The organism is Flavobacterium branchiicola, from assembly GCF_018383905.1.
Taxonomy (GTDB): domain Bacteria; phylum Bacteroidota; class Bacteroidia; order Flavobacteriales; family Flavobacteriaceae; genus Flavobacterium; species Flavobacterium branchiicola.
In genome coordinates this window covers 1-57671 of sequence record NZ_JAGYWA010000010.1, presented here as the reverse complement: position 1 = coordinate 57671, position 57671 = coordinate 1, and the positions used below count along the sequence as shown (strand labels likewise).

53 protein-coding genes (1 of these 53 running past the window's edge) are annotated in these 57671 nt (G+C 33.2%); 38 read left to right on the top strand and 15 right to left on the bottom strand.

Going from position 1 to position 57671, the window contains the following annotated elements:
* On the bottom strand, positions 1 to 468 hold the 5' portion of the coding sequence (locus KHA98_RS20815; protein WP_213259918.1) for a GNAT family N-acetyltransferase. It extends 21 nt beyond the left edge of the window; the window shows 468 of its 489 coding nt (coding positions 1-468); its start codon is at positions 466 to 468; its stop codon lies off the left edge, out of view.
* A gap of 172 nt (positions 469 to 640) precedes the next feature.
* On the opposite strand from KHA98_RS20815, the gene fbp reads away from it, so the two are divergent.
* A complete protein-coding gene (gene fbp / locus KHA98_RS20810) occupies positions 641 to 1648 on the top strand; it encodes a class 1 fructose-bisphosphatase (protein ID WP_213259917.1) in 1008 nt (335 codons plus the stop codon).
* A 227-nt stretch (positions 1649 to 1875) separates the two neighbouring features.
* On the opposite strand, the gene KHA98_RS20805 is transcribed toward fbp, so the two are convergent.
* Positions 1876 to 2307 (bottom strand): tellurite resistance TerB family protein, encoded by a 432-nt coding sequence (locus KHA98_RS20805; protein WP_213259916.1) that lies wholly within the window; start codon positions 2305 to 2307, stop codon positions 1876 to 1878.
* 170 nt (positions 2308 to 2477) lie between these two features.
* Between KHA98_RS20805 and KHA98_RS20800 the strand changes: the two genes are divergently transcribed.
* The 6 genes from KHA98_RS20800 (at position 2478) to KHA98_RS20775 (ending at position 6522) form a co-directional block, all read left to right on the top strand.
* Entirely contained in the window at positions 2478 to 3071 is a 594-nt protein-coding gene (locus tag KHA98_RS20800; RefSeq protein WP_213259915.1) for a HupE/UreJ family protein, read from the top strand.
* A 5-nt stretch (positions 3072 to 3076) separates the two neighbouring features.
* Positions 3077 to 3508 carry a deoxycytidylate deaminase gene (locus KHA98_RS20795; RefSeq protein ID WP_213259914.1) on the top strand — a complete coding sequence of 144 codons (432 nt, stop codon included), beginning with the start codon at positions 3077 to 3079 and terminating at the stop codon, positions 3506 to 3508.
* Positions 3509 to 5086, top strand: a complete 1578-nt coding sequence (locus KHA98_RS20790) for a S41 family peptidase (RefSeq protein ID WP_213259913.1) — start codon at positions 3509 to 3511, stop codon at positions 5084 to 5086.
* A gap of 16 nt (positions 5087 to 5102) precedes the next feature.
* The gene (locus KHA98_RS20785; protein WP_213259912.1) at positions 5103 to 5468 is read left to right on the top strand and encodes a nuclear transport factor 2 family protein; all 366 of its coding nucleotides are present in this window, start codon (positions 5103 to 5105) and stop codon (positions 5466 to 5468) included.
* 86 nt (positions 5469 to 5554) lie between these two features.
* Positions 5555 to 5869, top strand: coding sequence for a hypothetical protein (locus tag KHA98_RS20780; RefSeq protein ID WP_213259911.1), 315 nt, complete (start codon positions 5555 to 5557; stop codon positions 5867 to 5869).
* Between the two features lie 32 nt (positions 5870 to 5901).
* The gene (locus KHA98_RS20775) at positions 5902 to 6522 is read left to right on the top strand and encodes a hypothetical protein (RefSeq protein WP_213259910.1); all 621 of its coding nucleotides are present in this window, start codon (positions 5902 to 5904) and stop codon (positions 6520 to 6522) included.
* Between the two features lie 2 nt (positions 6523 to 6524).
* On the opposite strand, the gene KHA98_RS20770 is transcribed toward KHA98_RS20775, so the two are convergent.
* The 3 genes from KHA98_RS20770 to KHA98_RS20760 form a co-directional block, all read right to left on the bottom strand.
* Positions 6525 to 7130: an FAD-dependent oxidoreductase gene (locus KHA98_RS20770; RefSeq protein ID WP_213259909.1), complete on the bottom strand. Its 606-nt coding sequence runs from the start codon at positions 7128 to 7130 to the stop codon at positions 6525 to 6527.
* Between the two features lie 2 nt (positions 7131 to 7132).
* Positions 7133 to 7333 carry a hypothetical protein gene (locus KHA98_RS20765; protein ID WP_035653375.1) on the bottom strand — a complete coding sequence of 67 codons (201 nt, stop codon included), beginning with the start codon at positions 7331 to 7333 and terminating at the stop codon, positions 7133 to 7135.
* Positions 7334 to 7438: 105 nt separating this feature from the next.
* Positions 7439 to 8017: a MarC family protein gene (locus KHA98_RS20760; protein WP_109190764.1), complete on the bottom strand. Its 579-nt coding sequence runs from the start codon at positions 8015 to 8017 to the stop codon at positions 7439 to 7441.
* Between the two features lie 294 nt (positions 8018 to 8311).
* Between KHA98_RS20760 and KHA98_RS20755 the strand changes: the two genes are divergently transcribed.
* The 18 genes from KHA98_RS20755 (at position 8312) to KHA98_RS20670 (ending at position 30796) form a co-directional block, all read left to right on the top strand.
* Positions 8312 to 9103 carry a DUF4412 domain-containing protein gene (locus tag KHA98_RS20755; RefSeq protein ID WP_213259908.1) on the top strand — a complete coding sequence of 264 codons (792 nt, stop codon included), beginning with the start codon at positions 8312 to 8314 and terminating at the stop codon, positions 9101 to 9103.
* A gap of 89 nt (positions 9104 to 9192) precedes the next feature.
* Positions 9193 to 9762, top strand: coding sequence for a DUF3109 family protein (locus KHA98_RS20750; protein ID WP_213259907.1), 570 nt, complete (start codon positions 9193 to 9195; stop codon positions 9760 to 9762).
* A gap of 336 nt (positions 9763 to 10098) precedes the next feature.
* Entirely contained in the window at positions 10099 to 11076 is a 978-nt protein-coding gene (locus KHA98_RS20745) for a ribonucleotide-diphosphate reductase subunit beta (protein WP_089054274.1), read from the top strand.
* Positions 11077 to 11340: 264 nt separating this feature from the next.
* Positions 11341 to 13737 (top strand): ribonucleoside-diphosphate reductase subunit alpha, encoded by a 2397-nt coding sequence (locus KHA98_RS20740; protein WP_213259906.1) that lies wholly within the window; start codon positions 11341 to 11343, stop codon positions 13735 to 13737.
* A 211-nt stretch (positions 13738 to 13948) separates the two neighbouring features.
* A complete protein-coding gene (locus tag KHA98_RS20735) occupies positions 13949 to 14218 on the top strand; it encodes a hypothetical protein (protein ID WP_213259905.1) in 270 nt (89 codons plus the stop codon).
* A 568-nt stretch (positions 14219 to 14786) separates the two neighbouring features.
* Positions 14787 to 15614: a prephenate dehydratase gene (locus KHA98_RS20730; RefSeq protein WP_213259904.1), complete on the top strand. Its 828-nt coding sequence runs from the start codon at positions 14787 to 14789 to the stop codon at positions 15612 to 15614.
* Positions 15615 to 15740: 126 nt separating this feature from the next.
* Positions 15741 to 16886, top strand: coding sequence for a pyridoxal phosphate-dependent aminotransferase (locus tag KHA98_RS20725; RefSeq protein WP_213259903.1), 1146 nt, complete (start codon positions 15741 to 15743; stop codon positions 16884 to 16886).
* 116 nt (positions 16887 to 17002) lie between these two features.
* Entirely contained in the window at positions 17003 to 17863 is an 861-nt protein-coding gene (locus tag KHA98_RS20720; protein WP_213259902.1) for a prephenate dehydrogenase, read from the top strand.
* Between the two features lie 12 nt (positions 17864 to 17875).
* A complete protein-coding gene (locus KHA98_RS20715) occupies positions 17876 to 18958 on the top strand; it encodes a bifunctional 3-deoxy-7-phosphoheptulonate synthase/chorismate mutase type II (protein ID WP_213259901.1) in 1083 nt (360 codons plus the stop codon).
* Positions 18959 to 19262: 304 nt separating this feature from the next.
* A complete protein-coding gene (gene rsgA / locus KHA98_RS20710; protein WP_213259900.1) occupies positions 19263 to 20240 on the top strand; it encodes a ribosome small subunit-dependent GTPase A in 978 nt (325 codons plus the stop codon).
* Positions 20241 to 20391: 151 nt separating this feature from the next.
* A complete protein-coding gene (gene dtd, locus KHA98_RS20705) occupies positions 20392 to 20844 on the top strand; it encodes a D-aminoacyl-tRNA deacylase (RefSeq protein WP_213259899.1) in 453 nt (150 codons plus the stop codon).
* Between the two features lie 102 nt (positions 20845 to 20946).
* Positions 20947 to 22854, top strand: a complete 1908-nt coding sequence (locus KHA98_RS20700) for a DUF3857 domain-containing protein (protein WP_213259898.1) — start codon at positions 20947 to 20949, stop codon at positions 22852 to 22854.
* Between the two features lie 16 nt (positions 22855 to 22870).
* On the top strand, positions 22871 to 24889 hold the full coding sequence (locus KHA98_RS20695; RefSeq protein WP_213259897.1) for a DUF3857 domain-containing protein: 2019 nt from the start codon (positions 22871 to 22873) through the stop codon (positions 24887 to 24889).
* A gap of 308 nt (positions 24890 to 25197) precedes the next feature.
* Positions 25198 to 25524, top strand: coding sequence for a nucleotide pyrophosphohydrolase (locus KHA98_RS20690; RefSeq protein ID WP_012022600.1), 327 nt, complete (start codon positions 25198 to 25200; stop codon positions 25522 to 25524).
* A 98-nt stretch (positions 25525 to 25622) separates the two neighbouring features.
* Positions 25623 to 26852, top strand: coding sequence for a 3-phosphoshikimate 1-carboxyvinyltransferase (aroA, locus tag KHA98_RS20685; RefSeq protein WP_213259896.1), 1230 nt, complete (start codon positions 25623 to 25625; stop codon positions 26850 to 26852).
* Positions 26853 to 27209: 357 nt separating this feature from the next.
* A complete protein-coding gene (gene queA / locus KHA98_RS20680) occupies positions 27210 to 28259 on the top strand; it encodes a tRNA preQ1(34) S-adenosylmethionine ribosyltransferase-isomerase QueA (protein WP_213259895.1) in 1050 nt (349 codons plus the stop codon).
* Positions 28260 to 28750: 491 nt separating this feature from the next.
* Positions 28751 to 30028 (top strand): kynureninase, encoded by a 1278-nt coding sequence (kynU, locus tag KHA98_RS20675; RefSeq protein WP_213259894.1) that lies wholly within the window; start codon positions 28751 to 28753, stop codon positions 30026 to 30028.
* A 336-nt stretch (positions 30029 to 30364) separates the two neighbouring features.
* The gene (locus KHA98_RS20670) at positions 30365 to 30796 is read left to right on the top strand and encodes a YMGG-like glycine zipper-containing protein (RefSeq protein ID WP_213259893.1); all 432 of its coding nucleotides are present in this window, start codon (positions 30365 to 30367) and stop codon (positions 30794 to 30796) included.
* Positions 30797 to 30848: 52 nt separating this feature from the next.
* Here the strand turns inward: KHA98_RS20670 and KHA98_RS20665 are convergent, their stop codons facing one another.
* Together KHA98_RS20665 and KHA98_RS20660 are read right to left on the bottom strand one after the other, a co-directional pair.
* Positions 30849 to 32660 (bottom strand): hypothetical protein, encoded by a 1812-nt coding sequence (locus KHA98_RS20665; protein ID WP_213259892.1) that lies wholly within the window; start codon positions 32658 to 32660, stop codon positions 30849 to 30851.
* Between the two features lie 199 nt (positions 32661 to 32859).
* Positions 32860 to 34416: a hypothetical protein gene (locus KHA98_RS20660; RefSeq protein WP_213259891.1), complete on the bottom strand. Its 1557-nt coding sequence runs from the start codon at positions 34414 to 34416 to the stop codon at positions 32860 to 32862.
* Between the two features lie 116 nt (positions 34417 to 34532).
* Between KHA98_RS20660 and KHA98_RS20655 the strand changes: the two genes are divergently transcribed.
* Positions 34533 to 36920, top strand: a complete 2388-nt coding sequence (locus tag KHA98_RS20655) for a penicillin acylase family protein (RefSeq protein ID WP_213259890.1) — start codon at positions 34533 to 34535, stop codon at positions 36918 to 36920.
* Positions 36921 to 37050: 130 nt separating this feature from the next.
* Here the strand turns inward: KHA98_RS20655 and KHA98_RS20650 are convergent, their stop codons facing one another.
* From KHA98_RS20650 to KHA98_RS20635, 4 genes are all read right to left on the bottom strand, one after another.
* Positions 37051 to 37494, bottom strand: a complete 444-nt coding sequence (locus KHA98_RS20650; RefSeq protein WP_213259889.1) for a hypothetical protein — start codon at positions 37492 to 37494, stop codon at positions 37051 to 37053.
* Between the two features lie 149 nt (positions 37495 to 37643).
* Positions 37644 to 39092, bottom strand: a complete 1449-nt coding sequence (locus tag KHA98_RS20645) for a serine hydrolase (RefSeq protein WP_213259888.1) — start codon at positions 39090 to 39092, stop codon at positions 37644 to 37646.
* 134 nt (positions 39093 to 39226) lie between these two features.
* Positions 39227 to 40762 carry a serine hydrolase gene (locus KHA98_RS20640; RefSeq protein ID WP_213259887.1) on the bottom strand — a complete coding sequence of 512 codons (1536 nt, stop codon included), beginning with the start codon at positions 40760 to 40762 and terminating at the stop codon, positions 39227 to 39229.
* A 77-nt stretch (positions 40763 to 40839) separates the two neighbouring features.
* Entirely contained in the window at positions 40840 to 41634 is a 795-nt protein-coding gene (locus KHA98_RS20635; protein WP_213259886.1) for a helix-turn-helix domain-containing protein, read from the bottom strand.
* Between the two features lie 211 nt (positions 41635 to 41845).
* Between KHA98_RS20635 and KHA98_RS20630 the strand changes: the two genes are divergently transcribed.
* Positions 41846 to 43294, top strand: coding sequence for a DUF1214 domain-containing protein (locus tag KHA98_RS20630; protein WP_213259885.1), 1449 nt, complete (start codon positions 41846 to 41848; stop codon positions 43292 to 43294).
* A gap of 48 nt (positions 43295 to 43342) precedes the next feature.
* Here the strand turns inward: KHA98_RS20630 and KHA98_RS20625 are convergent, their stop codons facing one another.
* The gene (locus KHA98_RS20625; protein WP_213259884.1) at positions 43343 to 43936 is read right to left on the bottom strand and encodes a GNAT family N-acetyltransferase; all 594 of its coding nucleotides are present in this window, start codon (positions 43934 to 43936) and stop codon (positions 43343 to 43345) included.
* A 448-nt stretch (positions 43937 to 44384) separates the two neighbouring features.
* On the opposite strand from KHA98_RS20625, the gene KHA98_RS20620 reads away from it, so the two are divergent.
* Positions 44385 to 45728, top strand: a complete 1344-nt coding sequence (locus KHA98_RS20620) for an FAD-dependent oxidoreductase (protein WP_213259883.1) — start codon at positions 44385 to 44387, stop codon at positions 45726 to 45728.
* A gap of 173 nt (positions 45729 to 45901) precedes the next feature.
* On the opposite strand, the gene KHA98_RS20615 is transcribed toward KHA98_RS20620, so the two are convergent.
* Positions 45902 to 47419 carry a helicase HerA-like domain-containing protein gene (locus tag KHA98_RS20615; protein WP_213259882.1) on the bottom strand — a complete coding sequence of 506 codons (1518 nt, stop codon included), beginning with the start codon at positions 47417 to 47419 and terminating at the stop codon, positions 45902 to 45904.
* A 380-nt stretch (positions 47420 to 47799) separates the two neighbouring features.
* Between KHA98_RS20615 and KHA98_RS20610 the strand changes: the two genes are divergently transcribed.
* From KHA98_RS20610 to KHA98_RS20580, 8 genes are all read left to right on the top strand, one after another.
* Positions 47800 to 48624: a MotA/TolQ/ExbB proton channel family protein gene (locus tag KHA98_RS20610; protein WP_213259881.1), complete on the top strand. Its 825-nt coding sequence runs from the start codon at positions 47800 to 47802 to the stop codon at positions 48622 to 48624.
* A gap of 55 nt (positions 48625 to 48679) precedes the next feature.
* Entirely contained in the window at positions 48680 to 49306 is a 627-nt protein-coding gene (locus KHA98_RS20605) for an ExbD/TolR family protein (protein ID WP_213259880.1), read from the top strand.
* 19 nt (positions 49307 to 49325) lie between these two features.
* On the top strand, positions 49326 to 49880 hold the full coding sequence (locus KHA98_RS20600) for an ExbD/TolR family protein (RefSeq protein ID WP_213259879.1): 555 nt from the start codon (positions 49326 to 49328) through the stop codon (positions 49878 to 49880).
* A gap of 36 nt (positions 49881 to 49916) precedes the next feature.
* Positions 49917 to 50717, top strand: coding sequence for an energy transducer TonB (locus tag KHA98_RS20595; protein WP_213259878.1), 801 nt, complete (start codon positions 49917 to 49919; stop codon positions 50715 to 50717).
* Positions 50717 to 50947 (top strand): hypothetical protein, encoded by a 231-nt coding sequence (locus KHA98_RS22940; protein ID WP_246522463.1) that lies wholly within the window; start codon positions 50717 to 50719, stop codon positions 50945 to 50947. Before KHA98_RS20595 ends, KHA98_RS22940 begins: the two co-directional genes overlap by 1 nt.
* Before the next feature lie 3 nt (positions 50948 to 50950).
* Positions 50951 to 51868, top strand: a complete 918-nt coding sequence (locus KHA98_RS20590; protein ID WP_213259877.1) for a PstS family phosphate ABC transporter substrate-binding protein — start codon at positions 50951 to 50953, stop codon at positions 51866 to 51868.
* Positions 51869 to 51884: 16 nt separating this feature from the next.
* Positions 51885 to 53552, top strand: coding sequence for a tetratricopeptide repeat protein (locus KHA98_RS20585; protein ID WP_213259876.1), 1668 nt, complete (start codon positions 51885 to 51887; stop codon positions 53550 to 53552).
* 98 nt (positions 53553 to 53650) lie between these two features.
* Complete coding sequence (locus KHA98_RS20580) at positions 53651 to 54283, top strand: 7-carboxy-7-deazaguanine synthase QueE (RefSeq protein WP_213259875.1); 633 nt, start codon at positions 53651 to 53653, stop codon at positions 54281 to 54283.
* Positions 54284 to 54334: 51 nt separating this feature from the next.
* Here KHA98_RS20580 and KHA98_RS20575 read toward each other — a convergent pair whose 3' ends face one another.
* Positions 54335 to 54880: a YfiT family bacillithiol transferase gene (locus KHA98_RS20575; protein ID WP_213259874.1), complete on the bottom strand. Its 546-nt coding sequence runs from the start codon at positions 54878 to 54880 to the stop codon at positions 54335 to 54337.
* Between the two features lie 18 nt (positions 54881 to 54898).
* The gene (locus KHA98_RS20570) at positions 54899 to 55606 is read right to left on the bottom strand and encodes a class I SAM-dependent methyltransferase (RefSeq protein WP_213259873.1); all 708 of its coding nucleotides are present in this window, start codon (positions 55604 to 55606) and stop codon (positions 54899 to 54901) included.
* A gap of 74 nt (positions 55607 to 55680) precedes the next feature.
* Between KHA98_RS20570 and KHA98_RS20565 the strand changes: the two genes are divergently transcribed.
* Positions 55681 to 56175 (top strand): YkgJ family cysteine cluster protein, encoded by a 495-nt coding sequence (locus tag KHA98_RS20565; protein ID WP_213259872.1) that lies wholly within the window; start codon positions 55681 to 55683, stop codon positions 56173 to 56175.
* A 116-nt stretch (positions 56176 to 56291) separates the two neighbouring features.
* Positions 56292 to 57527, top strand: a complete 1236-nt coding sequence (locus tag KHA98_RS20560) for an ABC transporter permease (protein ID WP_213259871.1) — start codon at positions 56292 to 56294, stop codon at positions 57525 to 57527.
* The last annotated feature ends 144 nt before the right edge of the window (positions 57528 to 57671 follow it).

The window sequence follows — 57671 nt, the reverse complement described above, 5'->3', positions numbered from 1 at the left end:
ATCAATTCCGGTTTCATCCATATGAACAACACGCCATTCTTCGAGAATTTTTGCGCCTGAATTCTCGTAGAATTTAACTGCCGGAGTATTCCAGTCCAGAACATTCCATTCTACTCTTCGAACATTGTCTCTTTTTCCTTGTTTCATAATTTCAGAATAAAGTGCAGATCCTAAACCGGTACCTCGCATTTTCTCTTTTACAATCAAATCTTCAAGATGTATTGTTTTTCCTTTCCAGGTTGAATAGCGATAATAATATAAGGCAATTCCAACTATTTCTTTTTGATTTTCGTCATTTTCAATCTCTGCAACAAAAACATTAAATAATGGTTTTTCGCCAAAACCGTCACGAATCAAATCCTCTTCTGTAATTACTACTGCTTCAGGTTCTTTTTCGAATATTGCCAGCTCCTGTATTAATCCAAAAACCGATTTCATGTCTTCAGGATTTCCTTTTCTAATATTCATATATTCGTATTATTAGATGTTTATTAGCTAAAAAAGCATTGTTTTAATTAGTGCTTTCTGCTGATTATTAGCAAATATACAATAGTAGCAAACTAACAAAATAATTTTTAAATCATTCTCACAAAAAAAACGATATTTGTGACTTAAAATTAAAACTACAACGTTATAGCAAATGGAAGAACGCAATAAAACACTGGGAGAGTTTATTATTGAGAACCAAAAAGCATTTCAGTATTCGTCGGGAGAGCTTTCCCGAATTATCAACTCTATACGTTTGGCGGCAAAAGTCGTAAACTATAAAGTAAACAAAGCCGGACTAGTGGACATTATTGGCGCCGCAGGCGAACAAAATGTTCAGGGAGAAGACCAGCAAAAATTAGATGTCTATGCCAACGAAGTATTTATCCAGACGTTAATAAACCGTGAGATTGTCTGTGGTATTGCTTCTGAAGAAAACGACGATTTTATTACTGTTCAGGGGAGCGACAACAGTCATAATAATAAGTACGTGATCTTAATGGATCCGCTTGACGGATCTTCAAACATTGATGTAAATGTTTCTGTGGGAACTATTTTTTCTGTTTTCAGAAGAATTACTCCAATAGGAACCCCGGTAACAAGCGAGGATTTTTTACAACCGGGAATCAATCAGGTGGCAGCAGGTTATGTAATTTATGGAACTTCGACTATGTTGGTGTATACGACTGGACATGGTGTAAATGGTTTTACACTGAATCCGGCGATTGGTACATTTTACCTTTCACATCCGAATATGAAATTTCCGGAAAAAGGAAATATCTACTCGGTAAACGAAGGAAATTATGTTCACTTTCCGCAAGGAGTAAAAAATTACATCAAGTATTGTCAGCGTGAAGAAGAAGACAGACCTTATACTTCAAGATATATCGGAAGTTTAGTAGCCGATTTTCATCGAAATATGATCAAAGGCGGAATTTATATTTATCCAACAAGTTCAAAAGCACCAAAAGGAAAATTACGTTTACTATATGAATGTAACCCAATGGCGTTTATTGCAGAACAAGCAGGAGGAAAAGCAACAGATGGTTTTGGAAGAATTATGGAAATCCAGCCAACTGAATTACATCAAAGAGTTCCTTTTTTCTGCGGAAGTCACAGTATGGTAGAAAAAGCAGAGCAATTTATGGCTGAGGCGAATTAAATTTTTGTTTCAGGTTTCAGGTTTGAAGTTTCAGATTTGAAGTTGATATTAAAGCAAACCCGACAGGTTTTCAAAACCTGTCGGGTTTATTTGTTTCAAGTTTCAAGTTGAATATTAAAAAGCAAAGCCGACAGATTTTTAAAATCTATCGGCTTTTTAATTTGATATAAAGTTTCAATTTTTAATCTTCAGTATAAGCTGAATACTAAAAAACTGATGACTGAATATTATTTATTCATGTGTTCCATTTCAAAAAGGAAAGTATCTAAATCTACTTTTTTGTCTACAAGAGACAAAGCTTTTGAAATAATATAGTTAACATTTCCAGGAGTAAATCCTAAGGCTAATCCCATACGGTTTAGCATAACTTCTTGTTGGTCTCCTAAATGGTGGTCAACGTGAACCATTCTTGCTAAGTCATACAAACGCTCTAAACGCTGGGTATGTAAGTAAGGAGGGTTGATTGGATGACTCCATGGGTCTACAAGTATTTCTTTGTATTCGTCTTCCGAAATTTCTAATCTTGAAGCTAGTTTGTCCAAAAACGCTTTTTCTTCTTCATTAATTTTTCCGTCCGCATAAGCTACACGCACAATAGCAGAGAAATGTCCTCTGTTTCTTTGTTTGAACTCGTTGTCAAATAATTCTGAAAATGGCATAATTAATAAGGTTTTTATAAAACAAAGATAAAAGTTATTTTAATTTAATGTTTTTAAATTTCTCATAAAATTTAACTTATTTTTCTACGTTGTTTTAAATAGAGACTTTACGAAATTTTCAAAATAAATCGTAAGTTTACATCCCCTAATCATTTAATATAATTGCCCCTATGTCAGAATTTTGGATTTATTTTCAAATAGGATTAAAACATGTTTTAGATATAAATGCCTACGATCATGTTCTTTTTTTAATCGCCTTAACCGTTCCTTACACATTTAAAGACTGGAAACGTATTTTGCTTTTGGTTTCTGTTTTTACGATCGGTCATACCGTTGCATTAATACTTTCTGTTTTCGGAATTATAGCAGTAAAAGTTAATCTTGTTGAATTTTTAATTCCAATCACGATTTTAATTACCGCTTTATATCACTTGTTTACGGCCGGAAAAGCGACGAAAAACGACGGTGTAAATTTGATCTTTTTTGTGACATTGTTTTTTGGAATCATACACGGACTTGGATTCTCAAACTATTTTAAAACTATTTTAGGAGGATCTGCAAGTTCAAAATTAATACCTTTAGGTGAATTTGCTTTAGGAATAGAAACCGCACAGCTAGTTGTTGTTTTCGTTGTTTTGGTAATATCATATATAGTTCAGACTGTATTTCGTTTTTCAAAACGCGACTGGGCACTTGTAATGTCTGCTTTTATTGTTGGAGTTGTAATTCCGATGATTATTGAAAGCCCAATATGGAACAGATAAAATAAATGGAAGTAAAAAAATTAAATAAATACGATAAAGCCTATTTAAGAATTGCAAAAGAATGGAGTCTTTTATCGTATTGCAAACGTAAACAAGTTGGAGCCATTATAGTAAAAGACAGAATGATTATTTCTGACGGTTATAACGGAACGCCATCGGGTTTTGAAAATTGCTGTGAAGATGACGAAGGCTTAACACGCTGGGACGTATTACACGCCGAGGCAAATGCAATTTTAAAAGTTGCACGATCAACGCAATCCTGCGAGGGAGCAACTTTGTATATTACACTTTCTCCCTGCAAAGAATGCAGTAAATTAATACATCAGTCAGGAATAAAAAGAGTGGTGTATAAAGATGGATATCGTGATGATTCCGGAATTCAATTTTTAATAAAAGCAGGAATTGAAGTAGAACATATTCCTGTACTGGAAGAGTAAATGAAATTTAATTCAAAATATTTGCCACTAGTTATCGGAGCGACCCTTGCTCTAGGTATAGTTCTCGGAAGCCTGATGAGTGCTCCCGTAGATGATCAGTTTTTGGCCAAAAATTACTCCAAAACCAAATTAAATAAACTGATCGATTTTATTAATAACGAATATGTCGACAGTATCAATACAGATTCTATTGTAAATCTTACAGTAGATAATATCTTATCAAAATTAGATCCGCATTCTGTTTATATTCCGCCAAGCGAACAAGCTGAGGTGGCCGAAAGCATGAAAGGTGATTTCGTTGGAATCGGAATCAATTTTTATATGTACAAAGATTCCGTTGCTATCATTAAACCGGTAGAAAATGGTCCATCGGCAAAAGCAGGATTAAAATCAGGTGACCGCATTTTATTTGCAGGAAAAACAAAATTATACGGTCGTAAACTTCCTTCAGATAGTTTATTCTCCAAATTAAAAGGCCAGCAAGGTTCTGAAATTGAATTGACCGTTTTTAGAAAATCTGAACAAAAGAAACTGAAGTTTAAAGTTAAAAGAGATATTATCCCGATAAAAAGTGTCGATGTATCTTTAATGGTTGGAGGTGATACAGGTTATATCAAAATCAATCGTTTTGCTGAAACTACTTTTAATGAATTTAAAACCGGTTTAACCCGATTAAAACAAAAAGGAATTGAATCTTTGGTAATTGATCTTCGGGATAATGGCGGAGGTTATATGGAAGAAGCTGTAGCGATCGCTGATGAATTTTTGAAAGATAAACAACTGATCGTTTTTACTAAAAATAAAAATGGTACTACAGAAAAAACATACGCTACAAAAGCCGGTAGTTTTGAAACCGGAAAAGTATATGTTTTAATTAATGAAAACAGTGCTTCTGCAAGCGAAATTTTAGCGGGTGCAATTCAGGATAATGATCGCGGAACTATTGTTGGTCGTCGTTCGTTTGGAAAAGGTTTAGTGCAAAGAGAAATGGATTTCAACGACGGATCAGCCGTAAGATTAACTGTAGCACGATATTATACGCCAACCGGAAGATCTATTCAGAAACCATATAAAAAAGGAAATGAAGACTATTTTAAAGAATCAGAATCGCGTATTAAATCTGGTGAGCTTTATGCAAAAGACAGTATAAAAGTTGCCGATTCTTTAAAGTTTAAAACACCAAAAGGTAAAATCGTTTACGGCGGTGGCGGAATTGTTCCGGATGTTTTTGTTCCGTTAGAAGCAGAGCACGGAAATGAGAATGTTGCTTATTTGCTGCAAACCGGAATTGTAGGTCATTTTGTTTTTGAAGAATTGGATAAAAACAGAGATGCTTTTGCCGGATTGAAGTTCAATGCCTTTTTAGAGAAAATGAAAACATCTGATGTTTATTTCAAGAAATTCAAAAACTACATTTTTATGACGGGTCTGGATTTGAAATTAGATAAAACCAGAGCTTTGGTAGATCGTTACATTACAGCAGAATTTGCACGACAATTGTACGGTGAAATGTATTACTATGATGTGGTTCTAAAAGAAGATGCAATGATCAAAAAAATTCTGACTCCGAAAAAATAACTTCAAATTTTTTGTCATGAGAATAGAAACAGTTACAAATGCGGAAATTGAACTTTTAACCGCTATCAAAAATGCAGATGTTTTAACTTTAGAAAGAATGCTGCACGATGATTTGCTTTTTAATTTACCGGATGGAAATACGATTACTAAAGAAGTTGATCTAAATACCTATCGTTCTGGTAAGATGAAAATCGAAGCATTAGAAGCTTCAGATCAAATAATTAATATTATTGGTGATTTGGCTGTAGTTGCTGTGGTTATTGCATTAAAAGGAACATACGACCAAAATCAGATTGAAGGTGTTTTTAAATACATAAGAGTTTGGAAACAGTTTGATGAAGAGTTAAAAGTTATCGCAGGAAGTTGCATCACACTGGCGTAAATTTGAAATAAAATAATAATAACTTAAAATATAACTAAGCTGATATGGCGTAAATCTTGGCTTAATTTGCGGTTAAATATATAAATATGAAAAATTTAAAAAGAATAAGTTTTCTGGTAGTTCTAATGACGTTTTTAATCTCTTGTGCAGGAATGAAAGATTCGACTAAAGCAGTTTCGGGAAAAGTAGAATCGATAGAAGGCGGTAAAGATGGCTATACTGCAAAAATAAATACAGATCAAAAAGAAGTCTATTTTGCAACTGTTAGTATTGTAAATGTAGGCGGACCGCAAAACTACAAACAATTCAAAATTGGCGATGTTGTATCGGTAAAAGGAGAATTCTGGAAAAGCGAAGACGAAAACCATATTAAAGTTACCCAGATTGTTTCGATTAAGTAAAGATTTGATTCTGTTTAAAGACTAATTGATATATGAAAAAACTTCTGATAGGTTTGATTTTTTTTAGTTTTGGATGCTCTTCAAATCAGAAAGATATTAGAAGTATTGAGTTTATGTGTTACAATTGGGATTTAAAATATCCTACAGAATCTTTTAAAGGAAAATTTTATATTCAGCCAAAAATATATTCTATTCTAAATTTAAATGGAGAGAGTCAAAGTTATTCATGCGAATTCTCTCCAAATAAAAATGAAATTTATTTTAATTCGAAGATCGATGCAAAATTGGTAACTGATCTCGTGAATTCTCTATCTAATGTAGCCGCCGAGCAAAAAGAAATTACTTTAGACTCTTATTCGCAAGGTGGGTGTGTGGAAAGCACTCCAATCGTTAGGCTAAAGGTTGTTTTTTCAAATAATGAAGAGAAGTGTTATCTACCTCAGTTGCGAAAAGATAATAAAACTGATTTGGCAATGCGAAAATTGTTCATTGCATTATTAAATAAGATAGATGTGAGTTCTGAAAAAATGAAGGACACTCTTTCCTTTGCAACAAAGAAGAAAGCATTTATTGACTTATCAATGCATATGGATACATTAAATTTACCTCTGCCTCCATTACCAAAATATAATAAAATTAAATTCAAAAAATGAATTTAGCGGATACTGTCGTGCGCATGAGTTTGCACACCGTTATTCCATAAAGTAAGAATATCTGTGGCAACAGCAGCGCCACTACCAGCAGCGATCGCTAATTGACTTCTCCAGCCTGCTAAAGTTCCAATTACATAAATACCTTCAGCTACTTTATGATCTTCATTTTTAAGCTGAATACGTTGTTTCTCCGGAAGGGCTTTTTTATGAGGTTCAATAAATTGCATCAAACCTTCAATGTCAAAAGTATTGGCATAACCAATTCCAACAACAATATTTTTTGTTTTATAGGAGTTTTTATTCGTTACAACAGTGAATAGAGGATAAGAACCTTCGATTTTTATCACTTTCTCATTCTGAATCTGTTCAATATGAGGATAAGTTGTGGTTAAATCCTGTGTGCTTTCTGAAAGTAATTCAGAGCCAAGTTTACCTGGAGTTATGCCATAAGCATTGTAGAAAATAGCTTCTTGTAATGAAGAATTTTTTTGATGTGTAAAAATTCCGATTTTCTTATCGGTAACAAAAGCTTTATTTTTTGCGGAACCCAGAACAAGCGCACAAGACATTCCAGATACGCCTCCGCCAATAATCAAAACATCAAACATTATTATCTGCCGTTTGTTTTTTCTTCAATTCTTTTTGAAATTCTAAAGATCAAAAGAATCAATACAGCGCAAAAAGAAGCTACGATTCCAATAAAAGCTACCATACTATCACCCTGAAAAGGATTTTTGAAGTCTAATAGCGTAATATTAAAAACAATTAAAGCTAATGCTAAAAGCACTAAGATGGAAGTAAAAATTTTCATAAGGTTGTTTTTTGTCTAAAAGATTTAAAATATAGCTTTTATGTAAAAAATGTCTTAAAGTTATATTTTTATACATTTTATGGGGTAAAAGTATAAAAATAAATGTTAGACAAACAAACCTTTAACATTAGCAGCGAATAATTTAACAGCAATAGCTAAAAGTATAACTCCAAATGTCTTACGAACCACGCCTAGTCCGTTTTCTCCTAATAAAGTTTCGATTTTTTTAGACGATTTTAAAACAATATACACCAATATAATGTTTAATAAGATGGCTATAATGATGTTAATCGTGTGAAATTGAGAACGTAACGATAACAAAGTAGTCATTGTTCCTGCACCGGCAATCAACGGAAAAGCCAAAGGCACGATAGAAGCAGATCCTGGTTCTTCATCACGATAAATTCGAATTCCTAAAATCATTTCAAGAGCAAGAAAGAATAAAACGAACGAACCTGCAACAGCAAACGAATGAACATCTATCCCGATAAGGTTAAGTAAGCCTTCTCCAACAAAAAGAAAAACAATCATAATGGCTCCGGCAACAATAGAAGCCTTTTCAGATTCGATGTGTCCGACTTTTGCTCTTAAATTGACAATAATCGGAATTGAACCAACAATATCAATTACGGCAAAAAGCACCATACTAACGGTAATGATTTCTTTAAAATCGATTTCTAACATATCGCTTGATTTTAGTGTTTAAAAAACTGCTGCAAAAGTAGTTAATAAAGTTAGGTATTTTTTTGTTACAATGTATTTTTGTTATAAAAACACGTTTTATTGCTTAAAAAAGTGGTATTTGTAACATTTTCATGTTTCGATTGCCGATTTGAAGAAAAAAGTACTTTTTATTTTTAAACTTAATTTATTTTGTTTCTCATTATTTAGGGAAGAAGCAATGAAATCAAACGTTAAAAAAGATAACTTACTGAAAATCAATTGTTAAATTTGTAATGAATTTTAAATGAGACGATTATGAAAAAAATGTGGTTTGTAGGGGTGTGCTTGGTTTTATTATTGTCATTCAATAATTCACAAGCTCAGGTTTGGCAGAAGATTTTAGATAAAGCGACAAAAAAAACGCAGGGTGATACCGATAAATCGGCTGAGCAAAATGTAAATCTGGAAAATGCAGTTTTAGGATACGGAAAGAATAAAGTTGATCCATCGGTCGTTCCAAATTCGTATGTCTTTAACTGGAAATATACAATGGAGATTAAAGTCAATGAAGGCAAAGCAATGAATGCTGAATATTTTTTGGAACCAAATGCGTCTTATTTCGGGATGAATATGGCGCAAGGACAAGGGCAAAATATGCTCATGATTATGGATGCAGGAAAAAGTATTACGATAACTGCTTTTGAAAACGGTAAAGAAAAAATGGCATCAGCATCAAAAATGCCTGATTATTCTGAAATGGCAAAAAAAGAAGCAGGTGAGAAATCAAAATTTACAATTAAAACGCTACCCAATAAAACGTTTCTGGGATATAACTGCAAAGGCGTGCAAATGACAAATGATGAATATGATATTATCTGTTATTATACAAATGAAGCTAAAGTGAGTTTTGGGGATATGTTTAAGAAACAGAAAAACTGGAAAATGCCCGATGAGCTGGCTAATTACTTTAAACCCGACGACCGAACTTTGTTAATGGATATGACTATGAAAGATCTAAAGGGGAAAGGAAAAGTTACAACGATGAAATGTACAAGTCTGGAAAAAAGTGCCTATACCTTTAATAAAGCAGATTATAAATTTATGTAGGTAAAATGGATTCATTATAATTTAGAGACTTCGATAGTTAAAATTTAAGGCTGACTTTTATTTCCTGAATCTTTAATTACCTTTGCAAAATGTTTCAACTAGGAAAAACCATCGTATCCGAGGATATACTCGAAAAAGAATTTGTTTGTAATTTATCAGCTTGTAAAGGAGCCTGTTGTGTCGACGGAGATGCCGGTGCGCCTTTAAGTGAAGAAGAAACGAGAATTCTGGAAGAGATTTATCCGAAAGTTAAACCCTTTTTAAGAAAAGAGGGAATCGCTGCTATTGAAGCCCAAGGTACCTGGGTAAAAGGTACTGACGGCGATCTTGAGACAACCTTAATAGATAATAAGGATTGTGCTTATGTTATTTTTGATGGTAAAACTGCGCTTTGCGGAATTGAACAAGCCTATAATCAGGGAATCGTAGACTGGAAAAAACCAGTGTCTTGCCATTTATACCCGATTCGTGTAAAAGACTTTACAGAGTTTGCCGCGGTAAATTATGATAAATGGGATATTTGCGATGATGCCTGCTCTTTAGGGAAAGAATTAGAAGTTCCGGTATACAAATTTGTCAAAGAAGCGTTGATTCGTCGCTTTGGTCAGGATTGGTATATGGAGCTTGAAAAAGTAGCAGAAGAGCTTAAAAATTCTTAAAAATCTGCGCCACCAGCAGGCTTGCAAATGGATGTGTTTTTTCTCAAAAATAGAAACAGTCCGGACTCAAAAAAACTTTTAAAAACAATTTAAAATTTCTTGCTTTTTATTTCAAAAAGTCTATATTCTACGGCCTTTGATAATGCAAATCTGGTTTTTAAGTTGCTTATTTACAATTATTTAATTATTGTATGAAAAGTATTTCACTTTTTGGCTGTTGTTAAAAACTACGCCGAATTGTGAATAAGTTTGACTTTCATTTTTGGTAGCAAATGACAATCTTTGTAGTCTACTGAATTAGTAAAATTTTCGGTAAAAAAATTAAATAAAACAGTCATGTCACAAGTCGAACCAATATTACAAGAAAATAAAAATCGTTTCGTTATTTTTCCTATCAAACACCATGATATTTGGGAATGGTATAAAAAAATGGAAGCTAGTTTCTGGACTGCGGAAGAAATCGACTTGCACCAGGATTTGACAGACTGGAATAATAAATTAAGTGACGACGAAAGATATTTCATCAAACACATTTTGGCATTTTTTGCGGCTTCTGACGGAATCGTAAATGAGAACCTTGCTGAAAACTTTGTAAATGAAGTTCAGTATGCTGAAGCTAAATTTTTCTATGGATTCCAGATTATGATGGAAAACATTCATAGTGAAACTTATTCTTTGTTAATTGATACTTATGTTAAGGATGAAGCTGAAAAAGCAGAATTGTTTAACGCTTTGGAAGTTTTTCCTGCAATTGGTAAAAAAGCAGAATGGGCTTTAAAATGGATCGAGTCAGATTCATTTGCAGAAAGACTTATTGCTTTTGCTGCAGTTGAAGGAATCTTTTTCTCAGGAGCTTTCTGTTCTATTTATTGGTTGAAAAAACGTGGATTAATGCCAGGTTTAACATTCTCTAATGAATTAATCTCTCGTGACGAAGGTGTACACTGTGATTTTGCAGTTCACTTACATAATCATCACTTAGTTAACAAAGTTCCAAAAGACAGAATTAAAGAAATCATTGTTGATGCTTTAAATATTGAAAGAGAGTTTGTAACAGAATCTCTTCCGGTAAGTTTAATTGGAATGAATGCGACTTTAATGACGCAATACTTAGAATTTGTTGCAGACAGATTGTTAGTAGAATTAGGTTGTGAGCGTGTGTATGGATCAGCGAATCCGTTTGATTTCATGGACATGATCTCTCTTCAGGGAAAAACTAATTTCTTTGAAAAACGTGTTGCAGAGTATCAAAAATCTGGTGTGATGAACACCGATAGTGATGCTCAGAAAATTTCATTTGATGCAGATTTTTAGACAACAAAAATACTTTTAGTGCCTGCTCTTCAAGAGATACTAAAAAAAGATTAACAGAATATTTTAAGGTTGAATCTCTATTCCCCAAATCGTAGATTCAATAGCAATTTTTTACGGATTTAAATTCGGTTTTCGAATTTGAAACGAGTAACTATTGAGAATTTGGTAATTCTCAAAAAATAATTTTAAAACACGCAATGTTTAAGTGCCGGAAATCGTTTTTCCAGTGTCTTTCATTTTTTCAATAACTAAAATAGTAAGCTTATGTATGTAGTAAAAAGAGATGGCCACAGAGAGCCCGTAATGTTTGATAAGATTACAGAAAGAATCAAAAAATTGTGTTACGGCTTGAATGAGCTCGTAGATCCTGTTAAGGTAGCGATGAGAGTTATTGAAGGATTGTATGATGGGGTTTCAACTTCTGAATTGGATAATCTTGCAGCAGAAACGGCGGCTTCTATGACTATTGCGCATCCTGATTATGCTCAATTGGCAGCTCGTGTAGCAATTTCGAATCTACATTCAAATACTAAAAAGTCGTTTTCTGAAACGATGAAAGATATGTACAATTACGTAAATCCAAGAAACGGACAAGATGCACCGTTGCTTTCGGATGAAGTATTTAAAGTAATTCAGGAAAACTCTGCTTTCTTAGATTCTCATATCATTTATACAAGAGATTTTAATTACGATTACTTTGGTTTCAAAACCTTAGAGCGTTCTTATCTTCTTAAGATAAACGGAAAAATTGTTGAGCGTCCGCAGCACATGTTAATGCGTGTTTCTGTTGGTATTCACTTAGACGATTTAAAATCGGTTATAGAAACTTACGACTTAATGTCTAAAAAGTTCTTTACGCATGCAACACCAACGTTGTTTAATGCAGGAACTCCAAAACCTCAAATGTCTTCTTGTTTTCTTTTGGCAATGCAGGATGATAGTATTGATGGTATTTATGATACTTTAAAACAAACAGCAAAAATCTCGCAATCAGCGGGAGGAATTGGTCTTTCTATTCATAACGTACGTGCAACAGGATCTTACATCCGCGGTACAAACGGAACTTCAAATGGAATTGTTCCGATGTTGAGAGTTTTTAATGATACTGCACGTTACGTAGATCAGGGTGGTGGAAAACGTAAAGGAAGTTTTGCGATTTACATCGAAACATGGCATGCTGATATCTTCGATTTCTTAGATTTAAAGAAAAATACAGGAAAAGAAGAAATGCGTGCGAGAGATTTATTCTTCGCAATGTGGACTTCAGATTTATTCATGAAACGCGTTCAGGAAGATGCGTCATGGACTTTAATGTGTCCTAACGAATGTCCGGGATTATACGATGTTTACGGAGAAGAATTCGAAACAATGTATTTAGATTACGAATTTAGAGGAAAAGGAAGAAAAACAATCCGTGCTCGTGAATTATGGGAGAAAATCCTGGAATCTCAAATCGAGACAGGAACACCATATATGTTGTACAAAGATGCGGCAAACCGTAAGTCAAACCACAAAAATTTAGGAACAATTCGTTCTTCAAACTTGTGTACAGAGATTATGGAGTTTACATCTAAAGATGAAATTGCAGTTTGTAACCTGGCTTCGCTTTCATTACCAATGTTTGTTGAAAACGGAAAATTTGATCACGAAGCGCTTTATAACGTAACTAAACGTGTAACTCGTAACCTGAACAAAGTAATCGACAGAAATTACTATCCGGTAAAAGAAGCTGAAAATTCTAACTTCCGTCACCGTCCGGTAGGATTGGGAGTGCAAGGATTAGCAGATGCTTTCATCATGCTTCGTATGCCTTTTACAAGTGATGAAGCAAAAGTTTTAAATCAGGAAATTTTCGAAACATTATACTTCGCTGCAGTAACTGCTTCAATGGAAATGGCAAAAGAAGAAGGACCATATTCAACTTTTGTAGGTTCTCCAATGTCACAAGGAGAATTCCAACACAATATGTGGGGAATGAAAGATGAGGAATTATCTGGTCGTTGGGACTGGGCTTCTTTAAGAAAAGAAGTTATGGAGCATGGAGTTCGTAACTCTTTATTAGTGGCACCAATGCCAACTGCTTCGACTTCACAAATTCTTGGAAACAACGAAGCTTTCGAACCTTATACATCAAACATATACACACGTCGTGTATTGTCTGGAGAATTCATCGTAGTAAACAAACATTTACTGGAAGACTTAGTGAAACTAGGTTTATGGAACGAAGAATTGAAACAAGAAATTATGCGTCATAACGGATCTGTTCAAAATATTGATATTATCCCGCAAGACTTAAAAGATCTTTATAAAACAGTTTGGGAAATGTCGATGAAAGATATTATCGATATGTCTCGTCAAAGAGGTTACTTTATTGACCAGTCTCAATCGTTGAACTTGTTCATGCAGGATGCAAACTATTCTAAACTTACGTCAATGCACTTCTACGCTTGGCAATCAGGTTTAAAAACAGGAATGTATTACCTAAGAACAAAAGCGGCTGTAGATGCGATTAAATTCACATTAAACAACGATAAAAAAGAAGAAACTACAGGAGCTGCAGCAGCAGTTGAAACTGAAGAAATCAGCGTTGAAGATTATAAAGCAATGTTATTAAAAGCACAAGCAGCAGGTCCAGAGGATTGCGAAATGTGTGGGTCTTAATTTTTTTAGAAGAAAGAAAATAGAATAAAGAGAAAAGATTTATTCTGAGATTATATAAGAAAGCAGTTGTCATTTTGATAACTGCTTTTGTTTTTTAGGAGCTGTTTCCTGCTTTACGTTTCAATCTTTTTATTTTTAAAGAAAAAATAAAAAGGATTTCCACTCCAATCGGGCTAAAATATTTGGGTTACATTAATGTAAATTGAAAGAAATGGATTTATTAGAAAAAACAGTTCAAAATAAAAAAGAGCTTTATAATCTTGCAATATGGTATTATGAAAAGATCGATCCGCAAGAATATGAAGCTTTAAATTTCGATAGTGTTGTTTCGAAGTCTATTTCAATTTTAATTGATCATGATTTTATTCCAACGCCATGTATTGAAATCAAATTAGAACTTCAAAATGATCAAATAAAAGTTGGGAATTATTTGTTGTATATTGATGAAAACAAACAATTTCTAGATGAATTTTTATTTTAAAGATTTTTAAACATAGCCCAAGGTTTCAACCTTGGGAACATGTAGGGAAGAATCGTCGCGTACCCAAGGTTGAAACCTTGGGCTATGTTGATTGTGATTATATAATCACAATATCCCCAAAAATCCCTCGTTCCTCGGATGACAAGTTTGCGAAGCAGTATTTGTGTAATCCGACCAAATAATCACAAAGATTTGAGCTTATTCGTGAATTCGTGGCAAAAAAACTTAGCCACTTAGTATCTCAGAACCTCAGAACCTCGTTTTAATATTCTCATTTAAAGCCATATTTTTTATATTATCATACAAAACATCATAAATTTGTTAAGAAATCCCTTTTTGTTTCATAAAATGCAATCTTTTTTTTGGCGCACTAAAAATAATTTATACATTCGCAGAGAATTTAAATAATAACACAAACAAAATGGCATCTAACCGTTTTTATTTTAGCAACTCTTTTTATTTCTTCTTTAGTAGAAGTGAGGATTGTGCTATGGTTATTTGAAAAATATAAAAGACAAATAAAACTAATATACAATCCTGATGCAAATCAGGATTTTTTTTTGAATATATGACAACGAAAATTGCAATACAAGGTATAAAAGGTTCATTTCATCATCAGGTAGTGAATGAGTATTTCGCTGAAAACGTGGAAATTGATGAATGTTTATCTTTTGAAGAATTGGTTGACAGCCTGCTTTCAGGAAAATCTGATCAGGCAGTTATGGCAATCGAAAACTCAATTGCAGGGCCAATTATTCCGAATTATGCTTTGATTGACAAGAACAATTTACACATTATAGGAGAACATTATTTAAATATTCACCAAAATTTAATGGCTTTAAAAGGTCAGAAATTAGAAGATATAAAAGAAGTTCATTCGCACCCAATGGCACTTTTGCAATGCATGGATTATTTGAAACAGTTTCCAAATATTAAACTGGTTGAGGATAAAGATACGGCTGAAACAGCAAGAAGAATTCAGGAAAAACAATTAACCGGAATTGCAGCAATTGGAAGTAAAGTAGCCTCAGAAATGTATAATTTGGATATTATCGCACCGGAGATTCAAACGATTAAAAACAATATGACACGTTTTGTAATCATTAAAAAGCAAAATTCATTTTTGCCGGAAAACGAAATCAACAGAGCGTCTATCAAATTTGAATTAGATCATAAAAGAGGAAGTCTGGCAGCAGTTTTAAATGTAATGAGCGACTGCAAACTGAATTTGACAAAAATCCAGTCGCTTCCAAAAATCGAGACGCCTTGGAAATATTCCTTTTTCGTTGATGTTACTTTCGAGAAGTACGAAGATTATTCAAAAGCAAAATCGTTATTAAACATAATGGCAGAATATTTTAAAGTGTTGGGAGAATATAGAAACACAAGGCCTTAGAAGGAAATTCCAAATTTTTGAAATTCCAAATTCCAAGGTTTGTCAGGCTGAGCGAAGTCGAAGCCATTTAGTTAGAAATTTAAAAGAGCCTAAAGCATATAGCTTAAAGCCTAAAGCAGAAAAAAAATGATTACAACAGCAAAACGATTAGACACAGTTGAAGAATACTACTTCTCCTCAAAACTGAGAGAAGTGAGACAACTGATGTCTGAAGGAAAATCGATCATCAATATGGGAATTGGAAGCCCTGATTTGAGTCCGTCCAAAGCAGTAATTGAAGCGGTTGCCGCAGCAATTCAAGACGAAAACGGGCATGGTTATCAAAGCTATCAGGGATTACCGGAAATGAGGCAGGCGATGGCAGATTTTTATCAGGATCAGTTTGGTGTTGCAGTGAATCCGAATAATGAGATTTTACCATTGATGGGTTCAAAAGAAGGAATTATGCATATTTCGTTGGCATTTTTAAACGAAGGTGATCACGTTTTAATTCCGAATCCAGGTTATCCAACTTATACTTCGGTAACCAATTTGGTAGGAGCAGTTCCGGTTTATTATGATTTAAAAGAAGAAAATCAATGGGAACCAGATTTTGAAGCATTAGAAAAACTGAATCTTTCGAAAGTGAAAATTATGTGGCTGGGTTATCCGCACATGCCAACAGGAGCGAGAGGAAGTTTAGCGTTATTTGAAAAATTGGTAGCCTTTGCTAAAAAACACAACATATTATTGATTAATGATAATCCTTATAGTTTTGTTTTGAATGATAATCCGATGAGTTTATTGCAAGTTGAAGGTGCGAAAGAAGTGGCTTTAGAATTAAACTCATTAAGTAAAACATTCAACATGGCAGGCTGGAGAGTCGGAATGGTTTTGGGAAATCCTGAGATTATAGATGCCGTTCTAAAAGTAAAAAGCAACATGGACAGCGGAATGTATTACGGAATTCAGAAAGGAGCAATTGCAGCTTTAAAATGTGATAAATCCTGGTTTGAAGATCAAAATAAAATTTACAGACGCCGTAGAGAGTTGACAGAGAAACTAGCAGAAAAATTAAACTGTAAAGTTTATAAAGAAGGAGTTGGATTATTCGTTTGGGCCAAACTTCCGGAAGGAATAGAATCAGCAGAGAAGTTCATTGACGAAATATTATATGAGAAACATATTTTCATTACACCGGGAACCATTTTTGGAAGCAACGGCGAAGGTTATATCAGATTCTCATTGTGTGTAAAAGAAGAAAAAGTACAAGAAGCTATTGATAGATTTTAGGGATGAGATTTCCTGCAGGGTTTTCAAAACCTTGTAGGTATGAATTCGAAAGTCTGAAATTAGAAACCTACAAGGTTTTGAAAACCTTGCAGGAATGGCTTCAAATAAAAAAGAATATGAAAGTATACGTAATAGGAATAGGGTTAATAGGCGGTTCGATGGTGTTAGACATCAAAGGACGTTATCCTGATGCGACTATTTTAGGAATCGACAGTAACGAACAACATTTGCAACAAGCAATTGATCTTGGTGTTATTGACGAAGCGGGAAGCTTTGAAGATTTACAAAAAGCAGATTTTGTAATCGTTTCGGTTCCAGTAGATGTTGCGCTGACGGTTTTGCCTAAAGTTCTGGATGCAGTTGGAGAAAAAACAATTGTTTTTGAAGTAGGATCGACTAAAAAACCAATCTGCGATGCAGTGGCAAATCATCCGAAAAGAAGAAATTTTATTGCAACGCATCCAATTGCAGGAACAGAGTTTTCGGGACCATCAGCAGCAATAAGAGGTTTGTTTCAAGGAAAAACAAACATTATCTGTGAAGTCGAAAAGACAGCTTTTAAGTTACAAGAGAAAGCATTAAATCTTTTTACTTCAATCGGAATGAGGATTCGATATATGGATCCCGTTTCGCACGACAAACACATTGCTTATGTTTCGCATTTATCGCACATTAGTTCGTTTATGCTCGGAAAAACGGTAATGAACAAAGAAAAAGACGAACAAGATATTTTTGACATGGCGGGAAGTGGATTTGAAAGCACGGTTCGTCTCGCAAAAAGTTCGCCGGCGATGTGGACACCAATTTTTAAACAAAATAAGGAACACGTTCTGGAAACATTAGAAGCCTATATTTTAAACCTGAGTCGGTTTAGAGATTTGCTAAAAGAAGAAGATTACAATGCCATTTTTGAAGAAATGGAGAGCACAAATAAAATTAAAGAAATACTAAACGGATTAACAACAACTAAAAAGTAAATTAGAATTAAGATGGAAAATAAGAAAGAAATGAGAAAGTGGTTAGAAGATTTCAATTTAAATCACCCACTTGTGATAGCTGGACCTTGTAGTGCAGAAACTGAAGATCAGGTTTTGAAAATCGCTCACGAATTAAAAGATTCAAAAGTTAGCGTGTTCAGAGCTGGAATCTGGAAACCAAGAACGCGTCCGGGAGGATTTGAAGGTGTTGGTGAAATCGGATTAAAATGGTTACAAAAAGCTAAAGCTGAAACTGGTTTATTAATGGGTACTGAAGTTGCAACTGCAGCGCACTGTAAACTAGCTTTAGAACACGATATCGACGTATTATGGGTTGGTGCACGTACAACTGCAAACCCTTTCGCAGTTCAGGAAATTGCTGATACTTTAAAAGGAACTGATAAAATTGTTTTGGTGAAAAACCCTGTAAACCCAGATTTAGCTTTATGGCTTGGTGGTGTTGAGCGTTTACACATGGCAGGTATCGAGAAATTAGGTGTTATTCACAGAGGTTTTTCTACTTACGAAAAAACAAAATACAGAAACATTCCAGAATGGCAGATTGCTATCGAATTACAAAATAAATTCCCTGATTTACCTTTAATCATCGATCCATCTCACATTACAGGAGATCGTAAAATGATTTTTGAAGTAACGCAAGAGGCTTTAGATTTGAATTACGATGGTATGATTATCGAAACTCACATCGATCCGGACAATGCTTGGTCTGATGCTGCTCAGCAAGTTACTCCAGATGTTTTGAAAAAAATCATTAAAGATTTGACGATTAGAAAAACAGATGATACTACAGATGAGTACAGTTCGAAAATGACTAAACTAAGAGCTAACATCGACGTTCTTGATGCTAACTTATTAGAGTTATTAGGAAAACGTATGAAAGTTGCTGACGAAATCGGTCAGGTGAAAAAAGATGCAAACGTAGCGATTCTTCAAAATAACCGTTGGAATGAAATCTTAGGAAAAATGATTCTTGAAGGTGAGAAAAAAGGGCTTACTGAAGAGTTTGTTTTAAGAATGTTTAAAGCAATTCACCAGGAAAGTATTGGTCACCAGGAGAAAATTTTCAACGCATAATTTTTGCTAAATCATATAAGTGATATAAGATAAATTAAGTTTTTATAAACTGCATTTTAAAGTTTTCTTATAGCATTAATTAAAGATAGATTGTTTTTTTTGAAAATCCCTATTGCTTCGAAAGAGGTGATGGGGATTTTTTTTTAAACATAGTCTAAGGTTTCAACTTTGGGTACGCGACCCATATTCCAATCTTTGTCTTCCAAGGTTGAAACCTTGGGCTATGTTTAAAATTATTCATTTATCTTTGCAAAAGTTTAGGATTTGAATCTAAAATCTAAAATTAGAAATCTAAAGTATAAGAATGACAGGACTCGTTTACAAATCTACAGGAAGCTGGTACACCGTAAAATCTCAAAATGGTGATTTTATTGAATGCCGTATGAAAGGAAAATTCAGAATAAAAGGTATAAAAAGTACCAATCCAATTGCTGTAGGTGATATTGTTGATTATGAATTAGATGAAACTTCCGATACTGTAACGGGAACTATTCATAATATTCACGAAAGAAAAAATTATATCGTTCGTAAATCGGTTAATCTTTCTAAGCAGATTCATATTATTGCTTCTAATATTGATCAGGTTTTTTTACTGGTTACAATTGATAATCCGCCAACGACAACTAGTTTTATTGATCGTTTTTTGGTTACAGCCGAAGCTTACGGAATCGAAGCTATTCTTATTTTTAATAAAATAGATACTTTAAACGATCAGACCTTAGATGATCAGCTTTATCTGCAGCATATTTATCAGGAAATTGGATATAAATGCCTAAGAATTTCTTCTACCGAAAATAAGGGTGTTGATAAGCTAAAAGAAATGATGATTGGTAAAGTTAGCATGTTTTCAGGGCATTCCGGAGTTGGAAAATCTACTTTGGTTAATGCAATGGAACCAACACTTCATTTAAAAACTACTGTGATTTCAGAACAAAGTAAACAAGGTCAGCACACTACTACTTTTGCCGAAATGTATGATTTGTCTTTTGATGCAAGAATTATCGATACACCTGGAATTAAAGGTTTCGGAATCGTTGATATGGAACCAACAGAAATAAGTGGTTATTTTCCTGAGTTTTTCAAGTTAAAAGATCAATGTAAGTTTAACAACTGTTTACATAAAGAAGAACCGCATTGTGCCATTAAAGCGGCGCTGGAAAAAGACGAAATTGCCTGGTCACGTTACAATAGTTATCTTAAAATTTTGGAAGGTGACGAAGAACATTATCGCACAGATTCGTATGGTGAAGATCGTGCTGCGAGTGATGAAACAAGGAAGTAAAAGTTTAAATTCCAATTTTATAAATTCCAAATTCCAATTGGATAACGTAACGTTTGTATTGTAGAGATGCAATGCAGTGCATCTAATATCCAGAATTAAATTCTGTCAAATCTTTTAATATTTGGTGCTAAACCACAATTCACAATTATCAATGAAAGTAATAATCCAAAGAGTTTCTCAAGCATCTGTAACTGTAGATTCTAATATTGTTGCAGACATTCAAAAAGGTTTATTGGTTTTAGTAGGAATAGAAGATGCCGATACACAGGAAGACATTGACTGGCTTACTGGTAAAATCATAAAAATGAGAATTTTTGGAGACGAAAATGATGTAATGAACTGCTCGGTTCAGGATATCGATGGCGATATAATTGTAGTAAGCCAGTTTACACTTCATGCATCTACAAAAAAAGGAAATCGTCCTTCTTATATAAAAGCTGCAAAACCGGATTTCGCAATTCCGATGTATGAAAAATTTGTAATTTCTTTGGAAAAAGAATTTGAGAAGAAAGTACGAACCGGAATTTTTGGTGCCGATATGAAAGTCAGTCTGTTAAATGACGGACCAGTTACCATAACAATCGACAGTAAAAACAGAGAGTAAAAACAGAGAGTAAAAACAGAGAGTAAAAACAGAGAGTAAAAAATAATAAACAAATGTTAAGGATTTCTAAAAATAATATATATTTGGCGAAATTACTTACGAATGAAAAACCCCTTATTTGCGTTATTTTTTTGCCTGTTTACGCTTACCTCTTTTGCTCAAAAGAGTGAATATTCTTCCTTAACAATTGCCGACAGTCTCAAGCAAAATGCAGATGCAGTTGTGCGTTTAGACCAAATGGATATTACGATTGCTTCACAACGAAGCATGAACATCAAAACCCAAAAAATAGTAACGGTTTTAAATGAACAGGGATTAAGTGATGTAGGTGCTTATCAACACTATGATAAATCAACTTCAATAAAAAATATAGAAGCCATCGTTTATGATGCATTTGGTAACGAAATAAAAAAGATTAAACGAAAAGATTTTAAAGACCAAAGTGCCGTAAGCGGGAGTACACTTTTCTCCGATAATCGTGTTCTTTATTTAGAGTATACACCCGTTTCCTATCCTTTTACGATTGTTTATAACAGCGAAATCGAAAACTCAAACACGGCTTTTATACCAAGATGGTACTTTTTGGGAGGTTATAATGTAAGTATAGAAAAAAGTATATTCAATGTATCTTATCCAAATAACCTGGGATTTAAAAAGAAAGAGTTTCAATTTTCTAACTTTAAGATACAAAAAACGGTTGATACAGATATTAAACTAAGTTATGTAGCAAATAATATTTTAGCAAGAAAAGCCGAAGATTATAGCCCATCGTCAGAGAATCTTTTTCCGAAGGTAATGATGGGGCTGGAAAAATTTCACTTAGAAGGTTATGACGGAACTGCAACAACCTGGGAAGCATTTGGAAAATGGTATGCAGATAATATACTTACAGAAACTACAGTTTTGCCAGAGGAAACCAAGACAAAGATAAAAGCACTTGTAGGTAATGAAAAAGATCCTATTAAAAAAGCAAAAATCATATACGATTACGTACAGAAAAAATCTAGATATGTAAATATAGCCATTGGTATTGGAGGCTGGAAACCTATGTTGGCAAGTGATGTTGATCGTTTAGGTTACGGAGATTGTAAAGCACTATCCAATTATACTAAAGCACTTTTGCAAGTGGTAGATGTTCCTTCATACAATACCATTTTATACGGAGATCGTTATAAATCGAATATTCAGTCTGATTTTGTTTCTATGCAGGGAAATCATATGATATTGGCAATTCCGACAGGAGATAATTATACATGGCTGGAATGTACAAGTCAGGATGATCCTTTTGGTTACCAGGGAACTTTTACTGATGATCGTGATGTTTTGGTTGTAAAGCCAGAAGGCGGAGCAATTGTAAGAACAAAAATTTACGAGGATAAAGGAAATACGCAGAAAGATAAAGGAACTTATTCGATAGATGAAAATGGAAATTTTTCAGGTTCAATAGCGATAATTTCAGAAGGTTCTCAGTATAGTAAAAAGTACGGGATCGAACATTTACAGCCCACAGAAAAAGAAAAACATTATAAAGACTATTGGGACAATATCAATAACCTTAAACTTAATAAAATATCTTTTGTGAACGATAAAGAAAATATTCGTTTTACCGAAGATGCTCAGGTTACAGCACTTAATTATGCAACTATTTCGGCCAACAAAATGATGTTTGTTGTAGACGCTTTCAACCAAAATACCGGAAACGTTAAACGTATTAGAAATAGAAAAAATCCATTTGAAATCCAAAGAGGTTATCTGGATTCTGATGAAATCGAAATTAATTTACCTGCTGGTTTTACAATCGAATTTTTACCCTCAAACTATGAGTTAAAAGGGAAATTTGGAGAATATAAAACGGAGATTGTCAAAAAAGACAGTAATAAATTGACCTACAAAAGAACGATGTTTTTAAATAAAGGACAATATTCTAATAAAGAATATGATGAATATCGTCTTTTTATGGAACAAGTAGCAAGAAACGATAACGCCAAAATAATACTAACCAAAAACTAACCAAGACCTAACCAAAATGAAATTAATTAAACTTTTTAGCCTGTCTCTGATTTTGTTCATTGCTCCAAAAGCGATGGCGCAGGAATTCAAATTAGGAAAAGTTTCTGTTGCTGAACTGGAACAGAAAGTACATCCTAAAGATTCTTCAGCTGTTGCGGCAATACTTTTTAAAAGAGGTGAAACCAGAATTGAATACGATCAAAGTGAAGGATGGTTTGTTACTTTAACTGATGTAGAAACCAGAATTAAAATTTATAAAAAAGAAGGTTATGACTGGGCCAATCAAAAAGTATGGTATTATAATACATCTAACTTAAAAGAACGTGTGTTTTTTAACAATGCTGTTACCTACAATTTAGTTAATGGGAAAATTGAAAAGACAAAACTAAAAAGTGATGGAGTTTTTGATGAAGTATTAAATAAATACAGAGGGCAAAAAAAGATTACAATGCCAAATGTAAAAGAAGGATCGGTAATCGAATTTAGATATACTATTAAATGTCCGAGTGACAGAATTATCAGAGATTGGGATTTTCAAACTTCAATTCCGGTTAATTATTCTGAATTCTCCACTTTTATTCCGGAGTATTATGTTTTTAATTCCAGACAAAAAGGGTATATTTTTCCTAAAATGACCGCACTTAAAAATCCTAAATCGATCACTTTCTTAAATAAAGAGAGATCAGATCAGGGAAATGTATCTAAGACTTCTTTCTCAAATGATAAATTAGATTATATGGAAAATAAGACTACTTACAAAGCAGTAGATTTTCCAGCAATGAAAGAGGAAGCTTATGTGAACAATATTGATAATTATATTTCAAGTGTTCAATATGAATTATCATTGACAAAGTTTCCAAACTCATCTATGAAAGAATACTCAACAGACTGGAATTCGGTTGTAAAAACAATTTACGAATATGATGATTTTGGTCCTGAATTAAATAAAACAGGATATTTTGAGGATGATTTAAAAGTTTTGTTAGCAAATGCAAATACTCCTGAGGAAAAAATACAATTGATTTTAAATCACGTAAAAACCAATGTAAAATGGAATGGCTATACTGGCTATGGTTGTGAGAACGGAGTTAAAAAAGCCTACAAAGAGAAAACCGGAAATATAGCCGATATTAATTTAATGCTTACAGCAATGTTGCGTTACTCCGGGTTAACGGCTAATCCGGTATTGTTAAGTACACGTTCTAATGGTATTGCTTTGTTTCCTAACAGAACCGCTTTTAATTACGTTATTGCAGCAGTAGAAACTCCAAACGGAAATATTTTAATTGATGCTACAGACAAACTAGCAACTCCAAATGTATTGCCATTAAGAGTTTTAAACTGGTCAGGAAGATTAATACGTAAAGATGGTACATCTGATGAAATAGATTTAATGCCAAGCAAGGTTTCAAGTGATATGATTTTTATGAATTATAGCATTGATCCCGAAGGAAAAGTTACCGGGAAAACCAGAAGACAATGCACAGATTATAATGCGATGGTGATGAGAGATGTGATTGATGACGTAAAAGAAGAAGAATATTTAGAAAAACTGGAAAATAAAAACAATAAAATTGAGATTAGCGAATATTCAAGATTAAACGAAAAAGAACTTTTAAAGCCAACTATTGAAACATACTCGTTTACGGGAAATAATTTGACAGAAGTAATCGGAGGTAAAATATTTGTAAGCCCGATGTTGTTTTTTACAAACGATAAAAATCCGTTTAAACAAGAAGTTCGCGAATATCCTGTAGATTTTAGTTTTCCTTTTGTCGACAAATACAACATTTCAATTCAGATTCCGGATGGATTTGCAGTTGAAACTTTGCCTGCGCCAGTTGTTTACAGTATGGAAGATAACTTAGGTAGTTTTAAATTTAATATCGTGACAACGGGAAATATGCTTCAGTTAAGCGTAGTACATCAAATTAACGAAGCCATTGTTTCTACAGAGAAATACGATATGCTAAAAGAATATTACAAAGGAATGATCGCAAAGGAAACTGAAAAGATTGTTTTAAAAAGAATCTAAAAACTAGGATTGAAAGTTGAGTAATAGTTGCTTTTTAAGCCAGTTTATAAAATGGGGAATTCTAAAAGGCAACTATTGCAAAACTTAACCATAAGATTTTATAGATTCAATTGAAATAGGTTGAATAAGTCAGTAATGTAATCTGAATCTTAAATTTTACTTTTAGAATAATAAAATTCAAATTGACAGTGTCAAAGATGTAAACAATAGTATTTTTGTAGCTTCGAGTTACGATATACTTTAAAAGTTTTTTCAGAAGATAATCGTAAGTCAAAAGTAGATAATTATTCTAAAAAAAAATATAAGAAATGGATTTAAAAAATGCACAACTTGACGTTGATACCTGGATAAAAGAACACGGAGTTCGTTACTTCAACGAATTAACCAATATGGCGCAGCTTACTGAAGAAGTTGGCGAAGTTGCCAGAATCATAGCTCGCAGATATGGAGAGCAATCTGAAAAAGAAAGTGATAAAAACAAAGATTTAGGAGAAGAATTGGCAGATGTTGTATTTGTTGTGCTTTGTTTAGCAAATCAAACTGGAATTGATTTACAAGCTGCTTTTGATAAAAAAATGGACTTAAAATCAGTAAGAGATAAAGATCGTCACAAAAACAATGATAAATTGAAATAATTGTGAAATTTCAGCGCGAATTTTGATTTACGGGCGAGGAGTGGTAAATTGCACGTCTGGATTATATAACTCATAATTCGCAACTCATAAATACTATCATGAATTTAAAATTAAGCACGAATTCACCATTCACAATTGATGATTCGCAACTCAATATCACTGGTTCTAAAAGTGAAACAAACCGCTTATTATTATTAAAAGCATTATTTCCAAATATTACGTTAGCCAATACTTCCAATTCTGATGATAGTGAAGTGATGCAAAAAGCATTAGTTGGTAATAATGAAATTGTAGATATTCATCATGCAGGAACAGCAATGCGTTTCTTGACTGCTTATTTTGCAGTTAATGAAGGCAGAGAAGTTGTAATGACCGGATCAAGCAGAATGCAGGAACGCCCAATCAAAATTCTGGTTGAAGCTTTGGCGCAATTAGGTGTTGAAATTTCATATGAAAAAGAAGAAGGTTATCCGCCAATCAGAATAAAAGGAAAAAAAGTTACGGCTTCAAAAGTGACTTTGGCAGCAAATGTGAGTAGCCAGTATATTTCGGCTCTTCTTTTAGTAGCTTCAAAATTAGAAAATGGTTTAGAGCTTACTTTAGAAGGAGAAATAACTTCAATTCCATATATCAAAATGACGTTGGCTTTGCTGGCTGATTTAGATATTAAAACAAGTTTTGAAGCAAACGTAATTAAAGTTTATCCAAAAGAAGCGGTAGAAACAAAAGAAATGGTTGTAGAATCAGATTGGAGTTCAGCTTCTTATTTCTTTAGTTTGGTGGCTTTGGCCGATGCTGCAAAAATTACTTTAAGCAGTTATAAAGAAAATAGTCTTCAGGGAGATTCAGAATTGGTTTCTCTTTATGAAAAAATGGGGGTGAAAACCACTTTCCAAAACAACAAAATGACTTTGGAAAAAGTTGCTGGATTTAATTATCAGGATGTAAATTTTGAATTGAATAATACACCAGATATTGCACAGACAATTGTGGTTACTTGTTTAGGTTTAGGAATCGGATGTCACTTAACAGGTCTTCATACTTTAAAAATTAAAGAAACTGACCGACTTGAAGCTTTAAGAATTGAGTTGACAAAATTAGGCGCAAATATTTCCGTAACAAACGATAGTTTGACTTTAGTGTCTTCAGAAAATATCAATCACGATATTCATATTGCAACTTACAACGATCACCGTATGGCAATGGCTTTTGCACCGCTTGCGATCAAAGTGCCAATTATCATTGATGATGCAGAAGTAGTTTCAAAATCTTATCCTGATTTCTGGAATGACTTAAAAGCTTTAAATTTTCAAATCTCTGAAATGTAAAATTTATTGAACCATATAAGTGATATAAGTTCATTTAATTAAAAGCGTATAAAACATGGCCTCTGATTTTAATCAGAGGTTTTTTTTATAGTAAACCTGACAAGTTTATAATCTCAAAATAATAGGAACTTATATAACTTATATGGTTTAGAATAATTTCCCAATAATTCAAAAAAGTTAAAATTGATTAAAAAAAGCTTGTTTTTAATGAGGCTAAAACAGCAGTAAATCAAGGACTTTTGAAAATAAACGTCAAAACACTTGACAACGCCTATCTCACAATCGTATATTTGCATTCGATTTAATATTTTAGATACATAAATCTGGAATAGATATTTTAAAATCTTATACTTCAATATGAAATTATCACACTTCAATTTCAATTTACCAAAAGAACTTTTAGCGGAATTTCCAGCAGAGAACAGAGATGAGTCTCGTTTAATGGTAATCGATCGTCAAAAACAAACTATAGAACATAAAATGTTTAAAGATGTTATCAATTATTTTGATGACGGAGACGTTTTAATTCTTAACAATACAAAAGTTTTCCCTGCACGTTTGTACGGAAACAAAGAAAAAACAGGAGCAAGAATTGAAGTTTTCTTATTAAGAGAATTAAATTCTGAGCAACGTCTTTGGGATGTTTTAGTTGATCCGGCAAGAAAAATCCGTATTGGTAATAAACTTTATTTTGGTGATGACGATTCATTAGTTGCTGAGGTAATTGACAATACAACTTCTCGTGGAAGAACTTTACGTTTCTTATACGATGGTTCTTATGAAGAATTCAGAAACAAACTGACAGAACTTGGAGAAACTCCAATTCCTAAATACATCAACAGAGAAGTTACTGCTGAAGATGCTGAAAGATACCAGACTATTTACGCAAAAGAAGAAGGAGCTGTAGCGGCACCAACTGCTGGTTTACACTTCTCAAAACACCTTTTGAAAAAATTAGAAATCAAAGGAGTAAATTTTGCTGAAGTTACATTACACGTAGGTTTAGGAACTTTTAACCCGGTTGAGGTTGAAGATTTGTCTAAACATAAAATGGATTCTGAAGAATTAATCATCAGACAAGAAGCTTGTGATATTGTAAATGATGCAAAAGCGAAGAAAAAACGTATTTGTGCGGTTGGAACAACTTCTATGCGTGCAATCGAAAGTTCTGTTTCTTCTGCAAATACTTTAAATCCTTACGAAGGATGGACAAATAAATTTATTTTCCCTCCTCACGATTTTAGTATTGCAAACTGTATGATTACGAATTTCCACACACCAAAATCAACATTATTAATGATGATTTCTGCTTTCTGTGGTCACGATTTAATGAAAAGAGCATACGACGAAGCGATCAAAGAAGAATACAAATTCTATTCTTACGGAGACGCAATGTTAATCCTATAATCTGAAATTTATTTTTAGATCCAAACCCGACAGCTTTTAAAACCTGTCGGGTTTTTTGGTTTTTAAAATGTTTCAAGTTTCAGGTTTCACGTTCGTTGTGAAATTTAAACGCAAAGTTCGCAAGTAATTTATTTATCTAAAGATTATACAGATTAACATAGATTAAAAATATCCCTTTAATCTTTTAATCTCTGGCTAACTTTTTATATAATAATTTTGCAATTTATTCAGAACATAGCCCAAGGTTTCAACCTTGGTACGTATTGTATTCCGATGTTTGTGTACCCAAAGTTGAAACCTTGGGCTATGTTTTATATAGAGCTAACAAAAATGTTTTTAAGACAAAGTTTTGAGAACTTAGCCTTTGTAAAAGTTAACATTGAAAAAAATCTTTGCGAACTTTGCGATTAACTCGCACAAAGCATATCAACTTGAAACAAAACAAACAATAGAGGAAAAATTTGTTATTTTAGCAATCAAAACAAAAAACAATGACTTTTCAAAATACACGCGAATTTGCACGAGAGCTAGATTCGAAAGACACACTAAATCACTATCAGGAACAATTTATTTTTCCGAAAGTAAACGATAAACGAGTAATCTATTTTACTGGAAATTCGTTAGGATTACAGCCTAAACGTACCAAAGCTTATATCGATGAAGTAATGAACGACTGGGCAGATTTGGCAGTAGAAGGTCACTTTTATGCCGAAAAACCTTGGTGGGATTATCAGGAGAGATTTGCAGAACCATTGAGTAAAATCGTTGGAGCACTTCCGTCAGAAGTTACCGTAATGAATACTCTGACAGTGAATCTTCATTTATTGATGGTTTCATTTTATCAGCCAAAAGGAAAGCGCTATAAAATCATCTGCGAAGAAAAAGCATTTCCATCTGATCAGTATATGTTTCAAAGTCAGGTTCATTTTCATGGCTATAAACCCGAAGATGCAATCGTTGAAATTAAACGTCGAGAAGGAGAGCACAACATTCGCTTGGAAGATGTTCTGGCTAAAATTGATGAAGTGGGAGACGAACTGGCTTTGGTTTTAATTGGCGGAGTAAATTATTATACCGGACAAGTTTTTGATATCAAAACCATAACTGCAGCTGGACACAAAGCGGGAGCAAAAGTAGGTTGGGATTTAGCACACGCTGCGGGAAATATCAAATTAGAACTTCATGACTGGAATGTAGATTTCGCTGCCTGGTGCAGTTATAAATACATGAATTCAGGACCTGGAAATGCTTCCGGTTGTTTCGTTCACGAAAAACACCATCATAATCCTGATCTTCCTCGTTTTGCAGGTTGGTGGGGGCACAATAAAGAACGTCGCTTTAAAATGGAACCAAATTTTGATCCGGTTCATGGAGCAGGCGGATGGCAGATTAGTAATCTTCCGGTACTTTCGTTGGCACCATATTTAGCTTCAGTAGAAATGTTTGCTGAGGTTGGAATGGATGCTTTAATAGCAAAGCGCGATCATATTACATCTTATTTAGAATTTATTTTACATGAAATTGATAAAGAAGTAGAAAGTACTTTCGAAATTATCACACCTTCAAACCCTGCAGAAAGAGCTTCGCAATTATCTGTTTTTTTACACGGTGAAGGAAGAAGTTTATTCGATTATTTAATGAAAAACGGAGTAATTACAGATTGGCGTGAACCAAATGTAATTCGTCTGGCACCAGTTCCGTTATATTGTTCTTATGAAGATATGTATGACTTTGGTCAAATCCTGAAAAAAGGAATTTTAGGGAAGTAGAAAACGTACTGTTTGTCATTTCGACCGAAGGGAGAAATCGCACTCGAAATTCCGTAAAGTATTGAGCCAATCTTTGTCGATTCTCGAGTGCGATTTCTCCCTTCGGTCGAAATGACAAGCTGTGACGCCTATTTGTTTCTTAAGCATAACTTTGCGTCTTAGCGACTTTGCGAGATTTTTATAGAAATGCCAAAAAATAAAATCAGCTAAATCAGCAGAATCTGCCTGGAACAACCTTAAATCTTCTAATTTTATAAACTTTCCTGAAAATTCTGTAATAACCAATATAACAGATATTCCTTATTTTGTAGTGTATAATTATTAAAAACTACAATCATGAAAGGCTTATATATTTTATTAGCAATAGTTCTTTTCGCTTCTTGTCAAAATCAAAGTAAGGAGAATATAAATAAAGCCAAGCAAGCCAGCATTGATTCGATGAAAGTTGAAATTAGCAAACAACGTGTCATCGATTCGATGAAAACGGAAATGGCTAAAATAAAAGAAGAACAAAAAACAGAAGCTCAAAAAGTTGTTGTCGTACATCAAAATGACGGAACATCTACAGCTGCAACTACAACTGCCAAAAAGAAAGGCTGGAGCGCAACCGCTAAAGGTGCTGTAATTGGTGCAGGAGTTGGTGCAGCAACCGGAGCAATTGTCAGTAAGAAAAAAGGAGAAGGTGCTATTATTGGTGGTCTGGCCGGAGCTGCTTTGGGAACTGGAACCGGAGCTGTAATTGATAGTAAGAATAAAAAGAAAGAGTAAATAGTTTAGAAATAAAAACGCCGATTTAGTACTTCTAAATCGGCGCTTTGTTTTAAGCTAATTCCAATGTTGGAATTTTAATGGCGTTTAATTCAGATTTGTAAAAATCAAATTGGTTTTTAATTCTTTCCTCATCATTTTTAAAATATAAAGTAGAGGAGAATAAAGTTTGATAATATTCAATTCCTTCTAAAATGTTTGTTTTAAAAGAATTCCACTTTTTAAGCTGATTCGCTGTAACCTCTGCGGAAATCGTTTCAATTTCATTTCTGAAATAGTCAACATACATTTTTAATTCCTTCACAAAAAGGTTCGGACGGTCATTGGTTCTTAAAACAGTTTTTCCCTGATAAATATGCTGTAACATATCTTTTAGGGAAACTTCCTGATCAAAGTAAGCCATATTTGGTCCTGGACAAATAACAACACCTTGAGATTGGCCTTTTATTTTAATATCATTTTCTAAATAAGAAGCATTTGCCAAACCGACACAGAGACATGATTTTTCTGTAATTTTAATTTTGCTTTGTTCAAATTCTTTTTCTGATAGAGAATCTTTTTTAGCATCTAATTCTTCCAGTTTTATATCCTGATATTTTTTTGAAGCAGTACAAATTCCGTGTGGGTCATATTCTTTACTTAATGCAAGGAATTTCTTTGGGCACGAACTTCCCGCTTTGTTTTCATGAATACGTTTCTGTTTTAAGATTTCGTTTGTAGTTCCGTGTAGCGTATTAAACGGAACACCCAAAGGTGAAATATGACTTAGATATAAATCTTTTTCTTTAGCATTTATTAATAAATCTCTTGTCTGCTGATCTACAGAAGTGGCTTCCGGAACCAATAAAAAAGGAGAACCCCAACCGACAGAATCAACATTGTATTTTTCTAATAAAAAATCATGCTCTTCTGCAGTTCCAACACCGCCCTGAACGGTGATTTTTAATTCTAAAGGACTTTCTGGAAAAACCTGATTTTTTAGCTGTAAAGCCTTAATCATTAAATCATGGGCAGATTGTATCAGTTGTTCTTTTTTCTGCTTGAATTCCTCTAAAATCGTACCCAGTAAGAGTCCGTCAGTGGCAAACGCATGTCCGCCGCAGTTTAATCCGGATTCAATTCTATATTCTGAAACCCAAAGCCCTTTTTTGGCAAGGAAATTTCCCTGAATCATAGCCGATCTAAAATCACTTACTTTTAAGATGATTTTCTTTTTCAGTTCGTTCTTTTCATTCGGGAAGAAATCTTTAAAATTTTCAAAATAACTGTAAAGTCTCGGATTCATTCCGGCAGAAAGTACAACAGAAGATTTCAGATTACTATTTGCAAAACCTCTTAAAGCCGCATGAGCATCATTAAACTCAATTGGTAATTGCTCATTTTTAATGAAATTATCTTTGTCCAGTTTTGTCATGATGTTAACATCAATTTCTCCGGGAAAAAGATGAGATTCAATATAATTCTGGATATTTTCTTTAAAAGCAATTCCGTCATCCATTAAATTTTGAAAGCCTTTTTTAATGTCGGAAGTATTAGGCAGCATCGACATGAAATTTTCTACAGCTGTTTTGCTTTCTGCTAATTCTGTTTTGAAATTTTCGAATTTGTCTTTTACAATTTTATCGACTAAATTCAGGTAAGAAGTAATTCTTTCCGCACGATAATCATGAAATTTCTGTGTAATTTCTTCGTATGGAATGTTGAATTTAGTACTGTAAAAATTACGCATCTTTTCAATCAAATCATCATCTGCTATAGAAACAACAGACGAAATTCCGTATTGTGCCACTCTTATTGGGCTGTCTATCGTATAGGCAAGTCCCATCACCGGAATGTGAAAAGTATGTAAGGGTGTTTTTGTCATTTGTTTTCAGATTAAAATAAAAGCAAATGAAAAAAAATATTTTTTTTTAAAACCTGATAATTGTCAGGTTTCGAAGTGATTGAGAATACAATAAAAAGGTTGCCACGAATTACAGAAATTTTCTCGAATCTTCCTTTTTTTGGCAAAGCAGTTAAAAAATTAGTGCCAATTCGCGAAATTCGTGGCAAAAATAATTCTTCTAAATTAAAATTTTCTTCAATGATTCGGCAATACTTCGCCATAAAAAGTTGTAGAATGACTTTTCCTGAATACGTTCTACTTCAACATCGGCGGTTTTGGCTTTGTCTTTTGAATCGTTTTTGACCAATAAATTGGCGATAGTAGTTTTGAGTTTGGCTTCTTTTTCGGGATCTTTCTTCTTATATAATTTTACTTTTAAATCGTCATAATCCAGAGATGCATTTCCTTTTGAGACATTATCGTTACCATAAAAATTAAAACGGTATTTATTAAAAGTTCCGGTAAAGGTAGTATTCATATATGGTTTAGTAAACCTTGTCATGGCTGTAACGTCAAAATTTGAAATTAAACCCTGAATATGAAATCCATCATTTTTATCCAGAACATTAAAACTCCAATCTACATCCAAAGGAGAATTTTTCATGAATAAACATTTGATTTTGATTTTTACATCGTCAGTTTTTTTCAAACCAAAACCGCTTCGCAGATTAATTGCTTGCAAATTAAATTTATCGAAGTTTAAAACTCCGGGACCTTTTGTAAAATCAATTTCTTCTTCATAAACCAACTTAGATTTTAAAACCTGCAAAGTGTCAATCTGAAGTGGAAATTTAATATTTCGCAATAAATGATTGTACAAATATTTTTTGCTTAAATCATCATTTGGGATTTTGCTTCGATAAATATTGGCATCAAAATGATTCATCATGATTGAATTTGCTTTGAAATAAAAACGATCATTTTTAAATCCCCAATCCATTTTTGAGATTTGTGCTGAATCTAATTTTAACGTATAGATATCTTTCTCTTTTTCTAATTTTCGAACAAAATCTTTACGGCTGAATTGTGGCAGTAGAGAAAAATTATTGATTTTCAGAAAGTTTTTCTCCGTACTTATTTTTCCAATATTAATATGATAAAATGCACTCGGTCTATAAAATAAACTATCGCAGATTAAAGCATATGTTTTATACTGCATCGGAATTTTTTCTTTTAAAGTGGCATCGGTTATTAAAATACCTTCCAGTTTTAAAATGATTTTTTTAATGCTAAATATTGGTTTTTCGGTATCTAAGGAAACAACATCAACGGTTCCGTTATTTAAATAAATGTTGGAGACCGCAACGATTTTTCGAAAAGGTTCGATGATTTCGCTTTTGATGCTTTTGCTGTTATTCAGAAGTTTTTCGCCTTTTTTATATAAAATCACACGGGGTTTATTGATGATAATACTTTCGGCCTGAATAATATCACGAAACGCCAAATCCCAAATATTGAAATGTTTTATAGTAATCGATTCAATTTTAGAGAATAATCCGTTTTTGCTGTCTTTAGGTTCATTTTTAGGATGTATCAATAAAGTTTGTGCGTAGATATTTCGGGAGAAAAGGGAGACTTCAATTTTTTCATAATGAATGTTATAAGCCGTTTTGTTTTTCTCATGAATAATAATCGGAAGTTGCTTTTTAATCCAGTAATTCAGACCAATATTGACCAGAATTACAAAAAGAAATAGAGAAATTGCTCCAATTGCTATTTTTTTATAGACAGACATTTATAGTATTAATTTTAAATACATAAATTTAGACTTTAAAACAGAATGATCTTTACATTATTCTGCAATTTCGTTACATCATTTTATAAACTTCATTATTATACTTTTTGCGAAATATGAAAAAACTTAAAAAAGTTCTGCTGGTTTTAGTTGTCTTAATTGTTGTTTTAGGAATAGGATTATGTGCCTATGTTTTTCATTTGAAACCCAAATACGATGGGGAACTGCAATTGAAAAACCTACAAGCAGCAACCACAGTATATTTTGATGAATTTGGTGTTCCTCATATTTATGCCGATTCTGAAAAAGATGCCATGACTGCACTTGGTTATGTGCATGCGCAGGAAAGATTATGGCAAATGGAATTGCTTCGCAGAATTGCTCCGGGACGTTTGTCTGAAATTTTCGGATCGGTTGCGCTTAAAAATGATAAGTTTTTTTCCGGAATTGGTATCGAAGAAGCATCGGCGAACGCCATTGCCAAACTGGATAAAAATAGCGAAAGTTATAAATTGACTGAAGCTTATCTGGATGGAATTAATCAATATTTAGACGAAGGAGTTACTCCGGTAGAGTTTACACTTGTTGGGGTTAAAAAGGAAAAATTCACCATAAAAGATGTTTACAATATTTTCGGATATATGTCTTTCAGTTTTGCGATGGCTCAAAAAACAGATCCGTTATTGACTTATATTCAGAGTAAATATGGCGCTGAATATTTAAAAGATTTAGGAATAAACGGAGAGTTTAATACAACGCAATTAAAAAGTTCAAAAGAAAATATTGAAGAATATACAGAGATTTCAAAATCGGTTGCGGCATTATTAGATAAATCACCAATTCCACCATTTATAGGAAGTAACAGTTGGGTTGCAGGACCACATAAAACAAAAAGCGGAAAAGTAATTTTTGCTAATGATCCGCATATTGGATTTTCGCAGCCCGCAACCTGGTACGAAGCGCATTTGGTTACGCCGAAATATGAATTGTACGGCTGTTATCTGGCCGGAACTCCTTTTCCTTTATTGGCGCATAATCGTGATTATGCTTATGGTTTGACCATGTTTGAAAATGATGATATTGATTTTTACCAGGAGAAAAATAAAGCTGGAGATTCCAATCAATATCAAACTCCGGATGGTTTTGCGGCTTATGAAGTTAGAAAGAAAACGATCAAAGTAAAAGATACATCAGATGTTGTGATGACGATAAAATCAAGCCGACACGGACCAATTATGAATGATGTTTTAGATCGTTTAGATAAAAAGAATCCAATTGCAATGTCGTGGACATACACGAGAGAGCCAATTCAGATTCTGGATGCGGTTTATGGTCTTTCGCATGCAAAAAGTAAAGACGATTTTAGAAAAGCAGTACAACTAGTTGCTGCGCCGGGACTAAATGTTATGTATGGCGATGCCAAAGGAAATGTGGCGTGGTGGGCAACCGGAAAGTTGTATAAACATAGTAAAGGCGTGAATTCGTTTTTGATTTTGGATGGCGCAAGCGGAAAAGATGATATAGTAGAACATTTGGATTTTTCTAAAAATCCGTCTTCAGAAAATCCGAAATGGGGTTATGTTTATTCGGCCAATAATCAGCCGGAAGCCATTGATGGTTATTTGTATCCGGGATATTATTTACCGGAAGATCGTGCCAAAAGAATTTCAAGTCTGATGGATGCCAAATCAGATTGGGATAAAGAAGCGATTAGTAAAATGATTTATGATAATACTTCGCCAATTGCGCCGGGAACTGCTCAGAATTTGATTTCGAGTTTAGATAATAAAGCGCTTTCGGCAGAAGAGAAAGAAGCAATAGCAGTTTTAAAATCTTGGAAAGGAACTACAAATCTTGAAGATGTTGCGCCAACGATTTACAATAAATGGATTTATTTGTATTTGAAAAATACTTTTGAAGACGAAATGGGTAAAGATAATTTTGATTTGTTTTTAGGAACTCATATCGGAAAACAAATTATTGCGAGACAAGTTACCAATGAAAATTCGGTTTGGTGGGATAACATCAATACCAAAAATGTAAAAGAAACCCGAAGTGTGATTGTTTCAAAATCATTTCATGATGCAATTGCTTCGCTTCAAAAACAATTAGGAAACAAAATAGGAGACTGGAATTGGGGGAAAGTACATACCGTAGAGCACGAACATCCGTTAGGAAAAGTGGCGGCACTTAGAGGTTTGTTTAATGTTGGACCTTTTGCTTCTCCGGGATCAAATGAAGTAATTAATAATTTATTCTTTGGTTTTAACGAAGAAGGAAAATACTATGTAAAGGGAGGACCTTCGACAAGAAGAATTGTTGATTTTTCGGATATTGAAAACAGTTGGAGTATTTTACCAACCGGTCAATCCGGAAATCCTTTTAGTAAACATTATCAAGATCAGGCGGTAATGTACAATGAAGGTAAATTCAGAAAAATGAAACTGAATAAAGAGGAAATTATAAAAACATCAACCAAATTGGTTTTCAAACCGAAGAGTTAATTTTTTGTTTCACGTTTAAAGTTTCAGGTTATGGCTTGTGTAATCTTTGTCAAAGTTTAAAACTTTGACAAAGATCGTAAGCGAAAGATTTGAAAAACTTAGAGCCTTAGCATCTCAGAACCTCAGAACCTTACTTAGAAATATACTTCCCTAAAACAATATCATTAGCAAAAATGTTCAGATTATTGACAAGGGCTTTGTTTGCCGTCATAACATTTTTAGTTTGGTAAGCAGTATCTTTTTCATATGCTTTTAAAAGTGTTTCTAATTCTACTTCATCATAAAAAGCAAAAGAATTATAAATCGCGTCTCTAAAATTTTTATAATTAATGCTTTGCGTAACTTCCATTGCTTTTTGCTCGTTCCAGCCTTCTTTGGCAGAAGCCTCATTAATTTTAGTTAAACAAAAATCAATTACATAGGTTTTGTAATGTGCGGCTTCGACAATTTTGTCTACAATGATTTTATTTTGCTGCGTAGGCATTGCAGGCGGCGGATTTTGTGATAAACATTTTGAAGAAATAAACAGACATAAAAGTGCCGCCAGAAAGCTTTGCTTTTTTAAATTTTTCATAGGTTATTCATTTGTTTTTGGGAGGCGCTAAAGTAATGTTTTTTATAATAAATCGTCGGGTTTGAATGTTACAAGTTATAACAAAAAACTCCGGTAAAGCAGTTTTTAAGCTACTTTACCGGAGTCGGTTTGATAAAAAAACAATCGGTTTATTTTTTCGAAAGTTCTGCTAAAACTTTTTTTCCGTTTTCATTTGAAGGATCAAGTTCTACTGATTTTGAATAATTTTCTGTTGCCAGTTTTTTATCTCCATCGGCTAAATAAGCTTCGCCAAGACTATCATAAGCATTTCCTGATTTTGGGAAAGATGCTACGTTAATTTTAAAAATTTCAATTGCTTCTTTCTTTTTTCCCTTACCCAATAATTGATAACCTGCACTGTTCATTTCGTTTTCTTTAATACCGTATGTTGGGTCGTTTTTTAATTTTTTATACAATTCTGTACCGGCATTCACACCTTTTTCAGAATAGGCATCTAAAAGATCAAGCGCCAATGATTTTTTAGGCTGATCAAATGGCTGTTTGTATAAAATAGCTCTGATGGCATCGTTCATTTCGCCCAAAACAGTTCCACCTGTATTGTTTAATAAAACGACTAAATTTTTATCGGCAGGAATTCTCGAAATTATAGTGTTAAAACCATTGATTCCACCACCATGTTCTACGATTTTTAGTTTGCTTTTTCCATTATCAGCTTCGCTTAAAAACCAACCATATCCATACGAATCGTCCCATGCTTTGATGTAAGGTTTGAACAGAGATTCCATTGATTTTTCTGAAAGTAATTTTGTAGTGTACAATGCCTGATCCCAAAGATACAAGTCTTCAACAGTAGAATATAAAGATCCCGCTGCATAAGGAATACTCATATCGATATAAGGTGCGTTGATGAAGTTTTTACCACGTTTTTCATATCCGGCTGCTCTGTTTTTTAAGATAGCTTCACTGTGGTCAAAACCGGTATTAACCATTTTTAGTGGCGTAAGGATAGTTTCCTGTAAATATTGTTCGTATGATTTTCCAGTTGTTTTTTCGATAATATATCCCAATAAAAAATAACCTGAATTGCTGTAATTGAATTTTTCGCCAGGCGTAAATTCAAGTGGTAAACTTGAAAAAGTCTTTACAAAATCTTCCGGACTAGATAGATTTCTGCTTTTCTCTTTTAAGAAATTAGGATCGCTTGTATAATTTGGAATTCCAGAGGTATGCGTCAGTAAATGATGAATCGTAATTTTATCGCCGTTTGCTTTAGGATAATCCGGTAGATAAGTAGTAATCGGAACATCCAATTTAATCTTTCCTTCTTCGGCCAGTTTTACAATTAAGAATGCGGTAAATTGCTTGGTGATAGATCCTAATCTGAATTTAGTATCGGGCTGATTTGGAATATTCCATTCCATATTGGCAGAACCAAAACCTTTTTTAAAGATAACTTTTCCGTTTTCAGCAACCAAAGCCGAACCATTAAATTGACCATACTCATTGTATTTACTCAAAAGCTGTTCGATTTGTTTTGCTTTATCCTGAGCAAAAGTGGTTAGTGTAAAAAGTTGTAGTAGTACGCAGAGCGCAATTAGTCTGATTGGTTTTTTCATAATAATGATTTTAGGATTAATGAAATAATTTGTTTTTGATTGATGATTGAAACTTTACAACAAATAGATTTTTAGAATATAACAAGTAAATTTCTAAATTAAATCTATAAGTTCTAAAGTATTAGACGATCGATTTACGATTTGGTTTCAATATCAAAGATTTTTTTTCCATTTTCTCCTAAATAATGCTGTAGTATTTTTTCATAAACCTTGTAACCATCGTCAACATTGGTAAAAATAATTATACCCTGTTTTGTCTTTGGTAAAATAAATACGATTGTTTGTACACCTTTATCTGCTCCGCCATGTGATAAGGCATAATTTTCATTTCCCAAATCGTAGATTTCAAAACCTAAACCAAAATATTTATTATCTTTTGTTTTTATCTGATGAGAATTCATTTCGTCAAAAACTTTTTTGTTTAAACCGTCACCATTCATAACACTGCATAAAAAAGTGCCGTAATCCTGAATAGTAGTCAATAAATCATCTGCTGCGTTTGCTGTTTTGTTCTTAGTTGGTTCGTATGCATTTCCGTTTTTATCGTAGTTAACAGCATATCTTGATAAATCTACTTTATCGTTCCAGATATATTGAGTGTCATTCATCTTTAGCGGCTCAAAAATTAATTCTGATGCTAACTGATCTAAAGTTTTATGGAATTTCTTTTCCAACGCTTTTCTCAAATATTCAAGACCTTCTCCTGAATATTGATATTGAGTTCCAGGTTTAAATTTAAAATCCAATTTGCCTGATTTATTCATAAATCGCCAGTTTGGAAAACCAGTCTGGTGACTCAAAATAATTCGCGTAGTCAGTAATTTATTATCAGGATCATTTGCAATATCAGGATCTGTCCAGTATTTGTATACAGGCTCATCCAGATCCCATTTTCCCTGACTTACTAGCTTAAGCGCTACAATAGCAGTTACAGGTTTTGTTAGCGAAGCAACATTCCAGATAGTATTATACGGTGCTGCAACTCCTTTTTTTAGTTCACCATAAACATCAACTTGTTGTAGTTTTCCGTTGTTGATTACGCCAATTCCTAAAGTTGGGACATTGTTTTCGTGCAGCCATTTTTCGATTTCTTTTCTATTCTCAAAAAAGTCAGCTTGTTCAGAAGTTGCAATGGTAGGTTGATGATCGTAACTCAGCGATCGCTTTAATTTCCAAACATTATTTTCTAGAACCCAAACATGAGTAAATCTTGCTGTATCACCCAAAGTTTCATTTTTCTTTAGAAGAGGTTCACCTTTCTTCGCCGAAATTTCATAAAAACGATGAATTCCCGTTTGGATTGCAGCATACAAAACTCCTTTTTTATACAAAGGATAAATTTGGGTACTTCCCGGAACTAATTCTCTTCGGGCCTGATATGTTTCGGGAGATTTGCACAGTCCGGTTTTGAAATTATGTAGAAATTCCGTTTTGTTTGAAATTCCATCGCGATCATGAAAAAACTCAAACTGATCGCTATATAAGTTTTCAAACTGAGAAGCATCGCAAGTATTAAAACCCACATTAAAAAGTAAGCTGTCTCGTGACATTATAATTTTATACAATTCAGAGTTTTTTGCCTCTTGTGAAGAAACAGTTTGATTGCAGAACAACAAGATTCCAAGTAAAATGATTTTTAATGGAATAACAATAAGATTGATGATTTTCATTTGATGATTGATTGATAATTAATGATTCTGCAATATTACTTCACTCAAAAATAACAAAATTGTACAAATGCGAAATCTCATCTTTTTTGAGAAAGAAAATACGAATCGGGATTGAACGTTTTTGGCGTTGATTTAGTTACATCTTTAAATTTTTTAATAAAATGCGATTGATCAAAGTATTTATTATAAAGTGCAATATCAGTTAAGCTCAGTTTTTCTAAATCGGCATTTACCATTTGATCTACCGATTTTCTGAATTTTAATATCTGAATGTATTTTTTGATAGTTAATCCCGTTGCCGATTTAAATTTAATTTGAAGTAATCGCTGCGATGTTTTTAAAATCTTCCCAATTTCAGAAACTGAAATTTCTTCTTGCTGATTTCGGATTATTTCGCAGATTTTTTCAATTGTATTTTGAGTCGGATTTAAATGATTCAATTCTTCAAAAAAGTGGTTTACTTTAATTAATACGGTTTCAATATCAGAATTAGACTGTAGCGTAAATGGCAATTCTGCAGGATCAATACTGATAATTGAATCTGAAAAGTTACTCAAATCATATTTAGGAAACATCGAAAGTGTCCAGGCTTGTAATTGAATTATTGTAACCTTAGTTTTGGGCTGAATATTAACCAAAACTTTATTGGTCATTTGTGAGCAGAAATAAATTCCTGCGGTCATTTGGTACTTTTTTCTGCTTGTATGAACTTCTATTGCGTTTCCGTTTACAAGAGCCAGATTAAAACAGCCGTTTGGTAAAACGAGTTTGTTTTCGATCAGGCTTTCGCCGATGCTGTTATTCAGACACCAAATTTTACTAACGAACCTTTCAGATTCGTCGTTGACATAATGTTCTGAATATAATTTCATTTAAACTTGAATTTACTTTTTAAAATTAAGAGTTGTCATTTTGTTTCAAATTTAGTTCAAAAAGAGTAAACAAATTAACCTCGTAATAATCTAAAAATGGTTTCATTTTAGAAATTGAAACACAATAGATAAAATATAATGATTTGATTTTCTGACAGTAATTTAATTTTGATAGGCATTTTAAAATTTAATCAAATTAAATCCTAATACCATGAAAAGAATAATTCCTTATTTGCTAATACTGTTGCTCTTTGAAACGGGTTGTAAAAAAGAAGAAACAACAGAAACAGCAGTAACTCAAAAGGCATCTACTCCTAAAAATATTTTTCAGCCAGAAAATATAAAAGAGAAAATTCAGTATCAAAGAGCTGTTGATGCTGCTATTTGGGGGCTTCCGGCAGTAAATTTCCAGCTGATGTATAAAGAGATGGAAAAAATCAACGGATCGTACAATCAAATTGTGTATTGGCCGGGTTTATTAACCTGGAAGAACCAAACTCTTACTCCAAATCCCGATGTTATTTATCTAATGCCTTTTTTTAATACTGAAAAAGGACCAGTGGTTCTGGAAATACCTCCAGCAGATTATGGGGTTTTTAACGGAAGTGTGATGAATTACTGGCAGGCAGCTATCGACGATGTTGGGCCTGGCGGACTGGATAAAGGAAAAGGAGGGAAATATATTATTTTGCCTCCGGGTTACGATAAAAGCAAAATTCCTGCAGATTATATTGTGATGCAGTCTGATACATATCGTGGTTATGCACTTTTACGTTCGGTTCTTAAAAGCGGAAGCCCCACCGATTTAAAAGCGGCAATTCAATATAGTAAAAGAGTTAAGCTATATCCATATTCTGAAGCTTCAAAATCTCCACAAACTATTTTTGTCGATGCAACTACTACAGAATATAATTCGACTATTAAATATGATGATAGTTTTTATCAAACACTTAATGATATTGTTCAACAAGAACCTTTTCTGGAGCGTGACAGGGTGATGATTGATCCTTTAAAAACTATTGGTATTGAAAGAGGGAAAACATATAATCCTGATGCCAGAAGTAAAGAAATATTTAAAGCAGCTGTAAATGAGGCCAGAGATTGGCTGATATTTAACTATGAAAACACTAAACCTTTTTATGAAGGTACTCATTGGTTTTTTCCCGCAGATGAAGACAATGTAAAGAGTGTAAAAAGTTCTTTTCAAATACGTGAAATTTATCCTATTGATAATAGAGCAGTATGTTATATGATGGCATTTTTTAGTGCAAAACATCTTGGGGAATCACAATATTATTTAATGACCACCAAAGATAAAGATGGAGTTTTGCTAAAAGGAAACGCTTCGTATCGAGTAACTGTTCCTGCAAATGTTCCGGTAAAACAGTATTGGTCTATGACGGTTTACGATCGTGAAACGCACGCATTTGTAAAAAACATGAAATGGGCAGGACGATCTTCGCAAACTCCGGGATTAAAAAAGAATGAAGATGGAACTGTAACGCTATATTTTGGACCAAAAGCGCCACCGGAAGGAGAAAGTAACTGGACACCAACAGATCCTAATGGGAATTTTGAGGTACTGACCAGATTCTACGGACCAACAAAAGCTTTGTATGATCAGTCCTGGAAATTGACCGATTTGGAAAAGATTAATTAATGAGTCTAACGATATAGAAAAACCCAGTCTCTGACTGGGTTCTTAATTTTAAATAAATTCTAAGAAATACTCCTGTTTGGTTTTCTTCCATTCTTCCAAAATAATACTGAAATAAACATCATCTTTACTTTTGCCTTCAGAATCGATATAATTATTTCTAAAAACTCCTTCTTTAATTGCCCCCAATTTTTCAATGGCTTTTTGCGATCTTATATTTTCAAGATCAGTACTAAATTGTATTCTTTTAAATTGAATATTTTCGAAGCCAAAATTCAATAACGCAAATTTACAAGCTTTGTTTAAACCAGTTCCCTGAAAAGCTTTCCCGTACCAAGTCCAGCCAATTTCGCATTTCTGACTCGCATGGTTTAAATATCCATAGCGGGTGCTTCCTGCAACTTTATTGGTAGCTTTATCAATAATTAGAAAAGGGTAACAAATTCCATCTGCCTTTTGCTTTAATGTATTTTTGATATAGTTTTCGAAGTCCTGATTGCTTCGAACATACATTCCCATATATTTCCAGATTTCATCATCAAAAATGATTTCTTTGAGTTCGATGTTTCTTTCATTTTCAAAAGGAAGTAATAAAACTTTTTCGTTTTCTAAAATGATGCTGGATTTTAAAAGTTCACTATTCATTGTTTTTGCGTTGATGTTAATTAAGCTTTTTTGATGCAGTAAATGATTTTCTCGCAAAGTCGCGAAAGCACAAAGTCAAAAGTAAAACTTTAAAGAAAAAATATAAAAACTTTGCGGCTCTGCGACTTTGCGAGATTTTTTTTCTCGATAAATTATTATTCGCCTTTTATCTTTAAACGAAAGTAGTCTTTTTCATATTTCTAATAAATCTGTAATAACGCGAATTTGTTATGAAAATGGGACTTGCATGAGGGATAGAAGTGACATCCTTTTATGGTGGGGTTCACCATAAAAGATACAGCGGATAGCCCGACCACGCTCCCGAGGCTTCGGGATGCGGGGTCATGCCTTGATAAATATTAGATTTAGGGGCAAATAATTGTTTTATTTTAAAGCTCATGTATAATTATTACTTATTTTTACGACCCAATATTAGATTTTTTCCTCGATGCAAACTTCTCTAAAAATTGCTGTGGTTGGTTCTGGACTTGTAGGATCGCTGCTGGCAATTTATCTTAAAAAAGCCGGTCATACCGTTCATGTTTATGATCGTAGCCCCGATATCAGAAAAATAAATTTCTCTGGACGTTCTATTAACCTGGCAATGTCCAATCGCGGTTGGAAAGCACTTGATGCAGTTGGTGTTGGTGATTCGGTTCGTGAAATTGCAATTCCGATGGACAAACGAGCAATTCATTTGGTTGATAAACTCAATTTTCAGAATTACGGTCAGGAAGGCGAATCTATTTATTCGATTTCAAGAGGAATGCTGAACAGAAGAATGATTGATCTGGCTGAAAATGCCGGAGCCGAATTTCATTTTGAACAGAAAATTTGGGACGTTACGCTAAACGATGCGACTTTGCATATTGGGGAAAGCGAAAGAGGCGAGTGGGAGGAAAGAAAATACGATATGGTTTTTGGTGCCGATGGTGCCTTTTCGAGAATCCGTCACAGAATGCAGCGTCAAAGTATGTTTAATTATTCGCAGGAATTTTTGAATATGGGATATAAGGAATTAAATATTCCGGCAAATACTGATGCAACTCATAAACTGGATAAAAATTCTTTTCATATTTGGCCAAGAGGGGAGTATATGTTAATTGCACTTCCTAATCTCGACGGAAGTTTTACTTGTACTTTATTTATGCCTTTTGAAGGAGAAAATTCTTTTGAATCTTTAACGGATAGAAAAATGGTGGAAGATTTCTTTGAGAAAAACTTCCCCGATTCGATTGAAGTGATTCCGGAACTCGCAAATGATTTCTTTAAAAATCCAACTAGTACTTTGGTAACAATGAAATGTTTTCCATGGACTTTTGAAGATAAAATTGCTTTAATTGGAGACGCCTGTCACGCTATTGTTCCATTTTACGGACAAGGAATGAATGCCGGTTTTGAAGATATTACGGTTCTAAATGAAATGATTGAAAAGTATGGAGATGACTGGAAAAAAATCTTCTCTGAATATCAGATTTCACGTAAACCAAATGCCGATGCCATTGCTGAACTTTCATATCGAAATTTTATGGAAATGAGTACAAAAACGGCAGATGAAAAATTCTTATTGCAAAAGAAGATAGAGAAAGTCTTTTCAGATAAACATCCCGATAAATGGATTCCGCTTTACAGCCGTGTAACTTTCAGTGATCGTCCTTATGCCGAAGCTTTGGCTATTGGTGATTTCCAAAACGGAATTATGGAGGAAGTTTTAAAACTGGAAAATATAGAAAATATCTGGAATACGCCGGAAGTTGAAAACAGGATTCTGGCATTACTGGAACAAGCTTAAATGTTTTAAGCCATATAAGTGATATAAGTAAATATAAAACTTTGTACATAATAGTAAACCCGACAAGTCTCTAAAACCTGTCGGGTTTGTTTTTTTATCTTAAACTGATTTTTAATACCCTATGCGCAATGTTTAAATGAACTTATATCATTTATATGGTTTAATATTTAAAGTTACTTTTTAAAGATTTTAGTCAGAACTCCAAATACACCTCTTATAAAGGTAGCACTTGTAACCACTTTTAAAACTGATTTTGTAACTACCTCTGTAGTGCTTGGTCCCGCTTTTGAAGATTTGGTTGGTGTTTGCTCTTCTTGTTGAGAAGCAGCTTCATTAGCTTCGGCTATTTTTTTGCTTAGAATTTCAAAAGCGCTTTCACGATCGATTTCTTCTGCATATTTTTTAACCAATTTTGATTTACCGTTTATTTCTTCGATTTCGGCAGAAGATAAAATATCCATTCGGCTTTGTGGAGCGCGCATCATAGTCGCAACAAGTGGCGTTGGAACTCCTTTTTCATTCAAAGCAGTAACCAATGCTTCTCCAATTCCTAAGCTTGTCAATAATTCGTCAGTCTTATAATATTCAGATGTTGGATAATTATCAGCAGTCTTTTTAATAGCCTGACGGTCATTAGCAGTAAAAGCTCTAAGTGCATGCTGAATTTTTAATCCTAATTGAGCCAAAACTCCACTTGGAACATCCATAGGATTTTGTGTTACGAAATAAACACCAACACCTTTAGAACGGATCAATTTTACAATAGTTTCAATTTGTTCCAATAATGCTTTGCTGGCTTCGTTGAAAATTAAATGCGCTTCGTCAATAAAGATTACCAGTTCCGGTTGTTCTGCATCTCCTTTTTCTGGCATTTTTTGATAAATTTCAGCTAAAAGGCTTAACATAAAGGTGGAGAACAATTTAGGCTTGTCCTGAATATCTGTTAGACGGATGATATTGACATAACCTTTTCCGTTTTCATCAATACGCATTAAGTCATCCGTTTCAAATGATAATTCGCCAAAAAAGATATCGCCGCCCTGCTGTTCCAGTTCAATTATCTTTCTTAAAATAGTTCCGGTAGTAGCGGTTGAAATTTTACCATAATTGGCTGCGATTTCGTCTTTGCCTTCTTCAGTAATATAATTGATAACCTTTTTTATATCTTTTAAATCTAATAAAGGCATTTGGTTATCGTCACAATATTTAAAGATAACAGCCACAACTCCTGCCTGAGTATCATTAAGATCTAATATTCTGGAAAACAACACAGGACCAAATTCAGAAACGGTAGCGCGCAAACGAACTCCGTTTTGTTTAGATAACGACATTAACTCAACCGGAAATGAAGCTACATTATAAGGTATGTTTATTTTGGCATGACGTTCTGTGATAAAACCTTCTTCTTTCCCTTCTTTTGCAATACCACTAAAATCACCTTTTATATCCATCATTAAAACCGGGATTCCTGCATTTGATAATTGCTCAGAAAACACCTGAATAGTTTTGGTTTTTCCGGTTCCCGTAGCGCCGGCAATTAATCCGTGACGATTTAGGGTTTTTAGCGGAATCTTTACGTGAGCCTCAGCAATTGCTTCACCATCTAAAATTGCACCACCAAGAATGATACTGTCGCCTTTAGCAATATATCCGTTATTTATATCCTGAATGAAATTATCTTTTTTATTCATGTTTTTATTTGTAATTTAGATGATTATAAGAGTTTTGTTTTGTAATTTAACAATTTGTCTGTCTTTTTTTTAGTAGGAAAAAGCGTTTTTTCATTAAAAAATAGATAAAAAATGATTTCGCAACTTTTTAAGAAGATTTCAAAGGATTGTTTGAATATTTACTAAAACGTTGTAATTTTTTTATTATTAGCCCTTTTTTTTGTTTTATCATAAAAAAGACGCTACCAAATTAATGAGATATTTTTTAATTTGACGTTAAATTTCATTCAATAAAATTAAAAAAAGTTTTTTTATTTAAACTAAACGTATAAATTTGCTACCCTACAAGTTAAATATAACTAAAAAATAAAAATTATTTAAAACTATTAAAATTAAAAAAAATGGCAAACGTTAAAGTTAAAAAAGAAAGCACTTCAAATGGGGGAGGAATGATCTCAGGAATCATTATTGTGGCATGTGTTTTTGTAGGTTTTTTGATCTGGAAATTCGTTATGGGGGATTCAGCTAACTTCGAAGGTGGAAATCCAGAAACAGGTCACCCAATCAATACTTTAGGTATGGTTTACAAAGGAGGTTTCATTGTACCAGTATTATTAGGTATGCTTTTAATGGTTGTTGTTTTTTCTATCGAGAGATTTATCGTTATTGGTAAAGCTGCTGGAAAATCTAACTTAGATGCATTTATGAAAAATGTACAAGGAAGTATTAAAGAAGGAAACATCGAAGGTGCTATCGCTTCATGTGACAAACAACAAGGTTCAGTTGCAAATGCAATTAAATCTGCTTTGATTAAATATCAAGACGTTAAAAAAGAAGGTTTCAATAGTGAAGAGGCTTCAGAAGTAATCCACAAAGAAATCGAAGAGGCTACTTCATTAGAAATGCCAATGTTAGAAAAAAACATGACTATTATCTCTACTTTAGTATCTTTAGGTACATTAGGAGGATTATTAGGAACAGTATCAGGTATGATTAAAGCGTTTGGTGCGTTAGCTTCTTCTGGAACTCCAGACCAGGCTGCACTTGCAACAGGTATTTCTGAGGCACTTATCAACACTGCAACAGGTATCTCTACTTCTATCTTTGCAATTATTTCTTATAACTTCTTTACTGCTAAGATTGACGATTTAACTTACTCTATCGATGAGGCTGGTACTACAATCGTGAATACTTACAGAAAATTCAGAGGAAGTTTAAAACAATAATTAATTTTTGATATTAATAATTACTATTAATTATATCAAAATAAAATAAAAGATAATGGCTAAAATTAAAATGAAAAAGAAGTCGACATCGACAGATATGACTGCCATGTGTGATGTTGCGTTCCTTTTGCTTACGTTCTTTATCTTGACTGCTACTGCTAAAGTGCCTGAAGCGCTTCCTGTAGATATGCCTGCCTCTACTGTAGAACATAAATTACCAGATTCTAATTTAGCTATTATTACAATAGGTAAAGGGGAAGACGGGAAAAGCAAAGTGTTTTTCGATATCAAAGGTAGAGAGATTCGTAAAAGAACTCTTGAAGGTATGGGAGCAAAATTCGGTGTGAATTTTTCAGAAGATGATAAAACTAAATTTGCGTTAATGGATGACTTCGGTGTTCCAGTAGCAAGTTTAAAGCAAATCATTGATATGAAAGCAGCTGACAGAACTAAAGCAAATCAGCCTGGTATTCCAATCGATTCTTTGGATAATCAATTAAAAGAGTGGCTTTTGGTTTCAAGAAGAGCTACAATTGATCTTGAGGATAAAGAATTGGAGATTGCAATCAAAGGTGATGCTAAAGAGCAGTATCCACAAATCAAAAAGATTATGGATATTTTACAAGATCAGAAAATCAATTCCTTTAACTTAGTTACAGGTACGAGAGGAAAAGACTTTTAATTAAAAAAGATACACTAAAATGGCTGAATTAAATACCGGCGACGGTGGTGGCGGAAAAGGTGGCAAAGTAAGAAGTAAAAAGCAAAATTCAAAAGTCGATTTAACGGCAATGGTGGATTTGGCATTCTTGTTGATCACGTTCTTTATGTTAACCACATCGTTGTCAAAACCAAAAGCGATGGATTTATCATTGCCAGATAAAGATCCGGATGATAAGACCCCTCCTGTTAAAGTAGATGAGAATCGTACTATGACTGTAATGATGGGTGAAAACAATAAGATGGTTTATTATATGGGATTATTGGCTTCTCCAAAAGTTGGGCCTAAAGATATCGCATATGGTAAAGATGGTATTCGTAGAGAATTATTAAAGCAAAAGAAAGAAGTGTTAGCTTATTCTACTGCTTTAGGAAAACCTAAGAATGGAATAATAGTTATTATTAAGCCTACTAAAAAATCAAATTACCGTAATTTGGTGGATATGTTAGATGAAATGGCTATTACGGGAGTGGATACTTATGCTATAGTTCCTGAGTTTACGCCAGAGGAAACAAAATTGATAGATAAACAATAAGTTTATCTTGTTTGAAAATCCTAATAATCAAGAAAAATGAAATTAGATATTATAAAAAATCAGTGGCTTGATATCGTATTCGAAGGACGTAATAAGATATATGGTGCATATGAGTTAAGAAAATCGAATAATAAAACGACGGTAAGAGCACTTATCATAGGTTCGATTATTTTTAGCTTTGCTGTAGCAGCTCCTCTTATTGCAAGCTATTTACCGGATTCTGGTGAAGACGACGTGAATAATGATATTAAGATCGCTACAGTAAAATTACCTCCTAAGAAAAAAGAAGAGGTAAAACCAAATGAACCGCCACCACCACCGCCACCACCAAAAGTGGATCAGGTGAAGTTTGTTAAGCCGGTTGTTGCTAAAGCAAATGAGGTGACTGAAGATCCTCCGAAAATTGAGGAACTTAAAGATAAAAAAGTTGGTTCTGAAACTATCAAAGGAGATCCAGATGCAGTTTTAACTGTTGATGAGCCGGTTGGTACTGGTACTGCTGCAGTAGTTGAAGAAGATAACCAAGTGTATAACACAGCTGGTATCGAAGTAAAACCAGATTTCCCTGGAGGAATTGAGAAATTCTACAAATTCGTAGGAAACAATTACAAAACTCCGGAAGAAGAAGGTCTAAAAGGTAAAGTTTATGTTACGTTTGTAGTTGAGAAAGACGGTTCATTAACCGACATTAAAGTTCTAAGGGATATCGGTTACGGTACAGGAGCAGAAGCAATTCGTGTTCTTAAAAAATGTCCAAAATGGACTCCTGGTGAGCAAAATGGTAAAAAAGTTAGGGTATTATACTCTCTTCCTATTACTATTCAATCTGCAGACTAATGTTAAAAGATATGCTTAATAATATTCTGAAGAAATCGCTCAAAGAGCGATTTCTTCTTGTTTTAGGAATACTCTTTTTTTTAATATATCTTGTGCTGGGTTTAATGATTATGTTTTGGGAAAAATTACCTTTAAACATGGAACCTAAATACAGATACGCTTTTGGAGGACTATTGATTGTTTATTCAGGAATACGTTTTCTCAGATTAATTAATTCAAATACAGAGTAAGTTATGTTAAAGTATAGTAAAATTGTTGGAATAGTTCTTCTTGTCTTTTTGTTTGCCATGTGTAACCAAAAAAGCAAGAATGATAAAGAAACAATTTTAAAGGGATCAATTGATATAACGGTTGATGAAACAGTAAAGCCAATTATTGATGATCAGGTGGCTGTTTTCGAAGGAACCTACTATGATGCTAAGATTACAGTGAAACCAAAATCTGAAGTAGAGGTTATAAATGATTTGCTGAATCAAAAGGCTAAAGTCGCTGTTACTGCCCGTAATCTTACTACAGAAGAACTGTCGAGATTTGAAAAAAGTAAAATTAAACCTAGGGTTACGCCGTTTGCTATCGATGCGATCGCTTTAATTTCGAACAAAAGCAATAATGATACATTAATTGCGTTGAAATCTGTACTTGATTTTATGCAAGGAAAGAAAGACACCGGAATAAAAGGGCTTGTTTTTGATAATCCAAATTCAAGTACAGTTCGTTACATGAAAGAATTGGCAAAAGTGAAAGATATTCCTGCTACTGGAGTTTTTTCTTTTAAAACTAATGACGAGGTAATTAAGTTTGTTTCTGAAAACGATGGAATGATTGGTGTAGTTGGGGTTAACTGGTTATCACAACCATCGCCAAACATGATTGATTTTACAAAAAAAATCACTATTTTAGGAGTAAAAGGTTTAAAGGATAATCAATATTATTACCCGAGCCAAAATGACATTGCAGAAGAAAAGTATCCTTTGGCACGTCATTTGTTTATTATAAATTGCCAGGGTTATTCGGGATTAGGAATGGGGTTTTCTTCATTTGTTGCAGGGGATATTGGTCAAAGAATAATATTAAAATCTAGTTTGATGCCGGTAAAAACACCAGGTAGAAAACTTCAAATTAGAAGTCAAATTATAAACGATAAAGAATAAATTAATTACAATTAAGATGAATAAATTTAAAATTTTTAGTCTTGCCTTAGTTGCTACAACTGGTGTAGTAAAAGCGCAAGATATCAAAGAAGCTAGAAAGGCTATTGATGCTGAACAATTTCAAAAAGCAAAATCTTTGCTTAAATCAATCATCAAAGCGAAACCTTCTGATGGAGAAGCTAATTTTGTATTAGGGAATATCTATCTAAATCAAAGCGTGGTAGATTCTGCTAAAATTTATTATTTGAATGGTATTGAAGCGTCAGATAAGAAAAACTTGAATTATATTGGATTAGGTCAGATAGATTTAGATAATAAAAATGCTGCTGCTGCTCAGGCAAACTTTGGTTTAGCAACTAAAGACATGAAGCGTAAAGATGTAGATGAATATATTTACATCGGAAAAGCATATATGAACTCAGTTAATCCTGATTATACAAGTGCAGTTACAAGTTTAAAACGTGCTTTATTAATCGAGCCACAAAATGCAACGGCTCTTTTGACAATTGGAGATGCTTATTATGGAGCAAACAACCAAAATGAAGCCTACAAAGCTTACCGTGATGCATTTACTGCAGATCCAACACTTTTAAGAGCTAAAATGCAATTAGGAGTTTTATTGAAAGGAGCTAAATCTTATGATGAAGCTATTAAAGCATTCAACGAAGTAATTGCAATCAATCCAAATTATGGTCCTGTTTACAGAGAATTAGCTGAAACATATTACAAATGGGGTAGAAACAAACCTTCTACTTCTAAAGTAAACATGCAAAATGCAATTACTAACTACGAGAAATACTTAAGTTTAACAGATTACTCTTTAGATTCAAAAATGCGTCATGCAGATTTCTTGATCTTAGTTAAAGATTACAAGAACTTAGAATCTGTTGCTAATAAAATGATTGCAGAGGATAAAGTGAATCCTAGAATTTACAGATATTTAGGATATTCTGCTTACGAAAACGGAAACATTGATGTGGCTTTAAAATCATTAGAGGATTACGTTAAAGTTCCAAGTAACAAAGTAATTGCAAAGGATTATTTATATTTAGGATTTGCTAAAATTAAAAAAGGAACTGGTGCAGATGGTGCTGTTGAGCCTGCAGCTTTTGAAGCTGGATTAACAGATATCAAAAAAGCTATTGCAATGGAACCTTTAGCAGTTGAAGATCTTGGTGATTTCGGAAAAGAATTGTTTACTAAAAAACAATATAACCAAGCAGCTGCAATTTATGAGTTAAGTGCAACTAATTCTGAATCAAAAAATTATTTGAACGATAATGTGTATTATGGAATCTCTTTATATTATGCAAATGCAAATAAAGCAAAAGAGGCTATTGATGCTGCTGGTTTAACTAAAGCAGATGCGGCTTTTGACAGAGTTCTTGTTGCTTCTCCAACTTACGATGAGGCTTACTTATACAAAGGAAGAATAAACAACTTGTTAGAGAAAGATGATTTAATTATTAAAAACTACGAAGAGTATATTGCAAAAACTACTGCTAAAGGTGCAGAAGAATTGGCAAAACCTGCAACAGTTAAAAAAGTAGTTGAAGCTTATAATAGTATTGGTGCTGCTTATGCTAATACAGATAAAGCTAAAGCAGTTGAATATTTCAACAAATCTTTAGTTTTAGATCCAACTAATGCTTATGCAACTCAATCTGTAAAAGCTTTAAAATAATAAATTTCTATTATTAAATATAAAGACCGATAGTTCAAAGCTATCGGTTTTTTTTATTCCATATTTAAATGATTATCTTTGCACTTTAAAATGAAGTAATGTTATCAAAAGAAATACAATTAGAAGTTAATAAAGGAGCTATGTTGCCTTTGATGGAAGAATTTTATACTATTCAGGGAGAAGGCTTTCATACAGGAACTGCGGCCTACTTTATTAGAATTGGAGGATGTGATGTTGGCTGTCACTGGTGTGATGTTAAAGAAAGTTGGAATGCAGAGTTGCATCCGCCAACAAGTATTGATTTAATTGTAAAAAATGCTTCAACTTATGCCGATACAGTTGTAGTTACTGGAGGGGAACCATTGTCATGGGATATGACTTTGTTAACTCAAAAATTGAAAGATGCAAATTTAAAAGTTCACATAGAAACTTCCGGAGCATATCCATTAAGTGGAACTTGGGATTGGATTTGTCTTTCGCCTAAAAAAAATAAATTACCAACGCAAACAGTGTATGATAATGCACACGAATTAAAAGTAATTATTCATAATAAACACGATTTTATTTTTGCAGAAGAGCAGGCTGAGCTTGTAAATGATAAAGCTATTTTGTTTCTGCAGCCGGAATGGAGTAAAAAAGAAGAAATGACACCGTTGATTGTGGATTATGTAATGAATAATCCAAAGTGGCGTGTTTCACTTCAGACACATAAATATTTAAATATTCCATAAAAACAAAAAATCTCTTCATTAGAAGAGATTTTTTGTTTTGCAATAAATCGTTTATTGCCAATTTTTATATTTTTTTAGATTTATGATGTGTGCGAGGTGGTGATTTCCATGCCAGGCGTACATTCCAATCATTCGTTTTATATTTATTTCTGAATTATTTTCAGGATGAATGAAAGATTTTTCTAGATCAGCTTTGGATAAACTTTTAAGAATATAACTTATTCTAAAATGAAGTCCGTCTAATAAGGAGAATGTTGGTTCAATTGGCATATGTAAATTATCATACAGTTCAGACCAAAGAGTTTCGTCGTACGCTTTAATAACGGGATTGTTTTCTGTCAAAGCCCATTTAATTCTGATAAAACAATTCATATGACTTTCAGCACAATGGTGAATTACTTGTCGAACAGTCCATCCGTCAGGACGATATGGCGTGTCTAGTTGTTTATTGCTCAAATGAAAGGTTTCATTTTTTAGTCTTTTAGGAAAAGTTGCTATTTCTTCAATTTTATTTGAAATATATTGAGAAGTAAATTCTTCAGGTGCTTCAAATTTTCCTATTGGATACTTTAGTTTTTCTAAATCAAATTCTTTCATTGCATGTATATTTTAATGTTAAATTGAAAGTTTTGCTAAATAATCATAATGATCTCCTTCCAAAATTAGTTCGCATTTTAAACCATTTGAGATTGCGGCATTTTGAAGAGTGTTATAATCTAAATAAAGCCAGTCAAAAGTATCTTCTTTTTCTCCTTTATAAGAAATAGTAAAAGTTAGTTCTCCATAATAATCATTGGTTGATGGAATCCATTTTCCGCCATCTTCATCTTCGTCAAACATATAAATAATATCGGAGCTATCTATTAAAATTTGACCACCAGGATTTAAGAGTGATTTTAGTTTCGATAAATAAGTATTGCAGTTTTCTAATTTGCCAAATATTCCCGTGCCATTCATTAATAATAGAATGGTGTCAAATTTTTCACCTTCAAAATCTAATATGTTCTGAATTTTAGCGTTTTTTACACCGCGTAATTTACAAGTTTCTATTGCTTTTTCTGAGATATCAATTGAAATGACTTCTATATCGCGGTCATTTTGCAGAGAAAGAGTATGGCTTCCTGCTCCGCATCCTACATCCAGAGTTTTTCCAGAAGTTAATTGCAATGCTTTTTGTTCCAGTTTAGGCATTTCATTATAAGAGCGAAATAAGTATTCTACACTCATTTCATCTTCTTCAGATATTGAAGTTTCAGTAATGATATTTTCCGGTGCATTATTGGTTTGGAAATCGAACATCGCTTTCCCAAAAAGATCTTTCATTGTATTTTAGTTCAAAGTTTGAGGTTTCAAGTCTAAAGTTGTTTAATTTTGCATGTCAACTTTAAATGTTAAACTTGAAACAAATTTTAAATAGCTTAAATAAGTTAGCCAAAGATAAGCATATCGAAAACAAAAAGTATTTTGATAAGCTTAAAAAGAAACAGCCTAAAAATTTAGATTACATTATGCAGGATTTGCATGATGCCGAATTTAAAAAAACAGATTGCCTGCAATGTGCCAATTGTTGTAAAACTACCGGACCATTATTTACTTTGGCTGATATTGAGAGAATCTCAAAGTCCTTCAGGCAAAAGCCACAGCAATTTATTGATCAATATCTTCGAATTGATGAAGATAAAGATTATGTTTTAAAAAGTGTTCCTTGTACTTTTTTGGATAGCGAAAATTATTGCATGATTTATGACGTTCGCCCAAAGGCTTGTAGAGAGTTTCCACATACAGATCGTAAAAAGTTTCATCAAATAGCAGATCTTACTTTAAAAAATGTCGCAATATGTCCGGCGGCATACAATATTGTCGAAGAAATGAAAAAGAAACTTCCATTATAAGTAGACCTGGAATATTTTGTAATGTTTCTAAGGGAAGAATTAATTTTGATTTTTTTAAATGTATTTTTGACCGAGAGAAATAGAATCATAGAAATATCAACATAACATCAAAAAAATTGAATTTAGAATATTTTATAGCCAAAAGACTTATTACTTCTAAAGATTATAAAAGTAGTATTTCGGCACCTATAATAAAAATTGCTATTTCAGCAATTGCGATCGGTATTATTATGATGTTGGTTTCAGTAGCGACAGGAATTGGACTTCAAAAGAAAATCCGTGAAAAAGTCTCGGCTTTCAATGGTCAGATCATAATTTCAAATTTTGACAATAATAATTCCGAAGTAACCTTAGTTCCTATATCTAAAAAACAAGATTTTTATCCCAATTTCAAATCAGTTCCAGAAGTTAGCCATATCCAGGCTATTGCAAGTAAAGCTGGAATTATAAGAACTGAAAATGCTTTTGAAGGAATTATTTTTAAAGGAGTTGGAGCAGATTATAATTGGAGCAATATAAAAGAATATCTTGTTGAAGGAAACTTGCCTGATTTTTCAAAGGCATTAAATGAAGATGTTATTATTTCAAGATTTCTTGCCGACCGTCTTAATTTGAAAGTTGGGGATAATTTTAATACATTTTTCATAAAAGAAGAACAAGGAAAAATGCCAAATATCCGACGTTTTAAAATTGCTGGTATTTTTAATTCTGGATTTCAGGATTTTGATGCCACATTTATAATTGGAGATATTAGGCATATTCAAAGAATTAATAAATGGTCTCCGGATCAAATTGGTGCTTTCGAAGTTTTTGTTAAAGATTTTAATACTATAAAATCAACAGGTAATCAAATTTACGAACAAACGTCATCAAGCCTGGACACAAAAACTATTATAGAAAAGTATAGTTACATTTTTGACTGGTTACAGCTTTTTGATTTTAATATTATAGTAATACTTGCAGTTATGATTTTAGTTGCAACTATTAACATGGTAGTGGCATTATTGGTTTTGATTTTGGAGCGTACACAAATGATTGGAATTCTGAAATCATTAGGAGCTAATAACTGGACAGTTCGAAAAATATTTTTGTACAATGCGTTTTATCTTATTATGCGAGGATTGTTCTGGGGGAATTTAATAGGCATTTCTATTTTATTAATTCAGCAACAATTTGGAATAGTGCAGTTAAATCCCGAAAACTATTATGTAAATCAGGCGCCGGTATATCTAAATTGGGGATATGTAGTTTTGTTGAACTTATTGACTATTACAATTTGCTTTTTGGTCCTTTTAATTCCATCTTATATCATAACGAAAATCTCACCAGTGAAAGCTATTCGTTTTGATTAGTCTTTTCTATATATAACAGTAAAAACACATTTCCAACCCGACAGGTTTTCAAAACCTGTCGGGTTTGTTTTTGAATGCATATATAATATATAAGAGTAAGATGTGCGGCTGAGCGAAGTCGAAGCCTTTTATGTTTTGTAATTT

Coding starts and splice junctions, on each gene's coding strand:
- fbp (WP_213259917.1), top strand. CDS start 641: ATGGAAGAACGCAATAAAACACTGGGAGAGTTTATTATTGAGAACCAA.
- KHA98_RS20805 (WP_213259916.1), bottom strand. CDS start 2,307: ATGCCATTTTCAGAATTATTTGACAACGAGTTCAAACAAAGAAACAGA.
- KHA98_RS20800 (WP_213259915.1), top strand. CDS start 2,478: ATGTCAGAATTTTGGATTTATTTTCAAATAGGATTAAAACATGTTTTA.
- KHA98_RS20795 (WP_213259914.1), top strand. CDS start 3,077: ATGGAAGTAAAAAAATTAAATAAATACGATAAAGCCTATTTAAGAATT.
- KHA98_RS20790 (WP_213259913.1), top strand. CDS start 3,509: ATGAAATTTAATTCAAAATATTTGCCACTAGTTATCGGAGCGACCCTT.
- KHA98_RS20785 (WP_213259912.1), top strand. CDS start 5,103: ATGAGAATAGAAACAGTTACAAATGCGGAAATTGAACTTTTAACCGCT.
- KHA98_RS20780 (WP_213259911.1), top strand. CDS start 5,555: ATGAAAAATTTAAAAAGAATAAGTTTTCTGGTAGTTCTAATGACGTTT.
- KHA98_RS20775 (WP_213259910.1), top strand. CDS start 5,902: ATGAAAAAACTTCTGATAGGTTTGATTTTTTTTAGTTTTGGATGCTCT.
- KHA98_RS20770 (WP_213259909.1), bottom strand. CDS start 7,130: ATGTTTGATGTTTTGATTATTGGCGGAGGCGTATCTGGAATGTCTTGT.
- KHA98_RS20765 (WP_035653375.1), bottom strand. CDS start 7,333: ATGAAAATTTTTACTTCCATCTTAGTGCTTTTAGCATTAGCTTTAATT.
- KHA98_RS20760 (WP_109190764.1), bottom strand. CDS start 8,017: ATGTTAGAAATCGATTTTAAAGAAATCATTACCGTTAGTATGGTGCTT.
- KHA98_RS20755 (WP_213259908.1), top strand. CDS start 8,312: ATGAAAAAAATGTGGTTTGTAGGGGTGTGCTTGGTTTTATTATTGTCA.
- KHA98_RS20750 (WP_213259907.1), top strand. CDS start 9,193: ATGTTTCAACTAGGAAAAACCATCGTATCCGAGGATATACTCGAAAAA.
- KHA98_RS20745 (WP_089054274.1), top strand. CDS start 10,099: ATGTCACAAGTCGAACCAATATTACAAGAAAATAAAAATCGTTTCGTT.
- KHA98_RS20740 (WP_213259906.1), top strand. CDS start 11,341: ATGTATGTAGTAAAAAGAGATGGCCACAGAGAGCCCGTAATGTTTGAT.
- KHA98_RS20735 (WP_213259905.1), top strand. CDS start 13,949: ATGGATTTATTAGAAAAAACAGTTCAAAATAAAAAAGAGCTTTATAAT.
- KHA98_RS20730 (WP_213259904.1), top strand. CDS start 14,787: ATGACAACGAAAATTGCAATACAAGGTATAAAAGGTTCATTTCATCAT.
- KHA98_RS20725 (WP_213259903.1), top strand. CDS start 15,741: ATGATTACAACAGCAAAACGATTAGACACAGTTGAAGAATACTACTTC.
- KHA98_RS20720 (WP_213259902.1), top strand. CDS start 17,003: ATGAAAGTATACGTAATAGGAATAGGGTTAATAGGCGGTTCGATGGTG.
- KHA98_RS20715 (WP_213259901.1), top strand. CDS start 17,876: ATGGAAAATAAGAAAGAAATGAGAAAGTGGTTAGAAGATTTCAATTTA.
- rsgA (WP_213259900.1), top strand. CDS start 19,263: ATGACAGGACTCGTTTACAAATCTACAGGAAGCTGGTACACCGTAAAA.
- dtd (WP_213259899.1), top strand. CDS start 20,392: ATGAAAGTAATAATCCAAAGAGTTTCTCAAGCATCTGTAACTGTAGAT.
- KHA98_RS20700 (WP_213259898.1), top strand. CDS start 20,947: ATGAAAAACCCCTTATTTGCGTTATTTTTTTGCCTGTTTACGCTTACC.
- KHA98_RS20695 (WP_213259897.1), top strand. CDS start 22,871: ATGAAATTAATTAAACTTTTTAGCCTGTCTCTGATTTTGTTCATTGCT.
- KHA98_RS20690 (WP_012022600.1), top strand. CDS start 25,198: ATGGATTTAAAAAATGCACAACTTGACGTTGATACCTGGATAAAAGAA.
- aroA (WP_213259896.1), top strand. CDS start 25,623: ATGAATTTAAAATTAAGCACGAATTCACCATTCACAATTGATGATTCG.
- queA (WP_213259895.1), top strand. CDS start 27,210: ATGAAATTATCACACTTCAATTTCAATTTACCAAAAGAACTTTTAGCG.
- kynU (WP_213259894.1), top strand. CDS start 28,751: ATGACTTTTCAAAATACACGCGAATTTGCACGAGAGCTAGATTCGAAA.
- KHA98_RS20670 (WP_213259893.1), top strand. CDS start 30,365: ATGAAAGGCTTATATATTTTATTAGCAATAGTTCTTTTCGCTTCTTGT.
- KHA98_RS20665 (WP_213259892.1), bottom strand. CDS start 32,660: ATGACAAAAACACCCTTACATACTTTTCACATTCCGGTGATGGGACTT.
- KHA98_RS20660 (WP_213259891.1), bottom strand. CDS start 34,416: ATGTCTGTCTATAAAAAAATAGCAATTGGAGCAATTTCTCTATTTCTT.
- KHA98_RS20655 (WP_213259890.1), top strand. CDS start 34,533: ATGAAAAAACTTAAAAAAGTTCTGCTGGTTTTAGTTGTCTTAATTGTT.
- KHA98_RS20650 (WP_213259889.1), bottom strand. CDS start 37,494: ATGAAAAATTTAAAAAAGCAAAGCTTTCTGGCGGCACTTTTATGTCTG.
- KHA98_RS20645 (WP_213259888.1), bottom strand. CDS start 39,092: ATGAAAAAACCAATCAGACTAATTGCGCTCTGCGTACTACTACAACTT.
- KHA98_RS20640 (WP_213259887.1), bottom strand. CDS start 40,762: ATGAAAATCATCAATCTTATTGTTATTCCATTAAAAATCATTTTACTT.
- KHA98_RS20635 (WP_213259886.1), bottom strand. CDS start 41,634: ATGAAATTATATTCAGAACATTATGTCAACGACGAATCTGAAAGGTTC.
- KHA98_RS20630 (WP_213259885.1), top strand. CDS start 41,846: ATGAAAAGAATAATTCCTTATTTGCTAATACTGTTGCTCTTTGAAACG.
- KHA98_RS20625 (WP_213259884.1), bottom strand. CDS start 43,936: ATGAATAGTGAACTTTTAAAATCCAGCATCATTTTAGAAAACGAAAAA.
- KHA98_RS20620 (WP_213259883.1), top strand. CDS start 44,385: ATGCAAACTTCTCTAAAAATTGCTGTGGTTGGTTCTGGACTTGTAGGA.
- KHA98_RS20615 (WP_213259882.1), bottom strand. CDS start 47,419: ATGAATAAAAAAGATAATTTCATTCAGGATATAAATAACGGATATATT.
- KHA98_RS20610 (WP_213259881.1), top strand. CDS start 47,800: ATGGCAAACGTTAAAGTTAAAAAAGAAAGCACTTCAAATGGGGGAGGA.
- KHA98_RS20605 (WP_213259880.1), top strand. CDS start 48,680: ATGGCTAAAATTAAAATGAAAAAGAAGTCGACATCGACAGATATGACT.
- KHA98_RS20600 (WP_213259879.1), top strand. CDS start 49,326: ATGGCTGAATTAAATACCGGCGACGGTGGTGGCGGAAAAGGTGGCAAA.
- KHA98_RS20595 (WP_213259878.1), top strand. CDS start 49,917: ATGAAATTAGATATTATAAAAAATCAGTGGCTTGATATCGTATTCGAA.
- KHA98_RS22940 (WP_246522463.1), top strand. CDS start 50,717: ATGTTAAAAGATATGCTTAATAATATTCTGAAGAAATCGCTCAAAGAG.
- KHA98_RS20590 (WP_213259877.1), top strand. CDS start 50,951: ATGTTAAAGTATAGTAAAATTGTTGGAATAGTTCTTCTTGTCTTTTTG.
- KHA98_RS20585 (WP_213259876.1), top strand. CDS start 51,885: ATGAATAAATTTAAAATTTTTAGTCTTGCCTTAGTTGCTACAACTGGT.
- KHA98_RS20580 (WP_213259875.1), top strand. CDS start 53,651: ATGTTATCAAAAGAAATACAATTAGAAGTTAATAAAGGAGCTATGTTG.
- KHA98_RS20575 (WP_213259874.1), bottom strand. CDS start 54,880: ATGAAAGAATTTGATTTAGAAAAACTAAAGTATCCAATAGGAAAATTT.
- KHA98_RS20570 (WP_213259873.1), bottom strand. CDS start 55,606: ATGAAAGATCTTTTTGGGAAAGCGATGTTCGATTTCCAAACCAATAAT.